The organism is Aromatoleum diolicum, assembly GCF_012910955.1.
Taxonomy (GTDB): Bacteria; Pseudomonadota; Gammaproteobacteria; order Burkholderiales; family Rhodocyclaceae; genus Aromatoleum; species Aromatoleum diolicum.
Map to the genome: position 1 here is coordinate 1 of NZ_WTVQ01000045.1, position 40,881 is coordinate 40,881.

The window sequence follows — 40,881 nt, forward strand, 5'->3', positions numbered from 1 at the left end:
GGCCGAACGGGTCAATGGCATTCTCAAGCAGGAATTCCTGCTCCAATTGCCCGACGATCTACACGAGGCTCGGCGCATGGTCAGTCAGTCTATCGCCATCTACAACACGGAACGGCCGCATTGCTCGATACAATTGAAAACGCCCGATGAGGTTCATCGGGCGTCTATGCAGGCCGGCCATTAGGCCGGCTTATCCGTCACAACAGGTGTCAACCTAATTCAGGACGGGTCACCGGGGGGGGGTGAATCCGGCGGTCGATAAGGGCGTCAGGCGTTTTCGGCCTTGTTCGCGCGCTTGCGCTCGTTTTCGGTCAGGTAACGCTTGCGCAGGCGGATCGACTTCGGCGTGATCTCGACGAGCTCGTCGTCGGCAATGAATTCGATCGCCGATTCGAGCGTGAGCTGGATCGCCGGGATCAGGCGCACGGCTTCGTCGGTGCCGGATGCGCGTACGTTGGTGAGCTGCTTGCCTTTGATCGGGTTCACGACCAAGTCGTTGTCGCGCGAGTGGATGCCGATGATCATGCCTTCGTACACCGGGTCGTTGTGCGTGACGAACATGCGGCCGCGGTCCTGCAGTTTCCATAGCGCGTAGGCCACGGCCTGGCCGTCGTCTTGCGAGATCAGCACGCCGTTGCGGCGCTCGCCCATCGCGCCAGCCATCGGGCCATAGTCGTCGAACACGTGGCTGGCGAGGCCGGTGCCGCGCGTCAGGGTCAGGAACTCGCCCTGGAAGCCGATCAGGCCACGGGCCGGGATGCGGTATTCGAGGCGGGTGCGGCCCTTGCCGTCGGACTGCATGTCCTGCAGTTCGCCGCGGCGGCGACCGAGTTCTTCCATCACGCCGCCCTGGTGCTCTTCCTCGACGTCGACGGTGAGCATTTCGTACGGTTCGCACTTCACGCCGTCGACCTCGCGGAACACCACGCGCGGACGACCGACGGCGAGTTCGAAGCCTTCGCGGCGCATGTTTTCGAGCAGGATCGTCAGGTGCAGTTCGCCACGGCCCGAGACCAGGAACACGTCCGAGTCGTTGGTGTATTCGACGCGCAGCGCAACGTTCTTGAGCAGTTCCTTTTCGAGGCGCTCGCGGATCTGGCGGCTCGTGACGAACTTGCCTTCGCGGCCGGCCAGCGGCGAGGAATTGACCATGAAGTTCATCGTCAGCGTCGGTTCATCGACGGCGATCGGCTTCATGCCTTCGAGGCGATCCGGATGGCAGATCGTGACGCCGATATTGACCTGGTCGATGCCCGACACGAGCACGATGTCGCCCGCTTCGGCGTAGTCGGCCTGGCTGCGTTCGAGCCCCTTGAAGGTCAGGATCTGGCCGATCTTGGCCTTGCCGCGATTTTCATCGCCGTACATCACGATGACTTCCTGGTTCGGACGGATGCTGCCGCGCTTGATGCGGCCGATGCCGAGCTGGCCGATGTAGGTCGAGTAGTCCAGCGAGCAGACCTGCAGCTGCAGCGGACCGTCGGCATCGACTTCGGGCTGCGGCACGTGTTCGAGAATCGCGTCGTACAGCGGCTTCATGTCGGTGCCCGGCTGGCTGGCGTCGAGCATCGCGTAGCCGTTCAGCGCGGAGGCGTAGACGACCGGGAAGTCGAGCTGTTCTTCGGTCGCGCCGAGCTTGTCGAACAGATCGAAGGTGTGGTTGATGACCCAGTCCGGACGGCTGCCCGGGCGGTCGATCTTGTTGATCACGACGATCGGCTTGAGGCCCAGTGCGAGCGCCTTGCGCGTGACGAAGCGGGTCTGCGGCATCGGGCCCTCGACCGCATCGACGAGCAGCAGTACGCCGTCGACCATCGACAGCACGCGCTCGACTTCGCCGCCGAAGTCGGCGTGTCCCGGGGTGTCGATGATGTTGATGTGGGTGTCGCCGTACTGCACCGCGCAGTTCTTGGCGAGAATCGTGATGCCGCGCTCTTTCTCAAGATCGTTGGAGTCCATCACCCGTTCGGTAACCTGCTGGTTCTCGCGGAAGGTGCCGGATTGGCGCAGGAGCTGGTCGACGAGCGTGGTCTTGCCGTGGTCGACGTGGGCGATGATGGCGATGTTGCGGATGGAGCGGGACATTTTGGTCCAGAAGTCTTTGAATAATCTTTAATTCTAACACGGCGTGCGGCGTCGCAGCATGCGTTGAAAGGGGCAAATTCTGCTCGTCGCGGGCGCTCCGCTGCGTCGCCGGAGCGGGCTTGAGCTGCGTGCTAGAATCGGCGCCGCTTTTTAAGGAGACAGGCTTCATGCTCGCAATCATTGGCGGCAGCGGACTCACCCAGCTCTCGACGCTCGAAATCACGCGGCGTGAAGTGGCTCGCACGCCCTACGGCGAACCGTCCGGTGCGCTCACCTTCGGCACACTGGCCGACCGGCCGGTGGTGTTTCTCGCGCGCCACGGCTATGGACACACGATCCCGCCGCATCAGGTGAACTATCGCGCGAACATCTGGGCGCTCAAGCAGGTGAAAGTCACCGCCATCGTGTCGGTCGCCTCGGTCGGGGGGATCCGTGAAGATTTCGGACCTGGTGTGCTGGTCGTCCCGAACCAGATCATCGATTACACCTGGGGTCGCAAGAGCACTTTCTTCGAAGGGGGCGAGGAGGCGGTCCATCACATCGACTTCACGCACCCGTACGACGAGCCGCTGCGCCAGCGCATTCTCGCTGCCGCCGCGACCGTCGGTGAGGCCATGTACGACGGTGGCGTGTATGCGGCCACACAGGGTCCGCGGCTTGAGACGGCAGCCGAGATCAACCGTTTCGAAGGTGACGGCGCTGATCTGGTCGGCATGACGGGGATGCCCGAGGCGTCGCTGGCGCGCGAATTGAATCTCCCTTACGCCGCCATCAACGTCGTTGCCAACTATGCGGCGGGGCGCGCTGCCAGCGAATCCGGCATCCAGTTCAGCAGCATCGAGGTGGTGCTCCAGGAGGCGATGATGCGCGTTCGGCGCGTCCTCGAGGAAGTCGTCAAGTCCTGAGCGAGCGAGGCGATGCGCTGTGCATCCGGTACTTCGGAACGTCGGAACGTGCTTACTTTCGCCGGTACGTTCCGACCAGTTCAACCTGTGCAAGGATGTGCCCGAGCATGGTTTTCTCGAGATCTGCCTTGGTCGGGCGGCCGAGGTCGGGAAGGACGACGTCGAGCGCATAGAGCTTGTGAAAGTAGCGATGACGCCCGATCGGCGGGCAGGGGCCGCCGTAACCGGTGCGCTTCCAGTCGTTGAGTCCTTCGCGGGTGCCGGGCGGTAGATCCGCTGCAGCGACGGCCTCCCCCAAGCCACCTGCGTGCGGCGGGATGTTGTAGAGAACCCAATGCACCCAGGTCATTTTGGGTGCGGCGGGGTCGGGGGCGTCGGGGTCGTCGACGATCAGCGCCAGGCTGCGCGTGCCGGCCGGAACGCCGCTCCAGGCGAGCGGCGGCGAGACGTTGATTGCGTCGCAGGTGTACGTGTCGGGAATCGCACCGTCGTGGTCGAATGCGTTGGAAGTCAGTCTCAGGCTCATGGTCGGGATCTCCTGTCGTCGGGTGACGGATTCCGCTGCAGTCTTTGGTCGACCGCGTCGGCGAGGGCGTGTAGCGGATCGGATACGGTAACCGGGTAGGGCGGTGCGGGGTCCAGTCCGCGCAGTGCCGCCGGCAATGCGCCAAGCTGGGTCGCGGCATGTTCGCGCACGGTGGTGAGTGCCGGTGTGGCGGCCAGTTGGCGGCCCGCCCGCATCACCGGCCGGAGTAGCGCCTCGCCCGGCGCGCGATCGTCCGCTGTGGTCAGCAGATCGCCGGTAACGCGGCCGTCCGCGTCGCGATGGCGATAGACCTGTTTGCGTCCGGGCCACGTGGCCTTGCCTTCGGAGCGCTTGCGTCGTGCTTGCCCGGCGTATTCCTGCAGTTTGTAGGCGCAGTCGAGATACGGGTAGTCGGCGGAGGTGTTCATGCGCGTGCCGACGCCGAAACCGTCGATCGGTGCGCCGGCAGCGACGAGGTCGCGCACGGCGTATTCGTCCAGATTGCCGCTGACGAATACGCGCACCGCGTTCAGTCCGCCGGCGTCGAGAATCGCGCGCACGCGCCGCGCCTGTTCACCAAGGTCGCCGCTGTCGATGCGCACGGCCTGGATCGTGATGCCGTCGGGGCGCAGGCGTTCGGCAAGCGCGACGAGTTTGTGTGCGGCGGCATCGGTATCGTAGGTGTCGATCAGCATCGTGTTCGCTGATGGCTGCGAGCGTGCGAAATGCTCGAAGGCGGCGACTTCGTCGTCGTGCGCCTGGATGAAGGAATGGGCCATCGTGCCGTATAGCGGGACGCCCCATTGCATGCCGGCGAGAACCGTCGCCGTGCCGCTGAAACCGGCGAGGTAGCTTGCGCGTGCCGACAGCAGGCCGGCCTCGGCGCCATGCGCGCGGCGCAAGCCAAAATCGACTAGCAGCCGGCCGGATGCGGCGAGCGCGCAGCGCGCGGCCTTCGATGCGACGAGGCTCTGGAATTGCAGCAGGTTGATGATGCGGCTCTCGACGAGTTGCGCCTGCGGTAGCGGGGCGGTGACGCGCAGGATCGGCTCGTCGGCGAAGAACACCGTGCCTTCGTCCATTGCGTCGACGTCGCCGGTGAAGCGCAGCGTCGCGAGCGAGTCGATGAAGCGCGGGTGGAAGCGGCCGCAGCCGGCGAGCCATTCGAGTTCCGCAGCGGAAAAGTGCAGCGCTTCGAGATAGTCCAGTACCTGTTCGAGCCCGGCCGCAATCAGGAAATTGCGCTTTTCGGGCAACTTGCGCACAAAGAACTCGAACGAGGCAGTCTCTGTCATGCCACCGTCGAAATAGGCCTGCAGCATCGTGAGCTGATAGAGATCGGTCAGGAGTGCGTGTTCCGGTGCGCGGGGCAGCGTCGTCATGGCCTCAGTCCGTAATCCGGCCGCTCGTGATCGCGATGGCGCCGCGGCGCTCCATCTCGGCAATCGCCCGCGCGCCGTCGCCGGGCAGGACGTCGACGGCGCGGATCGCGTCCGTCAGCAGCATCACTGCGTAGCCTTTCGCCAGTCCATCCGTGACGGTGTTGAGCACGCAGTAGTCGGTGGCGAGTCCGCCAACGAAGAGCCGCCGTGCGTGGGCCTGGTGGAGTAAATCGTCCAGTTCGGTGTTGCCGAACCCGGAATAGGCGTCAAGGTCGGCCGTGACGGCTTTGGAGACGATCGTGATTGCATCGGGCAGTGCGAGTGCCGGGGCGAATTCCGCGCCGGGGGTGTCTGCGACGCAGTGAGGTGGCCAGGGGCCGCCACGGTCGTGGAAGGAGCAATGGTCGCTCGGGTGCCAGTCACGGGTCGCGACGACAGGCAGGCCATGGCGCGTAAAGCGGTCGATGAGCCGCTGCAGCGGCACCAGAACCTCGTCGCCGTGGGGCACGGGGAGGCTGCCGCCCGGGAGAAAATCCTTCTGGACGTCGACGAGGATCAGGGCGTCGCCAGCCCGCAAGTCGATGCGTCCGATACTGCCTTCCATGGCGCGTCTCCGGTGTTCTGCCTTCCTTACTTTAGACCGCCATCGCGCTCCTGCCTCCGTGGCGGGGTGCCATCGTCGTGTTTTCGGTGGGACTTTCCTGATCCGAACTGCTCGCGCAGGGCAGCGAGTTCGGCGAGCCGTGTCTCGATGCGGTGATTCACCGTGCCCGCGGGGAGTGCCCCGCTGTTGTCGGGCTCGCCCGCGGCGATACCGGTCAGCAGGGTGATTGCCTGGTCGACCACGGAGACCGCGTACACATGGAAGCGACCGGCCGCCGCGGCTTCGACCACGTCGTCGCGCAGCATCAGGTGCTTGACGTTGGCGAGCGGGATCAGTACTCCCTGATCGCCGGTGAGGCCGCGCGCCCTGCAGGTGTCGAAGAAGCCCTCGATCTTCTCGTTCACCCCGCCGATTGCCTGCACTTGGCCGTGCTGGTTCACCGAGCCTGTCACTGCGAGCGACTGACGGATCGGCAGGCCGGAAAGGGCCGACAGCAGGGTGCACAGTTCGGCGAGTGACGCGCTGTCGCCCTCGACGGGACCATAGGACTGTTCGAACACGAGACTCGCCGACAGCGACAGCGGCCGGTTTTGTGCATAGCGCGACGCAAGGAAGGCCGACAGGATCATCACGCCTTTGGAATGCAGCGACCGGCCAAGTTCGGCCTTGCGCTCGATGTCGATGACGTCGCCGTCGCCGAGGCGCGCGGTGGCGGTGATGCGCATCGGGCGGCCGAACATGAAGTCGCCCAGATCGATCACGGCGAGGCCGTTGACCTGCGCGACCTGGGTGCCGGTGGTGGAGATCAGCAGGGTTTCGCGCAGTACGGCGTCGTGCACCGTGTCGCGCAGGCGGTCGGCGCGGCGGATCCGCGCGGCGAGGGCGCCATCGACGTCCTCGCGCAGCACCGAGCTTCGTCCGGCCTTGCCGGCGAGGTGGTCGGCCTCGCGGAGCAGGTCGCCGAGTTCGCGCGTGCGAGTGGATAGTTTGCCGCCGTCCTCGGCAAGGCGTGCGCTGTGCTCCACGAGGCGCCCGGCTGCGCTGCGCTCGAATGGCCGCAGCGAGTGTCGGCGTGCCACCGATGCCAGCATGCGGAGGTAGTGCCGGGTGTTTTCGGCGTTGCGTTCGACTACATCTTCGAAATCGGCGGCAATCTTGAAGAGTTCCGCGAACTCGGGGTCGAGCGCTTTCAGCAGGTAATAGTGTACGCGCTGACCGACGAGGATCAGCTTGACCGAGAGCGGAATCGGTTCGGGTTTCGAGCGGCAGTGCGCCGGCCCAGCCGAATACCTGCGCGAGTGACTCGATGCGGATCTGGCGGGATTTCAGCGAGCGTTTCAGGCCTTCCCAGGCGTAGGGCTGGGTCAGGACCTTTTCGGCGTCGAGCATCAGGTAGCCGCCGTTCGCACGGTGCAGGGCGCCGGGTTTGATCAGCGTGAAGTTGGTGACCAATGTGCCCATGTGCGCGATGTGATCGACTCGGCCGACGAGGTTCGGATAGGTCGGATGGTCTTCGAACACCAGTGGGGCCGTCGCGCAGGCGTCCTGATCGACGAGCAGGTTCACCTGGTACCGCTGTGCCGAGATGCCGCCCTCGGAGGCTGCCGCGGAGTCGGATTTCGCGGCCTGATCGCGCAGTTCCTGCCCGACCTCGACGACGTCGCGCAGCACGGCGTCGAGGAAGGATTGCACCGGCGGCAGTTCGGCGTGGCGTTCCTTCAGCTCCACGATCAGGTGTCCCACCGCAAGTTCCAGCGCGTCGCGGCTGGCGTCGCGCAAGCGTGCCTGCATCTCGCGCCGCCAGCGCGGGAATTGTTGCAGCAGTTTGTGCAAGCGCTCGCGCAGCACCCCGATCAGGCCGCTGATGCGTTCGCGCTCGTCGTCCGGTAGCGCGGCGAAGGCTTCTGGATCGAGGCTTTCTTCGCCCTTCATCGGCACGAACGCAAATCCCTGCGGGGTGCGCAGGAATGCCACGCCCTGCTCGACGGCCGAATCGCCTAGGTCGCGCAGCGCGGCTTCCTCGCGCTGCTTGAACTCGTCCTGGATGGCCTCGACGCGTGCGCGGTATTCCTCGCTGTCGAAGCCCGCGGCGATCGCCTGGCCGAGTTCCGAGACGAATTGCTGCATGTCGTCACGCAGTTGTGCGCCGCGGCCGGCGGGCAACTGCAGTGCGTGGGGACGGTTAGGTTCGGCGAAATTGTTGATGTAGCACCAGTCGCCCGGCGATGGTCGGGTCGCCGCATGCGCCTCGAGCAGGTGGTGCGCCGCACCGTGGCGGTTACTGCCTGGTTCGCCGAGGACGAAGAGGTTGTAGCCGGGGGCATCGATCTCGATTGCCAGCCTGACCGCGTCCACCGCGCGTGCCTGGCCGAAGACTTCATCCGGCTCGGGAAGCGTCTCGGTGGACTCGAAATCGAGAAGTTCAGGGTCGCAGCGAGTGCACAGCAGATGCGGTTCGAGCGGAGGGAGTTCGGGCATGGTCACGGTTCTCCTGCATCCAGAAACGGGCGTGGCCACGGAGACACCGCACATCGGCTGACCGCGTGCTTCATCGGTCGCGTGGCAGGTCCGAATTTGTGGCAACGCTGTAATCGACCCGGGCCGCCGTGTGGCCGACGGTTTCGTTTCGGCCACGACCGCGCGAATATTCGTTCCGGATTCCCAGGACTTCATTCGTGATTAGACTGGATGACGAAGGTCTTGGCGAGTCATTTGTTTTGACGACCGTGTGCCGTGCCGACCGCATCGGGAGTGCAGGGGGCAAGGACACGTATCCGCGAGAATCCAGTGGAACAAAATAGTACCGGCAAAGTCCTAGATTAAGACAAGGACAGGGCGATGTTGAGACTGAGCAAACTGGGTGACTACGGCACGGTGATGATGGCGCACATGGCGCGCGAGCCGTCGCGTGTATTCAGTGCCGCCGAAGTCGCGGCCGCAGTCGGTGTAGGCCTGCCGACGGTCAGCAAGCTGTTGAAGATACTGGCTCGCAACGGTCTGCTCGTCTCGCATCGCGGTACCAAGGGCGGCTACACGCTGGCACGGTCGCCGGGCGAGATTTCGATCGCGCAGATCATCGATGCGGTCGAGGGCACGGTCGGCATGACCGAATGTAGCGTGACCGTCGGCCTCTGTGCGCAGGAGCCAAGGTGCCTGGCGCGCGGGAGCTGGTTGCGGATCAATCAGGTCGTCCGCAGTGCGCTCGAAGGGGTGAGACTGGCCGAATTCGCCCAGCCGGTAGCGACCCGCATTGATCTGCGGGTGATGCATGCAGGCAGGCGGTTCGACGCTGCAGACTGAACACGGAGGATGTCAGGATGGGAAACCAGGCCGTGCAACTCGATGAACTGATCAGTCAGGACTATCGCCACGGCTTTTACACGCCGATGGAGGTGGACGCGCTCCCGCACGGGCTCTCCGAGGACGTCATCCGCATGATCTCGGCGAAGAAGAAGGAACCGGAGTTCATGCTCGAGTGGCGCCTGAAGGCCTTCCGTCACTGGCTGACGATGACGGAGCCGCACTGGGCGACGGTGCGCCATCCGCCGATCGACTACCAGGATATCGTGTATTACTCGGCGCCGCGCTCGCAGCAGGACGGGCCCCAGAGCCTCGCCGACGTTGATCCGGAACTGCTGCGCACCTACGAGAAGCTCGGTGTGCCGCTGCACGAGCGTGAACTGCTCGCGGGTGTGGCGGTGGACGCCGTGTTCGACAGCGTGTCGGTGGCGACGACGTTCAAGGCGAAACTCGGCGAACTGGGCATCATCTTCTGCTCGTTCTCCGAGGCGGTGCAGAACCACCCGGATCTCGTGCGGCAGTACCTCGGCTCGGTCGTGCCGTATACGGACAACTTCTTCGCGACGCTGAATTCGGCGGTGTTCTCGGACGGCTCGTTCTGCTACATCCCGCCCGGCGTGCGCTGCCCGATGGAGCTGTCGACGTACTTCCGCATCAATGCGAAGAACACCGGGCAGTTCGAGCGCACGCTGATCATCGCCGACCGCGGTGCCTACGTGAGCTACCTCGAAGGCTGCACCGCGCCGATGCGCGACGAGAACCAGCTGCACGCGGCGGTGGTCGAGCTGATCGCCCTCGAAGGCGCGCAGATCAAGTATTCGACCGTGCAGAACTGGTATCCCGGTGACAAGGACGGCAAGGGCGGCATCTACAATTTCGTTACCAAGCGCGGCGATTGTCGCGAGGCGAATTCCAAGATCTCGTGGACCCAGGTCGAGACCGGCTCGGCGATCACGTGGAAGTATCCGAGCGTGATCCTGCAGGGCGACAACTCGGTTGGCGAGTTCCATTCGGTGGCGCTGACGAACCATTACCAGCAGGCCGATACCGGCACGAAGATGATCCACCTCGGGCGCAATACGCGCAGCACGATCCTGTCGAAAGGCATTTCGGCGGGCCACGGCAGCAACGCCTACCGCGGACTGGTGAAGGTCGCCAAGAGCGCCGTCGGTGCGCGCAACTACACGCAGTGCGACTCGCTGCTGCTTGGCGACCGTTGCGCGGCACATACCTTCCCGTACATCGAGGTGAAGAACGCAAGCGCACGTGTCGAACACGAGGCGTCGACCTCGCGCATCGGCGAGGATCAGCTGTTTTACTGCCAGAGCCGCGGCATCAGTGCCGAGGACGCGGTATCGCTGATCGTCAGCGGCTTCTGCAAGGAAGTGTTCAAGCAGTTGCCGATGGAGTTCGCGGTGGAAGCGCAGAAGCTGCTGGGCGTGAGCCTCGAAGGTGCCATCGGTTAAGTGTTGAAGGGGGAGTCGACATGCTGGAGATCCGCAACCTGCACGTGACCGTCGATGACAAGCCGATCCTGCGCGGCCTCGATCTGACCGTGATGGCGGGCGAGGTGCACGCGATCATGGGGCCGAACGGCTCGGGCAAGAGCACGCTGGCGCATGTGCTCGCCGGGCGCGAAGGCTATGTCGTGACCGCGGGAGAGATCCTTTACCTGGGCAAGAACCTGCTCGAACTGGCGCCGGAAGAGCGCGCGCGCGAAGGCATCTTTCTCGCATTCCAGTATCCGGTCGAGATTCCGGGGGTCGCCAACATCTACCTGCTGAAGGCGGCGGTGAATGCGGTGCGCCGGCACCGTGGCGAGCAGGAACTGGACGCGATGGACTTCCTGGTGCTGGTCAAGGAGAAGTTCCGGTTGATGGATATGGACGAGAGCCTGCTGTATCGCGCGGTGAACGAGGGTTTTTCGGGCGGCGAGAAGAAGCGCAACGAGATCCTGCAGATGGCGGTGCTCGAGCCGCGCCTGGCGATTCTCGACGAGACCGACTCGGGGCTCGACATTGATGCGCTGAAGGTCGTCGCGAACGGTGTCGAAGCAATGCGTGACCCCGACCGGGCGATCATTCTGGTGACGCACTATCAGCGTCTGCTCGACCACATCCGCCCGGATCGCGTGCATGTGCTGGCGCAGGGGCGTATCGCGCTGTCGGGCGGACCCGAGCTGGCGCAGGAGCTGGAGCGCCGCGGTTACGGCTGGGTTGAGGCCGAGGCGCAGAAGATGGCCGGGGCGGGAGCGCAGTGATGACGAACGGCACACGCGGTCCTTTCGTGAACGGGGTTCTTGCGCGCTTCGCCGAAGAGCATGAAGGATTGCCCGGCGCCGCGTTGCCGTGGCTTCGGCGGGTACGCAGCGATGCGATCGGGCGTTTCGCCGAACTCGGACTACCGACGACGCGGCATGAGGACTGGAAATACACCAGCGTTGCCGCGATCGAGCGACGGGCCTTCGACACACCGTTCGATGCGTCGTCCAACGGCCTGGCCGAACGCGCGCTTGCGCGCCACGCCCTCGATGGTACGCACCGGCTGGTGTTCGTCGATGGCCGTTACGCACCGGGTTTGTCGCGACTCGACACGCTGCCGGCGGGCGCGCAGGTCGGCAGCCTCGCCGCTGCGATCGCTGCGCGGCCGGATCGGCTGGAGGATCTCTTCGTGGCCGATGACGAGGCGCCAGCGAATGGCTTCACGACGCTGAACTCGGCGCTGTGGGCTGACGGTGCGTGGATCGACCTTGCGCCCGGCGTCGTACTCGACATGCCGATCCACCTGTTGTTCATCACGACGCGCAACGACCTCGCGAGCTTCCCGCGCAATCTTGTCCGCGCCGGCGCCGAGGCGGGCGTGACGCTGATCGAGCATCACGCGGGGCCGGACGATGCGAGCTATTTCACCGATGCAGTGACGCGGATCGTGCTCGGGAAGGGCGCGCGCGTCGCCCATGCCAAGCTGCAGCAGGAAGGCCGGCGGAGTTTTCACATCGCCGCGATTCACGCCGAGCAGGCGCAGGACAGCCGCTTCGGCTCGCACGCCTTCGCGTTCGGCGGCCAGCTCGCGCGCAGCGAAATCGCGACGCGGCTCGGTGCCGAGGACTGCGAGGCGAAGCTCGTCGGCCTGTATGTCGGCAGTGGTCGGCAACATATCGATCACCATACCTGCATCGATCATGCGCAGCCGCGCGGAACCAGCCGTGAGGTCTACAAAGGCGTGCTCGACGGGGCCGCGCGCGCCGTATTCAACGGCCGGGTGATCGTGCGCCCGGATGCGCAGCAGACCGATGCGCAGCAGTCGAACCGCAACCTGTTGCTGTCGGACAGCGCCGAGGTTGATACCAAACCGCAACTGGAGATCTGGGCCGACGACGTGAAATGCGCGCACGGCGCCACCGTTGGCCAGCTCGATGCCGACCAGCTCCATTACCTGCGGTCGCGGGGAATCGATGAGGCGGCTGCCCGTTCGTTGCTGATCCGCGCGTTTGCGGCGGATACGCTGGAGGGTATTGAGCATGCGGCGCTGCGCGCGCGGCTTGAATCGCTGTTGCCGGGGGGCTTGCCCGAGGCGGCGTGAGAATCGACGAAAATGCGGCGGGGAAACAGTCATGCACAACAGCAGGGTTGAACTGGGGCTCTTGGGTAGTGCGACGGGAACGGAATCATCTGAGCTCGCGGTGGTCTTCGCGCGGCTACGAGCCGACTTCCCGATTTTCGAGCGCATGGTGCATGGCAAGCCGCTCGTCTATCTCGACAACGGCGCCACCAGCCAGAAGCCCCACTGCGTGATCGAAGCGGAGGCGCATTACTACGCCCGCCTCAACGCCAACGTGCATCGCGGCGTACATCGGCTGAGCCAGGAGGCGACGGATGCGTATGAAGGCGCACGCGACATCGTGCAGCGCTTTGTGAATGCCGCGCAGCGCGAGGAGATCGTGTTCGTGCGCGGTACCACCGAGGCGATCAACCTGGTCGCGAACAGCTATGGCGTGCGGTTCAAACCCGGTGACGAGATCCTCATCACCGGCATGGAACACCATTCGAACATCGTGCCGTGGCAGCTCGCCTGCGAACGGACGGGCGCGGTGCTGCGGGTCGCGCCGGTGAATGACCGTGGCGAGCTGATCGTTGAGGAATTCGCACGCCTGCTCGGGCCGCGCACCCGCTTCGTCGCGGTAACGCATGTGTCGAACGCGTTGGGTACGATCAACCCGGTGCGCGAACTCGTCGCAATGGCGCATGAATGCGGGGTGCCGGTGCTGGTGGACGGCGCGCAGGCGGTGCCGCATATCGCCGTCGATGTGCAGGCGCTCGACTGCGACTTCTATGCGTTCTCCGGCCACAAGCTGTACGGGCCGACGGGCATCGGTGTGCTGTACGGCAAGTCGGCATTGCTCGACGCGATGCCGCCTTGGCAGGGCGGCGGCGACATGATCCGCGAGGTGAGCTTCGCGGGCATGACCTGGAACGACCTGCCGTACAAGTTCGAGGCCGGTACGCCTAACATCGCCGGCGCGATCGGGCTCGGCGCAGCGATCCGCTATCTGTCGGACATCGGTTTCGACCGTGTCGCCGCGCACGAACGCGCACTGCTCGCGTATGCCACGGAACAGGCCCAAACGATACCGGGACTGCGCATGATCGGCACCGCGCGCGACAAGGCGGCGATCGTGTCCTTTGTGCTGGAGGACGTCCACGCGCACGACGTCGGCACGATTCTCGACCTTGAAGGGGTCGCAGTGCGCACCGGGCATCACTGCGCGATGCCGCTGATGGCGCGCTTCGGCGTGCCGGCGACGGTGCGTGCATCGTTTGCGCTGTACAACACGCAGGAGGAAGTCGACGCCCTGTTCGCTGCGCTGCACAAGGTACGGGAGATCTTTCACCATGCCTGATCTGCGTGACCTGTACCAGGAAGTCATCATCGATCACGGCCGCCGACCGCGCAATTTCGGCGCGCTGGCGGACGCGAATCGGCGCGCGGAGGGTTTCAATCCGCTGTGCGGCGACAAGATCACGCTGTATCTGAAAACCCGCGACGGCCTCATCGAGGACTTGCGTTTCGAAGGTGCCGGTTGCGCGATTTCCACTGCGTCGGCTTCGCTGATGTGCGAGGCACTCAAGGGCAGGACCGAAGCGGAAGCGGCTGCACTGTTCGACGGTTTCCATGCTCTGGTGACCGGACACGCGACGGAGCCGGGCAGGGCTGCGGGCGGTGTCCCGCTCGGCAAGCTCGAGGCGCTCGCTGGCGTTGCCGAATTCCCGACGCGGGTGAAGTGCGCGACGCTCGCGTGGCACACGCTGCGCGCGGCGCTGCATGGCGACGCGGTGCCGGTGTCGACGGAAAGTTGAGCGGAGGAATGAGCGATGAGCATCTTCGACTGGTTGCATCGTGCCGAGACGACAGCCGCGCCGCCGGACCGGGAGGCCGCGGAGGACGGTCTGCGCGCCGAGGTGATCGCGGCCTTGCGCACGGTTTACGACCCCGAAATCCCGGTCAATATCTACGATCTGGGACTGATCTACGGACTCGACGTGGACGCGGCGGCGGGCAAGGTTTCGATCCGCATGACCCTGACCGCGCCGGGCTGCCCGGTGGCGGCGACCTTTCCGGGTACTGTCGAGCGGGCCGTGCAGGCGGTCGACGGGGTGCGCGAGGCCCACGTCGAACTGGTGTGGGAGCCACCGTGGTCGCGTGAGCTCATGAGCGAAATCGCGCTGCTGGAACTCGGGCTGATCTGAAAATGGCGCAGTGGCTGAATGTCGCCGCGGTGGATGATTTTCCCGACGGTACGGTACGGGTTGTCGCGCTGGACGACGGTCGCGAGGTTGCGGTATTCAACGTCGGCGGGCGTTATTACGCGATCGAGGACCGCTGCAGCCATGAGGAGGAATGCCTTTCCTGGGGCGTGACCGAAGGCGAGGAGATCGTCTGCCCGCGGCACGGCGCGCACTTCTCGCTGGTCACCGGCGCGGCTTTGTCGCCACCTGCCTATGAGCCTGTCGCGACTTTCCCGGTGAGGGTGGAAGGGGGCATCGTCCAGCTCGATGGCAAGCCGACGGACTGAGGTCTGTTCGGCGCATGCAGCCCTGTGTGCCGAAATTCAGTCGAGCAGCGGCACGGTTGCCTTGCGCCGCTGCACATAGCGCAGGAGTTCAGCCGGTGGCACCGGCGGGCTGAAGTAGAAACCCTGCATGACCTGGCAGCCATGCGCCTTGAGCGCGTTGAGCTGGTATTCGGTTTCGACCCCTTCTGCGAGGACATTGAGTCCGAAGCCACGGGCAATGCCGACGATGGCACTGATCACCGGGGAGGAGCGCCCGGTGCTGTCGAGGTCGCGCACGAAGGACTGGTCGATCTTGACGGTGTTGATGGGGAAACGCCGCAGATAATTCAGGGACGAATAGCGGGTGCCGAAATCGTCGATCGAGATATGAATGCCGTGTTTGCGGAGTTCGTGGACCTTGGCGATCACGCACTCCGCATCGTCCATCAAGAGGTTTTCGGTGATTTCGATTTCGATGTTGCCCGGTGGCAGGCGATAGGCCTGAATCGGCTTCAGGATGCGCTCGACGATATCCGCACGCTTGAATTCGAGCGGCGAGATGTTGATCGCGAGTCGGATGTCGTGGATGCCGTGCTGCGCCCAGGATGCCAGTTGGCGGCAGCTTTCGTGGAGTACCCAATCGCTGATCGCAAAGATCAGCCCGCCTTCTTCGGCCAGCGGAATGAAGGTATTCGGACCGAGCAGGCCGCGCTCCGGGTGCTCCCAGCGGATCAGCGCCTCCACACCGGTGACGCGTCCTTCGACGATATCGACCTGCGGTTGATAGTGCAGAGTGAACTGTTCCTGTTCGAGCGCGACGCGCAGTTCGTTATCCAGATCGACCCGTTCGACGTGGTTGCGGCTCATTTCCGGGGTGTAGCGCAGATATCCGTTTTTTCCCCGCGCCTTGATCTGGTACATGGCGATGTCGGCATTGCGCAGCAGCAGGTCGGGGGTGTCGCCATCATCCGGGTACACGGCAATGCCCAGGCTCGCGGTGGTGCGGAAATCGCGCCCGCCAACGGTGAACGGGGGCTTGAGTGCGGCATTGATTTTCTCTGCGATGGTGGTGATTGCGTCGGTGTCGGCGATGTCCGGCAGCAGTACCGTGAATTCATCGCCGCCCTGGCGTGACATCGTGTCGCCAGCGCGCAGGCAGTCACGCACGCGGCGCGCGAAGCCCTTCAGCAGTTCATCGCCTTCGAGGTGGCCATAGGTGTCGTTGACCAGTTTGAAGCGATCCAGGTCGATGTACATCAGTCCGACACGCTCGCCACGTCGCTTGGCCTGATTGATCGCGAGTTCGAGACGGTCGCGGAAAAGAACCCGGTTGGGCAGGCCGGTCAGAAGGTCGTGGAAGGCCTGGAAACTGATGGTTTCCTCGGCGCGCTTGCGTTCGGTGATGTCGCGCAGGACTCCGGCCGTGCCGATGAAACGCCGGGACTCTTCGTCGTCGTCTCGGTAGATGCCTTGTGAGCTGAGGATGGCGACGATCGTCCGGCTTTCGAAATTCCGCACGTCGAGGTTGCGGCAGCGCAACCGGATTTCGTGGTTGGTGGTCGCCCGGTCGCCCACGCGTCGTTCGGCGAAGGCGAAGCCGGCCTGTTCGAGATCCGCGGGGTGGACGATGGTGGAATAGTGCTTGCCGATCAGTTCATTGCGCTTGTAGCCCAACAGCGTTTCGATGCGATTGTTGATGAAGACGAAATGTCCGTTCGGATCGAGCGTGTAGATGATGTCCGGCGAGTGTTCAACCAGAAAACGGTGCAGACGTTCGGATTGCTCCAGTCGGGCCGTCATCAGCGCGTGCTCGCGTTCGAGTTTGCGCCGGCTGAGGGCCTTGTCGACAGTTCGGATGAGATCGTCGGGGTTGGCCTGCTTGCGTATGAATTCGCAGGCTCCGCGTCGCAGCGCCAGAATCGCCGATTCAATCGCCTCGTCGGCGCTGAATACGATGACCGTGGCGCTGATGTGATTGGGTTCCATCCATGCCATGATTTCCGTCCCGTGCATGTCGGGCAGGTTCAGGTCGAGGATCAGAACGTCAATGTTGCGTTGGGCGAGACACGTGATGGCTTCAGCCCCGGTGCTGCAGGTGAGGATTTCGCGCCCCGCACGGGCCAGCAGGGAGCCAAAGGCCTGCCGGATGCGCGGTTCGTCATCGACGATAAGCAGGCGGTCGGTACGTGGCACGGTCTGATCGAGTTCGCCCGAAAAAATGCGGCGGCTTATCTCCATCATGTTGACTCCTGGGGCGATGTCTTGTGGGGGTGGGGTTCAAGTCACTTATCCGTTGGCGTCGCATGGCAGCAGCAAGGAAAGCGTCGTGCCGACACCCGCCTTGCTGCGGCAGGTGATATTGCATCCGATCTTTGCTGCGAGTTTGCCTACGATCGACAACCCGAGGCCACGCTCTGCGGTGGCGTGTGCGTCCTCGGGGAATGACAGTTTACGGATCGCTTCCTCCGGCATTCCGGGGCCGGTGTCGAGCATCCGTATTTCAACGTGTTGCCGTCCGTTGTGGACCACGCCGTTAATGGCGATGTCGAAGCGTCCGCCGTTGGGCATCGCTTCGCAGGCGTTTTTCCACAGATTGACGAGAATCTGTTTGAGGCTGTTGGCGTCGCAAGCAACCGTTGCCGGGGTAGCGGCGCCGAACTGGCTGCGCACAACGATGCCTCGCTCGCCAAACAATGCAACGCGGTATAGCGCAAGAAGTTCGCGCACCAGCTCGACCGCGTTAACCGCTGTGACAGTCGCGTGGCTGGGCGGCAGTTCGCTCAGGCGCCGGACAATGCCGGCCACGCGATCGATTTCCTCGCCGAGGACGTCGATTTCCTGCCGGACTTCGCTGTTCTCGGGGAGTTTCTGGTCGAGGATCCGGAGGTAACTCTTGATGATCCCGAGCGGATTCCCGGCTTCATGAACGATTCGCCGTGCCTGGCGCTGGAAGGCGGCCGACGCTTCGTCTTCGGCCTGTTTGCGATAGGCCATGGCATCCTGCCAGGCCTCGAGGCTGACACCGCCGATGCGGCCAAAGTTGAGCAGCCAGCGCGCGCGCTTCTTGAGGCGTCCATACTGCGCCTTGCTCACGCCGAACACCATGACGCCGAGGGTGCGGCGCTTGCCGATCATCGGTAGCGCGAGAATGCCTTCGCTGAAAAATGCGCGCGCAAACTGACTGTCGAGCAGCGAATCCGGATGCGCGGGTTCGTCGAAACTGCCGAGCACCGCGCGCCTGCTGATCGCCCGCGTCACCAGGCCGGCATCCGCGCCGCTGGCGAGCTCGGTCTGGCGGAAGACGTTCGGCTGGCCGCCGACCAGATTGCCCGAAAGCACTCCGGAGTCGGCATTGATCAGGAGAAAGCCCAAACGTGGCAATTCGAAGAGGATGCGTGCGGATTCACGCAGCGAGAGCAGCAGCTCGGTGTCGCTTTCGAGTCCGAAAAGGTCCTGTTGGAGTGGGTGCATGACTGCCATGTCATGGACCATCGCTTCGAGGAAATCATCGGCTTCCGTTCTCCCGACCGGCGCAGGCAGCACGATGACGCTGGGCAGGGTCCGCACCGGGCCTGCGTCGGTTTGCGGGCGCGGAGCTTCGATGCCAAGCGCCTTCGAGATCACGGTGACGTGTTCGAGTGATTGCGCAAGAATATTCGCCAGATCGAGGTCGTGGCCCGGCCCGAACAAGGGGGCGGCGAGCGTGTCGAGCGGTTCCTCGGCGGCAGCATTGCGGGTGATGGCGTCGGCCAGCCAGATCAGTTTGGGCAGGGGCGTAGCTGTCGCAATCTGCTCGGCGGTGGCATGGTGAAACAGGATGCTGTCTGCGAGGCTGCTGTCGAGCTTCCACTGATCGGCGAGCCACGTGCCGATTTCGCCATGGTGGGTACCCAGGTTCGCTTGTTCCAGCTCAAGCAGGCTGTTTTCGTCGGGGCATTGTGCAAGCAGTCGCGCGTATTGCTCACCAAGCGCGGTTAGCAGCAAGAGTTCGCCGACATCGTGCAGCAAGCCCGCAAGATAGGCCTCGTCGGGGTACGGGTAGTCCGTGGCGGTGGCAAGGGCGCGGGCCGTTTCGGCGACGAGCATCGAGTGACGCCAGAAGTCGGTCAGGTCGACGCAGACCGCGCCAGGCTCCCTTTCGAAGAGTCGCTTAACCGCGAGGCAGGTGGCGATGGAGCGGACAAGTCGCGTGCCGAGTATGGAAACGCTGGACTTTACGTCACGAATGGCGCTGGCGCGGTTGAATGCGACCGAGTTTGCCGCGGTGAGGACTCGGGCGCAGAGTCCCGGATCCTGGCCGACTGCGGTGGCTAACTCGGAAATCGTCGCACTTTCGTTGTCGACCTGTTGTATCAGGCGGACAAGTACCTGGGGCAGCGGCGGGATGCTGGCCGCTTCAATGGCCGTGACGACGGTGTGCGGAAGTTCGCGCATACGGGTGACGATGTCGGTGGACTTCCACGCCTGGTTCGATTCTCTGAGTTACCCAATCAAAAACACGCTACGAAATCTGATTGAAGGCCATACAGCCGCACTTTTGTACGCAGAGTGCGTAACGAATGGTAACCGATTAAAGATGTTTACGTATTTTTACGGATAAAAAGTACTTTTGTCCGTGTGATTGTTCCGACGCGCGCATAAGCAAGGGTCGATTTTTCGTCCCGGCCATGGCAGACGGATAGGCCCGCCACCCGGTCAGCCGACGTTTTCCCCGGCGCGTGTGGGGCAATGCTGGAGGGCGCCCGATCGACAGGGCGAATCAGGCGGCGCCGTCCTGCGCGAGCCCGCGCAGCAGGGCCTCGACCTGCCGCGCGCCGGCTTCGGTTTCCATCATTTCCAGTGGCGAGATGCCACCGAGTTCCCGACTGGGGCGATGCAGCCAGCGCATTGCCTTGTCTTGCCTGCGAAATGCCGCGATCGCCAGGGCGCTGAGTCGCGCGACGCGCAGATCCGTCGCGTCGACCGCGGACGAACGACCGGCCCATTCGATTCGCTGTTCCATTTTCTTGCCTCCCGGTATCGGTCCCATGTGTTCCTGAGAGTCGCCATGCGGCCCGAAGTTGCGCCGCTCGGACTTGCCAGACGCGTCGAAGCGCGGCGGAATCGTAAACATTTCAACGGGTCGGCGTCGCGCTTCTATGATGAAAGGGAATGCGGAGTGGATGCTGCCTGCGGGGGCGCGTAATGGATATCTGGTGCGCGAATGTCGAGGACGTGCTGCTCGGACTCAAGAGTGGGGCCGATGGATTGAGTTCGGCTGAAGCCCGGCGGCGCCTTGCAGCATTCGGCGAGAACCGTGTGCAGGAACACCGCCGCGAGCCGCTTGCGTGGCGCTTCGGGCGTGAATTCACGCATTTCTTCGCGATCGTCCTGTGGGTCGCGGCGGCGCTCGCGATCGTCGCCGATCAATTCGACCCCGGACAGGGGATGGCGCCGCTGGCGGTCGCGATCGTCGGCGTCATCTTCGTCAACGGCTGTTTTTCATTCTGGCAGGCTTACCGCGCCGAGCGGGCGATTGCGGCGCTGACTGCGCTGTTGCCGCAGCGGGCGAATGTGTGGCGTGATGGTGCCGTGCTCAGCCTGCTCGCGACGCAACTGGTGCCGGGTGATGTCGTGTTGCTCGAAGCGGGCGACAACGTGCCGGCCGATTGCCGGCTGATCGAGGCGCTCGGCCTGCGCGTCAACAACGCGACGGTGACCGGCGAATCCCGCCCGGCGAGCCGCGTCGCCGATGCGGTCGAGGCCTCCGGCGCGATCGAAGCACGCAACCTGTTGCTGGCCGGCACGTCGGTCGTGGCGGGGCGCGGGCGGGCGGTGGTGTTTGCCATCGGCATGCGGACGGAGTTCGGGCGCATTGCGCATCTAACCCAGCATACCGAGGAGCGGCCGTCGCCGCTGACCATCGAGATTGCGCGCCTGTCCCGTCTTATTTCTGTCGCAGCCACGGTGCTGGGGGTGATCGTCTTTCTTCTCGGGAGAGCGATCGGGGTGCCATTCTGGGAAAGCGCCCTCTTCGCCGTAGGCATCATCGTTGCGAATGTGCCGGAAGGGCTGCTGCCGACCGTGACCTTGTCCCTGGCAATGGCGACGCAGCGCATGGCCCGTCGCAAAGCGCTGGTGCGCCATCTGCAGGCGGTCGAAGCACTGGGTGCGACGACCGTGATCTGCACCGACAAGACGGGAACGCTGACCGAGAACCGGATGCGCGTGGTGAGCCTGCTGGTTGCCGGGGCGGCGTGCGATCCTGTCCCGCCCACGGATCACATGCCCAGTCCGTCGCCGCCGATGGCGGATCTGCTGAGGGTGGCCGCCGGCTGCCACGGTCTCAGGGCGGATCCCGCGGCGCAGGGCGGATGGGCCGGAGATCCGATGGAGGTCGCCCTGGCTGAATGCGCGGCGCGCTGGGGGGTACGCGAGTTGGGGGAACGGCTCGCGGAACTGCCCTTTGAAACCGGTCGCAACCGCATGTCCGTGGCCGTGCAAACCGCGGACGGTCCGGTGCTGCTGTGCAAAGGCGCCCCCGAGCTCATTGTGCAGCGATGTGTGGCGCAACGCGGCGCCGATGGCGAAACGCTCGCGCTCGATGCGGTGGCGATTCGTGCCGGCCTGGACGCGATGGCGCGACGCGGCCTGCGGGTGATCGCGCTGGCGAGCCGTGCACTGGCGCCAGGCGAGACGGTGGCGGACGACAATGCCGAACGCGACCTGATCCTCGAGGGGCTCGCCGGCATCGAGGACCCGCCACGGGCGGACGTGCGCGAGGCGGTGGCGCGCTGCCATGAGGCCGGCATCCGCGTGATCATGGTCACCGGCGATCATCCGGCAACGGCGATCGCGATCGGTCGCGAGGTCGGGCTGACTGGTGAGGCGACGCGGGTGCTGCGTGGCGAAAACATCGCACGCATGACGACGGCCCAGTTGGCGCTGGCGCTGGAGAGCCCGCACCTGATCTGCGCGCGCGTCTCCGCCGAGCACAAACTGCGCGTGGTGCAGGCCTTGCAGGCGCGTGGAGAAATCGTCGCCGTCACCGGAGACGGGGTGAACGATGCACCCGCGCTGCGCGCCGCGGATATCGGCATCGCTATGGGAAAGTCGGGCACCGACGTCGCCAAGGAGGCGGCCGACATGGTGCTGCTCGACGATCACTTCGCGACCATCGTCAATGCGGTGGAAGAGGGCCGCGCGGTGTTCGAGAACCTGCGCAAGTTCCTCACCTACATCCTCACGTCGAACATTCCGGAAATCGTGCCCTATCTGGCCTTCGTGCTGTTCCGGGTGCCCTTGCCGCTGACCATCATCCAGATCCTCGCGGTCGATCTTGGCACCGACATGCTGCCGGCGCTGGCGCTCGGGGCCGAGGCGCCGCGTCCCGGCATCATGAGCCAGCCGCCGCGGGCGCGCAGGGAGCGGCTTGTCGACGGCGCACTGGTGGCAAGAGCCTATCTGTTTCTCGGGGTGCTCGAGGCGGCGGCCGCGCTGACGATCTACTTCGGCGTGCTGGGGACCGGCGGATGGCATTGGGGCGAGCCGCTCGGCGGGCTCGATCCCCTGTATCGTCAGGCAACGACCGCCTGCCTGGCGACGATCGTGGTGATGCAAGTGGCCAATCTCTTCTTGTGCCGCGATCCGCGCCGCCCGGTCTGGCCGCTGGGCCTAGCGGCCAATCCCTTGCTGCTTTGGGGGCTGGGTTTCGAACTCGTCCTGATCGCCGCGATCGTGTATCTGCCGGTTGGCAACCAGCTGTTCGGAACGGCGCCGCTGCCAGCGGAGGTCTGGTTGCAGATGTTGCCGCTGGTCCTGCTGATGATCGTGATCGAGGAAAGCCGCAAGGCCTGGGTGCGGCGCCGCATCGCACGCCGCGCGGAAATCACGGGCGGCTGACTTGCCCTGCAGGAGCGCCTTCAGCCGCGAACCGGTCGTGCCGCGGGCGTATGTATTTTCGCGGCTACGGGGTGGGGGGATGGCCTGCCGGGCGCCGATAATCGCGCAACAGGCTCAAGGCCGCCTCGTCCTCCACCTGCTCGAAGTCGGCGTAATACGCGCTGATGCCGCCCATGAAGGCGGGTGCCACCAGGCATTCCAGCGCGTCGCAATGATGGCGGAGCGTCGCGATGGTTTCGGGCGGTGCAATCGGCACGGCGACGATCAGCTCGTGTGGCTGCTTGGCGCGGATGACGTGAAGCGCCGCGAGCATCGTTGCCCCGGTCGCAATGCCGTCGTCGGTGACGATGACGGAACGTCCGCTTACCTCGGCCGGCGGGCGCAGCGCACGGAAGCGCTGCTTGCGACGTTCGATTTCCGCGATCTGGTGCGCGCGTTCGTGCTCCAGGTACTCCTCATTGAAGCCCATCACGCCCGTCGCGAAATCGGCGAGATACTCTTCGCCGTCTTCGCCTATCGCCCCGATCGCTAGTTCCGGCTGGTAGGGTGCGCGTAGCTTGCGTGCGAGCACGACGTCGAGTTCGGCGCCCAGTTCGCGCGCCAGTACCGCACCCGTCACGACGCCGCCACGCGGAATCGCAAGCACCAGCGGATCCTTGAATTCACGCCCTTTGAGCCGTTGGGCGAGCTGTTGCGCGGCATCTTCGCGATCCCTGAACATTTCCGTCTCCATGCGCAAGCGCGGATGATCGGCACGCCGGGAACACGCTCCCGCGTGCCTCGCGCGTCAATCCATTTCAAATATGGTGGATGTTGCCGGAAACGCAAGGACGGACGGATCGGACCTGTTCGCCGCTAGACAAGTGCGCCGGTCAGACGCGCGAGCGAGGGGCCGAACAGGCTGGTGAGAATTACCAGCAGCGGCATGCCGTAGCAAAACGCGTACATCAGCTGCCGGATGCGGCGCGATGCGGTTCCGAGTTCCATGAAGTATGCGCAGACGATGCGTACCTTGATGCCCATGACCGCCGCGACGACGAGCGTCACGCCGAAACCGGGTTCGATTGCACCGCCCAGGCCGGCGCCGCTGACGCTCAGCAGCACCAGCATCACCCATGCGAAATCGAGCTTGCGAATGTCGTTCATGATGTCGCTCTCCGTTTCAGCGCAGCACGTAGAACAGCGGAAAGATCATCAGCCAGATGATATCGGTCGTGTGCCAGTAGCACGCGAAGGCTTCCAGCCCGTCGTGTTCCGCGGCGGTGTAACTGCCGGCGCCAGTGCGCACCATCACCCAGAGCAGGCCGAGCAGGCCCCAGAAGACGTGCACGAGGTGATTGAAGGTCAGGTAGTAGTACGTCACGAAGAACACCCCGGCGTCGCCGTCGAGCCCGTGAGCAAGGTTCCAGCGCACTTCGAAGAACTTGATCATCGGGTAGCCGGCACCGAATACGAAGGCGGCCAACAGCCAGCGCAGGCAGGCCTGCCGGTTCGCCACGCGCATCGCCGCGAGTCCGCGTGCGACACAGAAGCCGCTCGTGACCAGCAGCACCGTGTAGGCGGTTCCCGCCGCGAGAGAGAGTTGCGATGGCCCGGCGGTGAAACTGTCGGGGTGATGCGCCCGCGCGATGAAATACACGAGGAACATCAAGGCAAATTCGGTGACTTCGCAGTAGATTCCGACCCAGATGGCCTTGTTGCCGGGGATGCGGCCGAGTGTGGCGGGGCGCAGCGGGAGCGTGGCGGCGAGATTCACGATGGGAACCTATGCAGGACAGGGATCGAAGATCGGCGCGGGCCGCGACGCATTTGCCCGTTGCGGTCAATGACACGATTGTCCCGCCGTTCGCGCATCGCCGACAGCTACAGTGTGTGCCTTATCCGACCGGAACAGAACTTGACGGAACAGTCGTGCCGCAACGCGGTGAAGGTGACGCTTTGACTTGAGGGTGCAGCGGATGGCGTGGCAGTTGGCGAGGAAGACGGAATGAAGCTTTATGAGCGCCTGACGCTCGATATCGAGCAACGCATCCGCGAAGGCGTGCTGCGTGCCGGGGAGCGTCTGCCATCCGTACGACAGTCCTGTACGGCGAACCGGCTCAGTCCGTCGACGGTGCTGAAGGCGTATTACCTGCTGGAGAGCCGCGGGCTGATCGAAGCGCGGCCGAAATCCGGCTATTACGTCCGCCCGCGTCTGCGACAGCCGCTGCCGGAGCCGGAGATCACGCAGCCGGTGGGGCTCTCGACCGAACTCAACGTCAGCGATTTCATCTTTGAGATCCTCGAATCGGTGAAGGATCCGGCAGTCGTGCCGCTGGGATCGAGCTTCGCGAGCCCGTACCTGTATCCGCTTGCGAAGCTTGGGCGCTTTCTCGCGGCGGCCGCGCGCAACATGGACCCGCGCGCGACCGTCACCGACCTGCCGCCGGGCAACGAGGAGCTGCGCCGCCAGATCGCGCTGCGCTACCTGACCGGTGGCGTCGCGCTGCAACCGGGCGAGATTGTCATCACTTCCGGTGCGATGGAGGCGCTCAATCTGTGCCTGCAGGCGCTCACGCGACCCGGCGACCTGATCGCGATCGAGTCACCGACTTTCTACGCCGGGCTGCAGGCGATCGAGCGGCTGGGGTTGCGCGTCATCGAGATTCCGACGCACCCGCGCGACGGCGTGAGCATCCCGGCGCTTGCCGACGCGCTGCGCCATCACCCGGTCAAGGCCTGCCTGCTGATGCTGAACTTCCAGAACCCGATGGGCGCGCTGGTGCCGGACGACAACCGCCGCGCGCTGATCGAACTGCTGCGGCGGCACGAGGTACCGCTGATCGAGGACGACACTTACGCCGAGCTGTACTTCGGCAAGCAGGCGCCGCTTGCGGCGAAGGCGCTCGATACGAGCGGGTTGGTGCTGCACGTGTCGAGTTTCTCGAAAAGCCTTGCGCCCGGTTACCGGGTGGGCTGGGTCGCGGCGGGGCGTTTCGCACGGCAAATCCAGCGGCTGAAGCTGTCGACCAGCCTCGCGACGACGATACCGGTACAGATCGCGCTCGCGGACTTCCTCCGCGAAGGGGCCTTCGACACCCATCTGCGACGGCTGCGCGCGGCGCTCGAGGTGCAGGAGGCTGCGATGGCCGCGGCGATCGAGCGCCATTTCCCGCCCGGCACCCGGCTCGCCCGGCCGCGCGGCGGCTATCTGGTGTGGGTCGAACTGCCGCCGTCGGTGGATGTGCTGGCCCTTCACCGGCTGGCGCTGGCACAGGGGATCAGCATCGCACCGGGGCCGATCTTTTCGGCCAAACGTGAATACCGCAACTGCATCCGGCTGAATTTCGGCCATCCGTGGAGCGAGGATTTCGAGCGCGCGATCGCGACGCTCGGCCTGATGATTGCCGCGCTGGTGTGAGCCCGGCGTCGCACCCCGATCGATCTGTTATGGTCGAAAATAGATTCTGCTGAATCTGTTATGCAGGTCGCCGCGGTGGTGTACTCGCCGCACTGCCCCGATCGCCATCAGCAAGGTGTGGCGCGGGCCGCAGCGAGGACGATTCCATGCAGACGGCGGCAAACCGGGCCCAGGGGGCTCGCATCGAGTTATATCGCAAGACCGGCAAGATCCACCCGCGCAGCGTCACCGGCTCCTTCAATGGATGGCGCTGGGCGATGGTGTGGTTCACGCAGATCCTGTTCTACGGCGGCGCCTGGCTGAACTGGGGTGAGCGGCAGGCGCTGCTGTTCGACATCGCCGAACGCAAGTTCTATGTCTTCGGTCTGGTGCTGTGGCCGCAGGATGCGCTGCTCTTCGCGCTGCTGCTGATCATCGCCGCGACGGCACTGTTTCTCGTCACCGCGGTCGCCGGGCGGCTGTTCTGCGGCTTCGCGTGTCCGCAGACGGTATATACGTCGGTCTTCCGCTGGATCGAAACGCGCATCGAGGGCGATCACCTCGCGCGCCTGCGTCTCGACCAGTCCCCGCCGAGTGCGCGCAAGCTTGGCCTGAAGGGCGCGAAACATCTGGCCTGGCTCGCCATTGCAGGCTGGACCGGCATCACCTTCGTCGGCTACTTCACGCCGATCCGCGAACTGCTGACGAATCTCGGGCCCGGCGAACTCGGCCCGTGGGAAGGCTTCTGGGTGTTCTTCTACAGCCTGTTCACCTACGTGCAGGCCGGCTTCGCGCGCGAGATGGTGTGTCTGCACATGTGCCCGTATGCGCGCTTCCAGAGCGTGATGTTCGACCATGACACGGTGACCATCAGCTACGACGCCGCGCGCGGCGAACCGCGCGGGCGGCGGGGCGCGGCGAAATCCGCCACGCAAGCCCTTGCCGTGTCCGCCACGTCGACGGCGCGCGGCGACTGCGTCGACTGCACGCTGTGCGTGCAGGTGTGCCCGACGGGCATCGACATCCGCGACGGGCTGCAATATCAGTGCATCAACTGCGGCCTGTGCGCCGATGCTTGCGACGACGTGATGGTGCGCGTCGGGTCGCCGACCGGGTTGATCCGCATGGCGTCCGAGCACGAACTCGCGATCGCGCCCGCAGCGCAGGTCGAGTCGCCGGCGCGATCCGCCTACCGCGGGGCACTGCGGCGTCCGCGCGCAGTCGCGTATGCGATCGCGCTGGCGGCCTTCTCAATCCTCGGTGCGTGGATGGTGGCGAATCGCCCGGCGCTGCGGGTCGACGTGCTGCGCGACCGCAACGCACTGCTGCGCGAGTCGGTGGACGGCAGCATCGAGAACGCCTACACGCTCAAGCTGATGAACCTGCGCGAAGCGCCGCGCGCGTTTCGCGTCGCGGTTGACGGGGCCGCAGGCGTTCGCATCATTGGTGATGACACATTCACCGTGGACGCGGGTCGCGTGCTGCCCGCGACGGTGACCGTTGCTGCTGCGCCTGCGGCGGAGCGTCGCGGCAGCCAGCCGATCCGCTTCCATATCGAGGCGCTCGACGACCCGGCCGCCGAGGTGACCGAGCACAGCACCTTCCTGCTGCCCTGAAACGCCCATCACGCCGGATACCCATGAGACCGGCCAGGTACTGCTATGAGCCGACGAGGCTGCGGCCATGCGGCGCGAGCAGATCCAGTACCGGCCCGGCCGGCACGATCCCGGTCGGATTGATCGTATGGTGACTGCGGTAGTAGTGCGCCTTGATGTGGGCGAAATCGACGGTTGCCGCGACGCCCGGCCACTGGTACAGCTCGCGCGTCCAGGCCAACAGATTCGGATAGTCCATCAGCCGTCGCACGTTGCACTTGAAGTGTCCGTGGTACACCGCATCGAAGCGGATCAGCGTCGTGAATAGTCGCCAGTCCGTCTCGGTGATTCGTTCGCCGAGCAGGTAGCGATTGCTCGCGAGCCGTTCCTCGAGTTCGTCGAGCGTGCCGAACAGTGCCGTAACCGCGGCTTCGTATGCACTCTGCCCGGTTGCGAAGCCGGCGCGGTACACGCCGTTGTTGATCGTCTCGTAGATGCGCGCATTGAGCGCGTCGATCTGCGGCATCAGGTCGGCGGGCGCATAGTCGCCGGGTTTCGCGCCAAGGCCGTCGAAGGCCGTATTGAACATGCGGATGATATCCGCCGACTCGTTGCTGACGATCGTGTCGCGTTGCCTGTCCCACAGCACCGGCACGGTCACGCGGCCGGTGTAGGCGGGGTTGGCGCGGCGATACAGTTCATGCAGATGGGCTGCGTGGTGCAGCGGATCGGCGACGACGCCGGGACCCGGCTCGAAGCTCCATCCCTGGTTACCCATGAAGGGATTGACGACGGACACGCCAATCATCGGTTCGAGCCCTTTCAGCGCGCGGAAGATCAGCGTGCGGTGCGCCCACGGACACGCAAGCGACACGTACAGGTGATAGCGTCCGGCCTCTGCCGGAAAGCCGCCGGTGCCGCTTGGCCCCGGGCGCCCGTCCGCAGTGACCCAGTTGCGGAACTGCGCTTCGCCGCGCACGAAGGCTCCGCCCGTAGTGGCAGTGTCGTACCACTGATCGACCCAGTCACCTTTCACCAGTAGTCCCACTTTATTCTCCGTGCGATGGGGCGGGGAGGGCGTCTGCCCATCCCCGATCCTCAGTACGACCGCTCAGTTGCGCTCTCCTGCAGCGTTGCCAGCCAGAGCGCGGTCGATCGAGAGTCGTCCGGCGCCGCTGACGAGCAGGGACACCGTTACCGCCAGCAGGGCGAGACCGAACTCATAACCCTTGTTGGCGATGAAGAGTCCGTTTGCGAAATGGACGCTGAAGATCGCCACCAGCATCGTGAAGGCCAGTACGGCACTCGCCGGGCGCACCAGCAGGCCAATCAGCAGGGCGAGGCCGCCGAAGAACTCGGCGCCGCCGGCGAGCAGCGCCATCAGGTAGCCCGGCGCGAGGCCGATGGATTCGAGCCACCCGGCGGTGCCCGCAAGGCCGTAGCCGCCAAACCACCCGAACAGTTTCTGGCCGCCGTGCGCCATGAAGATGATGCCTACCGGAATCCGCAGTGCGAGGGCGGACAGGCTGGCGTTGGTCGAGGTGATTTTCTGGATCAGGGTCTGGCTCATGGTCGTTCTCCGTTGAAGACTCAGAATTTGTTTCGTGAGTGCATGGTAAGGAGTGAGCGATTGATTAAAAAGGTGCAGATCATCACTACATTGTTGCTAATGATGTATCTAATTATTCCCGGTCATGAACGTGAAATGACGCATAGGTGACATCCGTTTCGGGTGTTAGGATGGTTCTGGCTCCGGCAATGTGACGGAAATTCGAATGCGAAAAGTGAGACCCGGTCTCGTGTCGGCATTGGCCGTGTTCGGCTGGATGCTGGCTGGTTGTTTTTCGAGTGGAAATCTTCCGCGCGGCTATCCGGCGGCGCCCGTGGGGGAGGCCGGTCTGGTATTCGGCTCGATCGGCGTCGCGGGCGAGGAATCGACGATCGGGCTGAGTTCGCTGGAGTATCGCCCGGCTGCAAAGCTCGGGCCGACCGCCCAGGGGGAGTTCCTGTTCCACTCGGTGGTCGGCATACCGGGGGCGCTGCTTTCGCCGATGTTTCACACGCCGGTGGAGTTTCACGACGGCGCCGCAAAGGGGACGGTCTTCGCGCTGCGCTTGCGTGCAGGGGATTACGAAGTTGTCAGCGCAATCGTAGAAAATGCGCCGATTGGCGGGTGGGCGAGCCACGTGTTCATGAGCGATGCCGGCAATGTCCCGTTCCGCGTGGAGGCGGGCAGGGCGACCTATATCGGGCGCTTCCTGAGCCGTCTGCGCATCGGGCGCGATGCTCACCGCATTCCCGAAGTCCAGGGGGCGTATTTCGTGGTGAGTGATCGCCTGGTCTCCGACCTGGAGATCGTGAACGCCAAAGGTTTCCAGGTTGACGCTGCACGCGTCATCAACCTCGCCCCGCGCTTCATGTCCATTAATAATGCGGCATTGCGGTCGAGCCCCGAATGATGCGCGCGCTACTCGTTGTCGCTCTGGGGCTCTCCGCGTGCAGTTCGACTCACGACCTTGCGAAAGGGCCCAGCATGATGGGTGGGGGTCTGTTCAGCGAGGAGCTGCAACCGGGGCTGCACTACGTCGTGTCCAAGTCGCACGTCGCCCCGTGGACGAATCATGAGTCCGTCGCGCAAGTGTGGCGGGACCGTGCGGGTCAGCTGTGCGGAAAGGGCGGGTACCGTGAATTGCAGGTCGTCGAACTGGTGGAAGAAGAGTTGGCGCCGATGAGGGTGTTCGTCCTTTCGTTGCCGTACCTGGCGACGATCCGAAAAGGCTATGTCTTGTGCGCCGGGTCGCCACTGTCGGAAGAGGCGGCCCTGCGCTACCTGGACTTGCGCCGCTGACCATTCCAAGCTTCGGCAGCAAGATCTTTGCCTGATGCGGAAAGGCAAGGCTGGCACCATTGCGTGTTCACGCTACCCGCTCGATACTGGTTTGCATCCTCAGCGCGGCACAGCTTCGGCGCACTTCATCTCGACCATGCGCCGCAATGTCTGCTCTTCGACGATGAAGATCCGGACGGCCTCCGGGTCGAACTGGCTGCCGCTCATGCGCAGGATTTCCGCCTTCGCGGTGTCGAACGGCAATCCCTGTCGATAAGGGCGGTCTGAAGTCATCGCATCAAGCGTATCGATGACTGCAAACAGTCTCGCGCCCAGCGGGATGTCGTAAGCACCGAGGCCACGCGGATAACCACTTCCATCGAAGCGTTCCTCGTGGCACAGGACGATATCGGCAGCCTCGGTCATGCCGGGCAGCCGACTGACGATGCGATGACCATCCTCCACGTGCCGGCGCATCAGGGCCCATTCGTCGTCATCGAGCGCACCGCTCTTGAGCAAGACGCGGTCGGGGACGCCGATCTTGCCGACGTCGTGGAGCAGGGCGCCCCAGTAGATCTGGCGCAGGCGATTTTCGTCACCGGTTATCTGCCTTGCGAGCACCAGCGTGTGACAGGCGACACGGCGGGAATGCTGCCCCGTCTCATGTTCGCGCAGATCGAGGGCGTCGGCGAGTGCTTCCGCGAAACGGGCGTAGTGGTCGTTTGTTCTCCCGTTATCGACAATGCGGCGCTCGAGAAAGCAGTGCTCGCACAGATGTTGACCGTCAAGCTGCAGCGGCAGCAAGCCGGCGGCGAGCTTGCCGCAGCAGTCGCATCGACTCGATGTGGTGGGCTGTTGGGACACGCGGGCTCGCTCAGGGGACGCTAAGTCACTTCTAGTGTGCCCGGTATTCGAAGACCGCTTCGACGGGCTGTCTGGCACCCGGCATACGGATTTCAAGCGTAATCCGGTAGGGGCCGGCGCCGGGAAACGCGAAGTAGTTGCCGAAGCTGGTCGTGTCATCGATGCGCATCGGCTCCAGGGGCTTGCTCGTTCCGGCCATTCCGAGTTCGGTCACTGTCGCGGTCACCTGCGCGTCGACAATGCGGCTGCCGTCCTTGTTGATGAGCGCAACGATCAGATGATGTTTGTCGCGCCCGCCGGGCACCCCGCCGTGCATGGTGCGCTCTTCGTGGGTGGGTTCGTGCTTGCCCGCGACCTGCGCAGGCAGGATGCCGTAGTAGATATCGACCTCCCCCACGCGTTGGTGGCGCCCGGTTTCGGCCGCGATTGTCACGCCCGAGCCAAGTAGTCCGACGACAACGGCGATTGCGAAGATCCTCTGCAAAAAGTGTTTGAGCATGCTTGTCTCCTCCGCGCGGTATGGAGCGCCGGCTGCCGGGGCTCACGCGGCGCGTTGCTCGACTCCAGTGATTCGGTCGGCCGTCCGGCGTAGCCGCAGCGCGTTGGTGACGACGGAAACGGAACTCGCGCTCATCGCCAGCGCCGCCACCATCGGCGATAGCAGCAGGCCGGTAAAGGGGTAGAGCAGGCCCGCGGCGAGCGGCACCCCCAGCGCGTTATAGACGAAGGCGAAGGCGAGGTTCTGGTGCATGTTGCGCACTGTCGCGACGGAAATGCGACGTGCCGCGGCGATGCCGCGCAGGTCGCCCTTCACCAGCGTGAGCTGCGCGCTCGACATCGCGACGTCGGTGCCGGTGCCCATCGCGATGCCGACATCGGCGCGGGCGAGCGCCGGCGCGTCGTTGATGCCGTCGCCGGCCATCGCGACGATGCGGCCTTCGGCCTGCAGTTTCGCGACCAGATCGTCCTTGTCCTTGGGCTTGACCTCCCCGAGCACCTCGTCGATGCCCAGGCGCTTGCCGACGGCACGGGCGGTCGTGAGGCCGTCGCCGGTGGCCATGACAATGCGGCCGATGCCGTGCGCGCGCAGTTCGTCCAGAGCCTCGGCTGTCGTTGCCTTCACCGGGTCGGCCACCGCAACCAGACCCACGGCAATCCCGTCGACGGCGAGCATCATCACGCTCGCACCTTCGAGTCGCAGCGCTTCAGCCTGCCCGGCCAGGGCATTCCACGTGACATCCTCGTCATCCATCAGCGCGCTGTTGCCGAGCACGACCTTGCGGCCTTCGACCGTACCGTGCACGCCGATGCCTGAGGACGACTCGAAGGTTTCGGGCTTCGATAGCGCCAGTTCCTGCCGCCGTGCCTCATTGACGATCGCGTGTGCCAAGGGATGCTCGCTGCCCTGGTCGAGGCTTGCGGCGATGCGAAGTACTTCATCTTCCGTCCAGCCGGGCGCCGCGACTGTCGCGTGGAATGCGGGCTTGCCTTCGGTCAGGGTGCCGGTCTTGTCGACGATCAAGGTGTCGATGCGGCGCAGGTTTTCGATCGCCGCGGCGTCGCGGAACAGCACGCCCTGCGTCGCGGCGTTGCCGGTGGCGACCATCACCGACATCGGCGTGGCGAGGCCCAGCGCGCACGGGCAGGCGATGATCAGCACCGCGACAGCGTTGATCAGGCCGTAGGCCCACGACGGCTCGGGGCCGAACAGGCCCCAGCCGAAAAAGGTGAGGGCCGCGATCGTGACGACGGCGACGACGAAATAGCCCGCGACATGGTCGGCCATGCGCTGCATCGGCGCGCGTGAGCGTTGCGCCTGCGCGACCATCTGCACAATCTGCGCGAGCACGGTCTGCGAGCCGGTCTTCTCCGCCTGCATCACCAGCGCACCGCTGGTGTTCAGTGTCGCGCCGATCACCTTGTCGCCGGTGGCCTTGTTGACCGGCATCGGTTCGCCGGTGAGCATCGACTCGTCGACCGCACTGGCGCCTTCGAGCACCACGCCGTCGACCGGCACTTTCTCGCCCGGGCGCACGCGCAGGCGGTCGCCGGGATGCACATGGGTCAGCGGGATGTCTTCCTCACTGCCGTCGGCATTCAGCCGGCGCGCCGTTTTCGGCGCGAGACCGAGCAGGGCCTTGATCGCCGCACCGGTTTCGGAGCGCGCGCGCAATTCCAGCACCTGGCCGAGCAGGGTCAGCGACACGATGACTGCCGCGGCCTCGAAATACACCGCGACGTGCCCGCCCATGCGGAACGATTCGGGGAAGAGGCCGGGTGCAACGGTCGCGACGACGCTGTACCCGTAGGCGGCCCCGACGCCCGTGCCGATCAGCGTCCACATGTTCGGGCTGAGGTTTGCGATGGACTTTGCCCAGCGCACGAAGAAGGGCCAGCCTGCCCACACGACTACGGGGGTGGCGAGCAGCAGTTCGACCCACGGTCGCCCTGCCCCAAACAGCGGATCGAAAAGTCCGCCTGACATCGCAATCAGCGTCACGAGCGCCGTCGCCGGCAGCGTCCACCAGAAGCGCCGCTTGAAATCGGCGAGTTCGGGATTTTCGCCTTGCTCCAGTTCGGGCAGCACCGGCTCCAGCGCCATGCCGCACTTCGGGCAGCTGCCGGGGCCGATCTGGCGCACCTCGGGATGCATCGGGCAGGTGTATTCGGTGCCGGGGGCGGTTTCCGCGACTGTGGTGGGCGGTACCGGGCGTATGTAGCGTGCCGGATCAGCGCGGAACTTGTCGAGACACTTCGCACCGCAGAAACGGTATTCGGTACCTTCGAATTCCGTGTGGTGCGGCGAGTCGGGTTTCACCGTCATGCCGCACACGGGATCGGTCAGGCTGTCGGCAGACGCGCCAGCGGCATGCTGATGGTGTTCGTGACCATGATGATCGTGTGCCGGCACGGGACGGTCTTCAGTCATGATGATCTCCTCCCTTGGGCCGATGGCCTGTCGCGTAGATTTCGGACGGCGAACTGCAACACGGTCCGGTCTTCGCAGTCCGGTGTGCGCGCTGGTTTTCCGCCATCCACGCACGGAGTTGTCGTAGCAGGTTCTTCAGTGTGGTGAGCAATGGGGGACTCCCCGGTCCCGACGGCCGAAGGCGGAAAATCGGCCGATGCGGTCATTTTCCGGTCGATTTCCCCGCGGGTTTCGGCATCCTCTCCATCATCATCTGCATCATGTCCATGCGCCGCTCCATTTGGTGCATGCGGTTGGCCATGGCCTCGGGCGATGCGGAGGCCGCGTCAGGGGCCATCATCATTCCCTTGCCCTGCATCATGCCCATGCCGCCCATCTTCCCCATATCCCCCATCATCTGGCAGCCCATTGAGCCCATTGAGCCCATCTGGCCGGTTGCCATCTGGTGGCCCAGCATCATGTTCTCGCGCATCGTCTGCATATGTTCCATCAGCAGTTTCTGCCGCTCCTCGGGACTCTTGGCAGCGGCCACGGCCTCGAGTTGCGACTGCATCCTGGTGGTGTTGTCCTGCATTTTCTGTACCGCCTTTTCGGGCGTCGGGGCAGAAACGGCCGCGGGCTGGTCGGGATGATGCGCATCTTCCGCGTAGGCGGGCAGGGCGGCGGCCAGGGAGATGGCGAGTACGGTGAGGATGCTTTTCATGATCTTTCTCCTGAGATATAGAGGGCGATGCAAGCGACGGCAGTGCCGGATATGGACAACTGATCAAGTGATTGTCATGCGCTATCCGCCGATTCTCGCTGGTCCGGCCAGTGAGGGATAAAGGCCGGGGTTTGACGCGCATAGCGCGACCAGTCCTCCCCAAAGGCCGCTACCGCCGCGAGTTCTTCATGGCGGGCGAGGCGCACGTAGGCGACCACGAGAACGGGGAACATCGTCAGCGTGATCAGCGTCGGCCACTGCAGCAGGAAACCGAGCATGATCAACACGAACGCTGCGTATTGCGGGTGCCGCAGCCTGGCGTAGGGACCGGTCGTCGCGAGCCGGCCACCGGACTGGGCCGCGTACAGGACTTTCCACGCTGCGGCGAGCAGCCAGAAACCGCCCCCGATCAGCACCGTCGACAGGATGTGGAAGGGACCGAAGTGCGGATTGGCGCGCCAGCCAAACATCACTTCGAGCAGGTGGCCGGCGTCGTGTGAGAGAAAATCGACGTCCGGAAAGCGCTGGGCGAGCCAGCCCGACAGTAGGTAGATCGTCAGCGGGAAGCCGTACATCTCCGCGAACAGCGCGACGATGAACGCCGAATACATGCCCAGCGATCGCCAGTCGCGTGGTGAACGCGGTTTGAAGAAGCTTGCGGCGAAGAAGATGAACACTGCCGAATTGATCGCCACCAGCGACCATAAGCCGTAGGACGGTCCCGGATCGATCATTTTCCGCCTCCGTTTTTCGGATCGCCATGCTGGTGGCCGTGGTGCATGAACAGGTGCATCAGCGGGCAGGCGAGCAGGAACAGCCAAGGCAGGATGCCGAGCAGATGAGCGCGGTGCTCGAATGCGAGCAGGACCGCAGCCATCGCAATGAAAGCGCCGAAGATCCATCGGCTGGCGCTGACTCGCCTGTCACCCGTTGCTGCATCGGGTGGCGCGTGGTCAGGAGGGTGGTGCGTGTGCATGATGCGCTCCCCGTGCTGAGGATGAATTCATCATACGCTCGAATGATCAACGACTTGCTGACGCCGTGATTACATTTTCGTCATCTTGGTTCGCGCGCGCGGGAAGGGTTCTGCGCCCATGGGCATTGCGCCGATGGGCGGGCTCGGGCGTGTTCGCACGGCTCGCGCGGTTCGGCGCGATCACCGTCTCGAATTACTTGATCGCAAACCGCGCAGTCGCCGGCGCCTTGCCTGCGAGCGTGACCACCGCAACGGCTTTGGTGCCTGAAACAAGCTTGAACGTGCCTTTTGCTTCGAGCTTGTTGTCGCCGGCCGGGGCGAGGCTGGCTTCGCTCTTTTCGGCGCCGTTGAGCAGCGTGACCTTTGCCGTCGCGCCGGTGGTGTCGATCTTCTTGCCGTGGTCGTCGAGGTAGAGGCTCAGAGCTTCGGACGTGGCGACCAGCTCGTAGATGACTTCCTTCACCTCGACGACGGCGCCGCCATGTTTGGGTGTGAGATCGTGACCGCCGGCAGCGAAGGCAGCGGGGGCGGACAGGATGGCGAGTGCGGCGGTGACGGAACGAAGTAGCTTCATGGTTTTTCTCCTGGGGATGTGCTGGGGAAATGCAGTGGGCTCAGTAGGCGTCCTTGCCCGAATCCGTAACGAGGCGTTCGATCGGCTTGCGGCCGAAGAGCCACACCATCGCGGGGGTCAGGAAGGTGTCGAGCAGGGTCGAGCTGATCAGGCCGGAGAAGATCACGACCGCGACCGGGTGCAGGATCTCGGTGCCGGGCTGCTCGGCTTCGAACAAGAGCGGCGCGAGCGCGAACGCGGCCACCAGCGCGGTCATCAGCACCGGCGTCAGGCGTTCGAGCGAGCCGCGGATGAGCATCGCGCGGTCGAATTTTTCGTCTTCGAAGGCGCACAGGTTGATGTAGTGGCTGACCTTGAGGATCCCGTTGCGCGTCGAGATGCCGGCGAGCGTGATGAAACCGATCAGCGCGGCGACCGATAACGGCTGGCCGGAGAGCCACAGGCCGATCACCGAGCCGACCAGCGCGAGCGGGATGTTGGCCATGATCATCAGCGTCAGCGCAGTGCTCTTGTAGCGGCTGTAGAGCACGAGGAAGACCATCGCGGCGGAGACCAGCGACAGCAGGCCGATCAGGCGGCTCGATTCCTCCTGCGCCTCGAACTGGCCGCCGAGGTCGATGAAGTAGCCTTCGGGCAGCGGGGTGTCGGCGATGACCTTGCGGATGTCGGCGATGACGTCGGACAACGGACGCTGCGAGGCGTTGGCGGACAGCACGATGCGGCGCTTGCCGTCGTCGCGGCTGATCTGGTTGGGGCCGTCGGATTCGTCGATGCGCGCGAGCTTCGATAGCGGCACGCGTCCGGAAGGCGTGTCGATCAGGACGTTCGCGAGCCCTTCGATCGAGCGCGCCGTGTCGGGCAGACGCAGCACCAGATTGAAGCGGCGGTTGCCCTCGATGACCTGGGTGATACGCTCGCCGTCGACGAGCATCTTCAACTCCTCGAGCAGTTTCGACGGCGGCAGGCCGTAGGCTTCGGCGGCGTCGAAGTCGACGCGCACCTTGATCTGCGGCGTCAGCACCTGCTTTTCGATCTCGAGGTCGGCCAGCCCGGCAATTGCGGCAAGGCGCCCGCGCAGCGCATCGGCCTGGGCACGCAGGGTGTCGAGGTCGTCGCCGAAGATCTTGATCGCGATCTGCGCGCGCACGCCCGACAGCAGGTGGTCGATGCGGTGGCTGATCGGCTGGCCGATGCCGATCGCCGCCGGTAGACTCGCGAGGCGGCCGCGGATGTCGGCATAGACGGCATCGAGCGGGCGTTCGCTCGCACGGATCTGGATGTCCAGCTCGGACGAATGCACTCCCTCTGCGTGTTCGTCCATTTCGGCGCGGCCCGAGCGGCGGCCGACATGGACGACTTCCGGTACCTGTCCGATCAGCAGTTCGGCCTGCTGCGCGATGCGCACCGACTCCGTGAGGGTCGTGCCGGGGTTCAGGCGCAGTCCGACCAGGACCGTGCCTTCATTGAAGGGCGGCAGGAAAGTCGTGGGAAAGAAGGGCACGATCGCCAGCGCGGCGAGCACGGCGACCGTCGCCGCGGCGAGCAGCAGGCGGGCGTGGTCGAAACCCCACGCGAGCGCGCTGGCGTAGCGCGCCTTGAGCCAGTGCACCAGCCTCGGGTCGCCGTGGCCGAGACTCTTCATGCGCGGCAGCAGGTAGAAGGCCATTACCGGCGTCAGCGTCACCGACACCAGCATCGAGGCGAGGATGGAGGTGATGTAGGCGATGCCGAGGGGCATGAAGAGCCGCCCTTCGATGCCCGGCAGCGCGAACAGCGGCACGAACACCAGCACGATGATAAAGGTCGCGTACACGATCGCCGAGCGCACTTCCAGCGTTGCCTTCGCGATCAGCTCCAGCGGATTGAGGCGCACATGGCCTTCGGCGCCGCGCTGGCGGTCCTGCTTGAGGCGGCGCAGCACGTTCTCGACGCCGACGACCGCATCGTCGACCAGTTCGCCGATCGCGATCGCCAGGCCACCCAGCGTCATCGTGTTGATCGACATGCCGAAGTAGCGGAACACCAGCACCGTCGTCAGGATCGAGGCCGGAATCGCGACCAGCGAGATCAGCGTCGTGCGCAGATTCGCGAGGAAGAGGTAGAGCACCACCGCGACGATCGTCGAGGCCGCGACGAGCTTGCCCTGCAGGTTGCCGATCGACGATTCGATAAAGTTCGCCTGGCGGAAGGTCACGCGCGGCTCGTCCATGCCCGCGGGCAGCGACTTCTTCAGCTCGGCGAGCGCCGTTTCGATCTCTCGCGTGAGCTTCACGGTGTCGGCGTCGGGCTGCTTCTGTACCGACAGGATTACCGCCGGCTGGCCGTTGAAGCCGGCGTCGCCGCGCTTGATCGCGGGCGCGAAGGTGACGCCGGCGACCTGCCTGAGCAGGATGCTGCGACCGTCGCGCGCGGCGACCGGCAGGCGTTCGAGGTCCGCGAGCCGCGTGGTGTGGCCGATGTGGCGGATCAGGTATTCGCGCGCGTTGAGTTCGAGGAAGCCGCCGCTGGTGTTCGCCGAGAAGCCGCGCAGCGCCGAGGCGATGTCGTCGACGGTGACTCCCAGCGCAGCCATGCGCGCGGTGTCGGGCTGCACCTGGTACTGGCGCACCTCACCGCCGATCGGGATCACCTGCGCGATGCCGGGCACCGACAGCAGGCGCGGGCGCAGCACGAAGTCGGCGTACTCGCGCGTCGCCATCGGATCGATCTTCGCGAGGTCGATCGGGATCGCGATCAGCAGGATCTCGCCCATGATCGAACTGATCGGCCCCATTGCGGCGTGCTCGATACCGGGTGGGAGCTGGTCGCGCACGGTCGTGAAGCGTTCATTGACGATCTGGCGTGCGCGGTAGATGTCGACGCCCCAGTCGAAGCTCACGTACACGAAGGCGAGGCCGACCGAGGACACGGAGCGTACCGAGCTCACGCCCGGCAGGCCGCTCATCGACACTTCGAGCGGCAGCGTGATAAGTTGCTCGACCTCTTCGGGCGCCATGCCACCGGCCTCGATCTGCAGCGTCACCTGGGGGCGGTTCAGGTCAGGGAAGACATCGACCGGCGTGCGGGTCAGCGTCAGGCCGCCGTAGATCATCATCACGGCGGCGAGCGCCAGCACCATCAGGCGGTTGCGCAGGGATTGATTGACGAGCCAGTCGAACATGAGTCGTCCTTAGCGCACCTGGTTCACGAGCGGGGCGCCCTGCACGACCACCCGGTCGCCTGCCGCGAGGCCGTCGGTGACGGTCACCGTGGCGCCATCGAGCAGGCGGTAGCGCACCGTGCGCGGCACGAAACGTTCCGCCGAGGTATGCACCCACACGGTTTCCTGGTTGCTGGGGTTCTTCACCAGCGCCGCGGTCGGGACCGGGATGCCGGCGATCTGCTCGCGGGTCTGCACGACGACCTGCAGCGGCTGGCCGACGCTCAGTGGCGGGGCCTTGCCCTCGACGGTGCGGAACAGCACCGGCAGTGACTGCTCACGCAGGCTGCGGCCGGCGCCGACCCAGGCGAGCGGGAAGGCGGTCTTGCCGCCATCGGCCGATGCCGAGGCCTGCGCAACCGAATTCGCCAGTGCGGCGTCGTGCGCGATCGCCTCGACCTGGAAGCGTGACGGATCGACGATCTCGAACAGCACTTCGCGCGCGTCGACGACCTGCCCGGCGACGACGTTGCTGCTCGCGATGACGCCCGACACCGGTGCGACAAGGGATTCGCTGGTCGTCAGACTGCCACCGATCGCGGCGAGACGCTCGCCCAGGCTGCGTACCTCGACCTGCGCGGCGTCGATCTCCTTCTGCGGCACGCTGCCTTCGAGTTCCAGCAGGCGTGCGCGCTGTCTCTGCGCGAGTTCGAGATTCGCGCGCAGCTCCGCGGCCTGTGCGTTCTGTCCGGCGCGTTCGATGGCACTCGCTGCGGGGCGCACCACTGCCAGCACCTCGCCCTTGCGCACCGCCTGGCCGAGCACCGGCAGACCGCGCGAGCCGGCTTCAATGCGGCCGGCGACCGTCGGCTGCACCTTGCCGCCGGCGTTCGGGTCCATTACGACCCGGCCGACCCATTGGTGAGTCATCGGCAGTTCGCGGGATTCCGCGAGCAGCGTGCGGATACCGAGCTGGCGCTGCGACAGCTTGGGCAGGAACACCGAGCCGTCGGGCTGGCGCTTCGGCGCGTTCGCCGTCCCGACGAACGGGGCTTCACCGCCGTGGTCGTGACCGGCGTCGGCATGCGCAGTGCCGGGCACGACGCCGCCCAACGCGGAGATCATCAGCATGGCGAGCAGGGCGGTGGAGGGGGTGGGGG

At 64.9% G+C, this 40,881-nt stretch carries 38 protein-coding genes and 2 pseudogenes; 16 read left to right on the forward strand and 24 right to left on the reverse strand.

Features of this window, described 5'->3' with window-relative positions; all coding sequences use genetic code 11:
* The coding region (locus GPA25_RS19520; RefSeq protein WP_169262076.1) for an integrase core domain-containing protein at positions 1–184 on the forward strand (184 nt) is incomplete at its 5' end.
* A gap of 83 nt (positions 185–267) precedes the next feature.
* On the opposite strand, the gene typA is transcribed toward GPA25_RS19520, so the two are convergent.
* Complete coding sequence (typA, locus tag GPA25_RS19525; RefSeq protein ID WP_169262077.1) at positions 268–2,085, reverse strand: translational GTPase TypA; 1,818 nt, start codon at positions 2,083–2,085, stop codon at positions 268–270.
* Between the two features lie 167 nt (positions 2,086–2,252).
* Between typA and GPA25_RS19530 the strand changes: the two genes are divergently transcribed.
* Positions 2,253–2,990 (forward strand): S-methyl-5'-thioinosine phosphorylase, encoded by a 738-nt coding sequence (locus GPA25_RS19530; RefSeq protein ID WP_169262078.1) that lies wholly within the window; start codon positions 2,253–2,255, stop codon positions 2,988–2,990.
* A 52-nt stretch (positions 2,991–3,042) separates the two neighbouring features.
* On the opposite strand, the gene GPA25_RS19535 is transcribed toward GPA25_RS19530, so the two are convergent.
* The 6 genes and pseudogenes from GPA25_RS19535 to GPA25_RS24065 all read right to left on the reverse strand — a co-directional run.
* A complete protein-coding gene (locus tag GPA25_RS19535; protein WP_169262079.1) occupies positions 3,043–3,516 on the reverse strand; it encodes a YbhB/YbcL family Raf kinase inhibitor-like protein in 474 nt (157 codons plus the stop codon).
* The gene (locus tag GPA25_RS19540; RefSeq protein WP_169262080.1) at positions 3,513–4,898 is read right to left on the reverse strand and encodes a nicotinate phosphoribosyltransferase; all 1,386 of its coding nucleotides are present in this window, start codon (positions 4,896–4,898) and stop codon (positions 3,513–3,515) included. The genes GPA25_RS19535 and GPA25_RS19540 overlap by 4 nt, the downstream gene beginning before the upstream one ends.
* Before the next feature lie 4 nt (positions 4,899–4,902).
* Positions 4,903–5,502: an isochorismatase family protein gene (locus GPA25_RS19545; protein WP_169262081.1), complete on the reverse strand. Its 600-nt coding sequence runs from the start codon at positions 5,500–5,502 to the stop codon at positions 4,903–4,905.
* A gap of 26 nt (positions 5,503–5,528) precedes the next feature.
* On the reverse strand, positions 5,529–6,593 hold the full coding sequence (locus tag GPA25_RS24060) for a Lon-insertion domain-containing protein (protein WP_343035014.1): 1,065 nt from the start codon (positions 6,591–6,593) through the stop codon (positions 5,529–5,531).
* A gap of 102 nt (positions 6,594–6,695) precedes the next feature.
* Positions 6,696–6,749, reverse strand: a pseudogene (locus GPA25_RS24325) (hypothetical protein); the annotation flags it as partial.
* A gap of 73 nt (positions 6,750–6,822) precedes the next feature.
* Positions 6,823–7,707, reverse strand: a pseudogene (locus tag GPA25_RS24065) (AAA family ATPase); the annotation flags it as partial.
* On the opposite strand from GPA25_RS24065, the gene GPA25_RS24330 reads away from it, so the two are divergent.
* The 9 genes from GPA25_RS24330 to GPA25_RS19590 all read left to right on the forward strand — a co-directional run bounded on the left by GPA25_RS24330 (position 7,621) and on the right by GPA25_RS19590 (position 14,875).
* Entirely contained in the window at positions 7,621–8,181 is a 561-nt protein-coding gene (locus GPA25_RS24330) for a hypothetical protein (protein ID WP_343035015.1), read from the forward strand. The pseudogene GPA25_RS24065 and the gene GPA25_RS24330 overlap by 87 nt on opposite strands.
* Before the next feature lie 159 nt (positions 8,182–8,340).
* Complete coding sequence (locus GPA25_RS19555; RefSeq protein WP_169262082.1) at positions 8,341–8,802, forward strand: SUF system Fe-S cluster assembly regulator; 462 nt, start codon at positions 8,341–8,343, stop codon at positions 8,800–8,802.
* A 17-nt stretch (positions 8,803–8,819) separates the two neighbouring features.
* Positions 8,820–10,268, forward strand: coding sequence for a Fe-S cluster assembly protein SufB (sufB, locus tag GPA25_RS19560; protein WP_169262083.1), 1,449 nt, complete (start codon positions 8,820–8,822; stop codon positions 10,266–10,268).
* Between the two features lie 20 nt (positions 10,269–10,288).
* On the forward strand, positions 10,289–11,062 hold the full coding sequence (gene sufC, locus GPA25_RS19565; protein ID WP_169262084.1) for a Fe-S cluster assembly ATPase SufC: 774 nt from the start codon (positions 10,289–10,291) through the stop codon (positions 11,060–11,062).
* A complete protein-coding gene (gene sufD / locus GPA25_RS19570; protein ID WP_169262085.1) occupies positions 11,062–12,384 on the forward strand; it encodes a Fe-S cluster assembly protein SufD in 1,323 nt (440 codons plus the stop codon). The genes sufC and sufD overlap by 1 nt, the downstream gene beginning before the upstream one ends.
* Positions 12,385–12,415: 31 nt before the next feature.
* Positions 12,416–13,702 (forward strand): SufS family cysteine desulfurase, encoded by a 1,287-nt coding sequence (locus tag GPA25_RS19575; RefSeq protein ID WP_169262086.1) that lies wholly within the window; start codon positions 12,416–12,418, stop codon positions 13,700–13,702.
* Positions 13,695–14,159 (forward strand): Fe-S cluster assembly sulfur transfer protein SufU, encoded by a 465-nt coding sequence (gene sufU / locus GPA25_RS19580; protein WP_169262087.1) that lies wholly within the window; start codon positions 13,695–13,697, stop codon positions 14,157–14,159. The genes GPA25_RS19575 and sufU overlap by 8 nt, the downstream gene beginning before the upstream one ends.
* 15 nt (positions 14,160–14,174) lie before the next feature.
* Positions 14,175–14,549, forward strand: a complete 375-nt coding sequence (locus tag GPA25_RS19585) for a DUF59 domain-containing protein (protein ID WP_169262088.1) — start codon at positions 14,175–14,177, stop codon at positions 14,547–14,549.
* A 2-nt stretch (positions 14,550–14,551) separates the two neighbouring features.
* Positions 14,552–14,875: a Rieske (2Fe-2S) protein gene (locus GPA25_RS19590; RefSeq protein WP_169262089.1), complete on the forward strand. Its 324-nt coding sequence runs from the start codon at positions 14,552–14,554 to the stop codon at positions 14,873–14,875.
* A 36-nt stretch (positions 14,876–14,911) separates the two neighbouring features.
* Here the strand turns inward: GPA25_RS19590 and GPA25_RS19595 are convergent, their stop codons facing one another.
* The 3 genes from GPA25_RS19595 to GPA25_RS19605 all read right to left on the reverse strand — a co-directional run bounded on the left by GPA25_RS19595 (position 14,912) and on the right by GPA25_RS19605 (position 19,856).
* On the reverse strand, positions 14,912–17,095 hold the full coding sequence (locus GPA25_RS19595; RefSeq protein ID WP_246265895.1) for a putative bifunctional diguanylate cyclase/phosphodiesterase: 2,184 nt from the start codon (positions 17,093–17,095) through the stop codon (positions 14,912–14,914).
* Between the two features lie 45 nt (positions 17,096–17,140).
* Positions 17,141–19,288, reverse strand: a complete 2,148-nt coding sequence (locus GPA25_RS19600; protein ID WP_169262090.1) for an HDOD domain-containing protein — start codon at positions 19,286–19,288, stop codon at positions 17,141–17,143.
* Positions 19,289–19,613: 325 nt separating this feature from the next.
* On the reverse strand, positions 19,614–19,856 hold the full coding sequence (locus GPA25_RS19605; RefSeq protein ID WP_169262091.1) for an MbcA/ParS/Xre antitoxin family protein: 243 nt from the start codon (positions 19,854–19,856) through the stop codon (positions 19,614–19,616).
* 182 nt (positions 19,857–20,038) lie between these two features.
* On the opposite strand from GPA25_RS19605, the gene GPA25_RS19610 reads away from it, so the two are divergent.
* A complete protein-coding gene (locus GPA25_RS19610; RefSeq protein WP_169262092.1) occupies positions 20,039–22,735 on the forward strand; it encodes a cation-translocating P-type ATPase in 2,697 nt (898 codons plus the stop codon).
* Positions 22,736–22,799: 64 nt separating this feature from the next.
* Here the strand turns inward: GPA25_RS19610 and GPA25_RS19615 are convergent, their stop codons facing one another.
* From GPA25_RS19615 to GPA25_RS19625, 3 genes are all read right to left on the reverse strand, one after another.
* Positions 22,800–23,456, reverse strand: a complete 657-nt coding sequence (locus GPA25_RS19615) for a phosphoribosyltransferase (protein ID WP_169262093.1) — start codon at positions 23,454–23,456, stop codon at positions 22,800–22,802.
* A gap of 134 nt (positions 23,457–23,590) precedes the next feature.
* Entirely contained in the window at positions 23,591–23,881 is a 291-nt protein-coding gene (locus tag GPA25_RS19620; protein ID WP_169262094.1) for a cytochrome C oxidase subunit IV family protein, read from the reverse strand.
* Positions 23,882–23,897: 16 nt separating this feature from the next.
* Positions 23,898–24,425, reverse strand: a complete 528-nt coding sequence (locus tag GPA25_RS19625; RefSeq protein ID WP_169262108.1) for a cytochrome c oxidase subunit 3 — start codon at positions 24,423–24,425, stop codon at positions 23,898–23,900.
* Between the two features lie 297 nt (positions 24,426–24,722).
* Here GPA25_RS19625 and GPA25_RS19630 point away from each other — a divergent pair, with 297 nt between their 5' ends.
* Positions 24,723–26,135, forward strand: coding sequence for an aminotransferase-like domain-containing protein (locus GPA25_RS19630; protein ID WP_169262095.1), 1,413 nt, complete (start codon positions 24,723–24,725; stop codon positions 26,133–26,135).
* A 146-nt stretch (positions 26,136–26,281) separates the two neighbouring features.
* A complete protein-coding gene (ccoG, locus tag GPA25_RS19635) occupies positions 26,282–27,730 on the forward strand; it encodes a cytochrome c oxidase accessory protein CcoG (RefSeq protein WP_169262096.1) in 1,449 nt (482 codons plus the stop codon).
* Positions 27,731–27,773: 43 nt separating this feature from the next.
* On the opposite strand, the gene GPA25_RS19640 is transcribed toward ccoG, so the two are convergent.
* Together GPA25_RS19640 and GPA25_RS19645 are read right to left on the reverse strand one after the other, a co-directional pair.
* Entirely contained in the window at positions 27,774–28,757 is a 984-nt protein-coding gene (locus tag GPA25_RS19640) for a glutathione S-transferase C-terminal domain-containing protein (protein ID WP_169262097.1), read from the reverse strand.
* 63 nt (positions 28,758–28,820) lie between these two features.
* The gene (locus tag GPA25_RS19645; RefSeq protein WP_169262098.1) at positions 28,821–29,279 is read right to left on the reverse strand and encodes a DoxX family protein; all 459 of its coding nucleotides are present in this window, start codon (positions 29,277–29,279) and stop codon (positions 28,821–28,823) included.
* A 205-nt stretch (positions 29,280–29,484) separates the two neighbouring features.
* Here GPA25_RS19645 and GPA25_RS19650 point away from each other — a divergent pair, with 205 nt between their 5' ends.
* Entirely contained in the window at positions 29,485–30,168 is a 684-nt protein-coding gene (locus GPA25_RS19650) for a hypothetical protein (RefSeq protein WP_169262099.1), read from the forward strand.
* Positions 30,165–30,557 carry a hypothetical protein gene (locus GPA25_RS19655; protein WP_169262100.1) on the forward strand — a complete coding sequence of 131 codons (393 nt, stop codon included), beginning with the start codon at positions 30,165–30,167 and terminating at the stop codon, positions 30,555–30,557. Before GPA25_RS19650 ends, GPA25_RS19655 begins: the two co-directional genes overlap by 4 nt.
* Before the next feature lie 99 nt (positions 30,558–30,656).
* Here GPA25_RS19655 and GPA25_RS19660 read toward each other — a convergent pair whose 3' ends face one another.
* The 9 genes from GPA25_RS19660 to GPA25_RS19700 all read right to left on the reverse strand — a co-directional run bounded on the left by GPA25_RS19660 (position 30,657) and on the right by GPA25_RS19700 (position 40,852).
* Positions 30,657–31,400 carry an HD domain-containing phosphohydrolase gene (locus GPA25_RS19660; protein WP_169262075.1) on the reverse strand — a complete coding sequence of 248 codons (744 nt, stop codon included), beginning with the start codon at positions 31,398–31,400 and terminating at the stop codon, positions 30,657–30,659.
* Positions 31,401–31,431: 31 nt separating this feature from the next.
* Positions 31,432–31,899 carry a hypothetical protein gene (locus GPA25_RS19665; protein WP_211163232.1) on the reverse strand — a complete coding sequence of 156 codons (468 nt, stop codon included), beginning with the start codon at positions 31,897–31,899 and terminating at the stop codon, positions 31,432–31,434.
* A gap of 42 nt (positions 31,900–31,941) precedes the next feature.
* Complete coding sequence (locus GPA25_RS19670; RefSeq protein WP_169262101.1) at positions 31,942–34,329, reverse strand: heavy metal translocating P-type ATPase; 2,388 nt, start codon at positions 34,327–34,329, stop codon at positions 31,942–31,944.
* 202 nt (positions 34,330–34,531) lie between these two features.
* On the reverse strand, positions 34,532–35,032 hold the full coding sequence (locus GPA25_RS19675) for a hypothetical protein (RefSeq protein WP_169262102.1): 501 nt from the start codon (positions 35,030–35,032) through the stop codon (positions 34,532–34,534).
* A gap of 74 nt (positions 35,033–35,106) precedes the next feature.
* Positions 35,107–35,766, reverse strand: coding sequence for a methyltransferase family protein (locus GPA25_RS19680; RefSeq protein WP_169262103.1), 660 nt, complete (start codon positions 35,764–35,766; stop codon positions 35,107–35,109).
* Entirely contained in the window at positions 35,763–36,008 is a 246-nt protein-coding gene (locus GPA25_RS19685) for a DUF2933 domain-containing protein (protein ID WP_169262104.1), read from the reverse strand. Before GPA25_RS19685 ends, GPA25_RS19680 begins: the two co-directional genes overlap by 4 nt.
* A gap of 193 nt (positions 36,009–36,201) precedes the next feature.
* Entirely contained in the window at positions 36,202–36,582 is a 381-nt protein-coding gene (locus GPA25_RS19690; protein ID WP_169262105.1) for a hypothetical protein, read from the reverse strand.
* Between the two features lie 40 nt (positions 36,583–36,622).
* Entirely contained in the window at positions 36,623–39,742 is a 3,120-nt protein-coding gene (locus GPA25_RS19695; protein WP_169262106.1) for an efflux RND transporter permease subunit, read from the reverse strand.
* Between the two features lie 9 nt (positions 39,743–39,751).
* Positions 39,752–40,852: an efflux RND transporter periplasmic adaptor subunit gene (locus tag GPA25_RS19700; RefSeq protein ID WP_169262110.1), complete on the reverse strand. Its 1,101-nt coding sequence runs from the start codon at positions 40,850–40,852 to the stop codon at positions 39,752–39,754.
* Positions 40,853–40,881: the final 29 nt, after the last annotated feature.

What these genes read in the sequence shown, in the direction of transcription:
- sufU (WP_169262087.1), top strand. Translation starts at nt 13,695, where the DNA reads ATGCCTGATCTGCGTGACCTGTACCAGGAAGTCATCATCGATCACGGC.
- GPA25_RS19615 (WP_169262093.1), bottom strand. Translation starts at nt 23,456, where the DNA reads ATGTTCAGGGATCGCGAAGATGCCGCGCAACAGCTCGCCCAACGGCTC.
- sufB (WP_169262083.1), top strand. Translation starts at nt 8,820, where the DNA reads ATGGGAAACCAGGCCGTGCAACTCGATGAACTGATCAGTCAGGACTAT.
- ccoG (WP_169262096.1), top strand. Translation starts at nt 26,282, where the DNA reads ATGCAGACGGCGGCAAACCGGGCCCAGGGGGCTCGCATCGAGTTATAT.
- GPA25_RS19675 (WP_169262102.1), bottom strand. Translation starts at nt 35,032, where the DNA reads ATGAAAAGCATCCTCACCGTACTCGCCATCTCCCTGGCCGCCGCCCTG.
- GPA25_RS19530 (WP_169262078.1), top strand. Translation starts at nt 2,253, where the DNA reads ATGCTCGCAATCATTGGCGGCAGCGGACTCACCCAGCTCTCGACGCTC.
- GPA25_RS19650 (WP_169262099.1), top strand. Translation starts at nt 29,485, where the DNA reads ATGCGAAAAGTGAGACCCGGTCTCGTGTCGGCATTGGCCGTGTTCGGC.
- GPA25_RS19545 (WP_169262081.1), bottom strand. Translation starts at nt 5,502, where the DNA reads ATGGAAGGCAGTATCGGACGCATCGACTTGCGGGCTGGCGACGCCCTG.
- GPA25_RS19575 (WP_169262086.1), top strand. Translation starts at nt 12,416, where the DNA reads ATGCACAACAGCAGGGTTGAACTGGGGCTCTTGGGTAGTGCGACGGGA.
- GPA25_RS19630 (WP_169262095.1), top strand. Translation starts at nt 24,723, where the DNA reads ATGAAGCTTTATGAGCGCCTGACGCTCGATATCGAGCAACGCATCCGC.
- GPA25_RS19700 (WP_169262110.1), bottom strand. Translation starts at nt 40,852, where the DNA reads ATGCTGATGATCTCCGCGTTGGGCGGCGTCGTGCCCGGCACTGCGCAT.
- GPA25_RS19605 (WP_169262091.1), bottom strand. Translation starts at nt 19,856, where the DNA reads ATGGAACAGCGAATCGAATGGGCCGGTCGTTCGTCCGCGGTCGACGCG.
- GPA25_RS19600 (WP_169262090.1), bottom strand. Translation starts at nt 19,288, where the DNA reads ATGCGCGAACTTCCGCACACCGTCGTCACGGCCATTGAAGCGGCCAGC.
- GPA25_RS19595 (WP_246265895.1), bottom strand. Translation starts at nt 17,095, where the DNA reads ATGATGGAGATAAGCCGCCGCATTTTTTCGGGCGAACTCGATCAGACC.
- GPA25_RS24060 (WP_343035014.1), bottom strand. Translation starts at nt 6,593, where the DNA reads ATGCTGGCATCGGTGGCACGCCGACACTCGCTGCGGCCATTCGAGCGC.
- GPA25_RS19555 (WP_169262082.1), top strand. Translation starts at nt 8,341, where the DNA reads ATGTTGAGACTGAGCAAACTGGGTGACTACGGCACGGTGATGATGGCG.
- GPA25_RS19670 (WP_169262101.1), bottom strand. Translation starts at nt 34,329, where the DNA reads ATGACTGAAGACCGTCCCGTGCCGGCACACGATCATCATGGTCACGAA.
- GPA25_RS19695 (WP_169262106.1), bottom strand. Translation starts at nt 39,742, where the DNA reads ATGTTCGACTGGCTCGTCAATCAATCCCTGCGCAACCGCCTGATGGTG.
- sufC (WP_169262084.1), top strand. Translation starts at nt 10,289, where the DNA reads ATGCTGGAGATCCGCAACCTGCACGTGACCGTCGATGACAAGCCGATC.
- typA (WP_169262077.1), bottom strand. Translation starts at nt 2,085, where the DNA reads ATGTCCCGCTCCATCCGCAACATCGCCATCATCGCCCACGTCGACCAC.
- GPA25_RS19590 (WP_169262089.1), top strand. Translation starts at nt 14,552, where the DNA reads ATGGCGCAGTGGCTGAATGTCGCCGCGGTGGATGATTTTCCCGACGGT.
- GPA25_RS19690 (WP_169262105.1), bottom strand. Translation starts at nt 36,582, where the DNA reads ATGAAGCTACTTCGTTCCGTCACCGCCGCACTCGCCATCCTGTCCGCC.
- GPA25_RS19535 (WP_169262079.1), bottom strand. Translation starts at nt 3,516, where the DNA reads ATGAGCCTGAGACTGACTTCCAACGCATTCGACCACGACGGTGCGATT.
- GPA25_RS19655 (WP_169262100.1), top strand. Translation starts at nt 30,165, where the DNA reads ATGATGCGCGCGCTACTCGTTGTCGCTCTGGGGCTCTCCGCGTGCAGT.
- GPA25_RS19645 (WP_169262098.1), bottom strand. Translation starts at nt 29,279, where the DNA reads ATGAGCCAGACCCTGATCCAGAAAATCACCTCGACCAACGCCAGCCTG.
- GPA25_RS19620 (WP_169262094.1), bottom strand. Translation starts at nt 23,881, where the DNA reads ATGAACGACATTCGCAAGCTCGATTTCGCATGGGTGATGCTGGTGCTG.
- sufD (WP_169262085.1), top strand. Translation starts at nt 11,062, where the DNA reads ATGACGAACGGCACACGCGGTCCTTTCGTGAACGGGGTTCTTGCGCGC.
- GPA25_RS19665 (WP_211163232.1), bottom strand. Translation starts at nt 31,899, where the DNA reads ATGCTCAAACACTTTTTGCAGAGGATCTTCGCAATCGCCGTTGTCGTC.
- GPA25_RS19540 (WP_169262080.1), bottom strand. Translation starts at nt 4,898, where the DNA reads ATGACGACGCTGCCCCGCGCACCGGAACACGCACTCCTGACCGATCTC.
- GPA25_RS19610 (WP_169262092.1), top strand. Translation starts at nt 20,039, where the DNA reads ATGGATATCTGGTGCGCGAATGTCGAGGACGTGCTGCTCGGACTCAAG.
- GPA25_RS19685 (WP_169262104.1), bottom strand. Translation starts at nt 36,008, where the DNA reads ATGCACACGCACCACCCTCCTGACCACGCGCCACCCGATGCAGCAACG.
- GPA25_RS19680 (WP_169262103.1), bottom strand. Translation starts at nt 35,766, where the DNA reads ATGATCGATCCGGGACCGTCCTACGGCTTATGGTCGCTGGTGGCGATC.
- GPA25_RS19585 (WP_169262088.1), top strand. Translation starts at nt 14,175, where the DNA reads ATGAGCATCTTCGACTGGTTGCATCGTGCCGAGACGACAGCCGCGCCG.